This is a genomic window from Hyalangium gracile (genome assembly GCF_020103725.1).
Classification (GTDB): domain Bacteria; phylum Myxococcota; class Myxococcia; order Myxococcales; family Myxococcaceae; genus Hyalangium; species Hyalangium gracile.
The window spans coordinates 1-57,069 of the sequence record NZ_JAHXBG010000020.1 but is presented as its reverse complement, the minus strand read 5'-3'; the positions used below and the strand labels follow the sequence as shown (position 1 = coordinate 57,069).

At 70.0% G+C, this 57,069-nt stretch carries 49 protein-coding genes and 1 rRNA gene (1 of these 50 only partly in view); 33 read left to right on the top strand and 17 right to left on the bottom strand.

The features are described 5' to 3' along the window. A protein-coding gene (locus tag KY572_RS32910) for a serine/threonine-protein kinase (protein ID WP_224247619.1) crosses the window boundary here: on the bottom strand, positions 1–967 show its 5' portion. 590 nt of this gene lie to the left of the window's left edge; 967 of the gene's 1,557 nt are visible here — the first part of the coding sequence; its start codon is at positions 965–967; its stop codon lies beyond the left edge, outside the window. Positions 968–1,136: 169 nt separating this feature from the next. Here KY572_RS32910 and KY572_RS32905 point away from each other — a divergent pair, with 169 nt between their 5' ends. The 9 genes from KY572_RS32905 (at position 1,137) to KY572_RS32865 (ending at position 13,057) form a co-directional block, all read left to right on the top strand. Continuing rightward, positions 1,137–1,499, top strand: a complete 363-nt coding sequence (locus KY572_RS32905; protein ID WP_224247618.1) for a nuclear transport factor 2 family protein — start codon at positions 1,137–1,139, stop codon at positions 1,497–1,499. 353 nt (positions 1,500–1,852) lie between these two features. After that, positions 1,853–3,469 carry a golvesin C-terminal-like domain-containing protein gene (locus tag KY572_RS32900; protein ID WP_224247617.1) on the top strand — a complete coding sequence of 539 codons (1,617 nt, stop codon included), beginning with the start codon at positions 1,853–1,855 and terminating at the stop codon, positions 3,467–3,469. Between the two features lie 317 nt (positions 3,470–3,786). After that, the gene (locus KY572_RS32895; RefSeq protein ID WP_224247616.1) at positions 3,787–4,221 is read left to right on the top strand and encodes a hypothetical protein; all 435 of its coding nucleotides are present in this window, start codon (positions 3,787–3,789) and stop codon (positions 4,219–4,221) included. A 6-nt stretch (positions 4,222–4,227) separates the two neighbouring features. Beyond that, a complete protein-coding gene (locus KY572_RS32890) occupies positions 4,228–5,736 on the top strand; it encodes an ABC transporter ATP-binding protein (RefSeq protein WP_224247615.1) in 1,509 nt (502 codons plus the stop codon). After that, the gene (locus KY572_RS32885; RefSeq protein WP_224247614.1) at positions 5,733–6,788 is read left to right on the top strand and encodes an ABC transporter permease; all 1,056 of its coding nucleotides are present in this window, start codon (positions 5,733–5,735) and stop codon (positions 6,786–6,788) included. The genes KY572_RS32890 and KY572_RS32885 overlap by 4 nt, the downstream gene beginning before the upstream one ends. After that, positions 6,785–7,648: an ABC transporter permease gene (locus KY572_RS32880; protein ID WP_224247613.1), complete on the top strand. Its 864-nt coding sequence runs from the start codon at positions 6,785–6,787 to the stop codon at positions 7,646–7,648. Before KY572_RS32885 ends, KY572_RS32880 begins: the two co-directional genes overlap by 4 nt. Before the next feature lie 13 nt (positions 7,649–7,661). Next, positions 7,662–8,813 carry a BMP family ABC transporter substrate-binding protein gene (locus KY572_RS32875; RefSeq protein WP_224247612.1) on the top strand — a complete coding sequence of 384 codons (1,152 nt, stop codon included), beginning with the start codon at positions 7,662–7,664 and terminating at the stop codon, positions 8,811–8,813. Between the two features lie 31 nt (positions 8,814–8,844). Next, positions 8,845–11,388: an ATP-binding protein gene (locus KY572_RS32870; RefSeq protein WP_224247611.1), complete on the top strand. Its 2,544-nt coding sequence runs from the start codon at positions 8,845–8,847 to the stop codon at positions 11,386–11,388. Between the two features lie 190 nt (positions 11,389–11,578). After that, the gene (locus tag KY572_RS32865; protein WP_224247736.1) at positions 11,579–13,057 is read left to right on the top strand and encodes a serine/threonine protein kinase; all 1,479 of its coding nucleotides are present in this window, start codon (positions 11,579–11,581) and stop codon (positions 13,055–13,057) included. A gap of 912 nt (positions 13,058–13,969) precedes the next feature. On the opposite strand, the gene KY572_RS32860 is transcribed toward KY572_RS32865, so the two are convergent. From KY572_RS32860 to KY572_RS32850, 3 genes are all read right to left on the bottom strand, one after another. Then, the gene (locus tag KY572_RS32860) at positions 13,970–15,415 is read right to left on the bottom strand and encodes a hypothetical protein (RefSeq protein ID WP_224247610.1); all 1,446 of its coding nucleotides are present in this window, start codon (positions 15,413–15,415) and stop codon (positions 13,970–13,972) included. A gap of 345 nt (positions 15,416–15,760) precedes the next feature. Further along, the gene (locus KY572_RS32855; RefSeq protein ID WP_224247609.1) at positions 15,761–16,516 is read right to left on the bottom strand and encodes a DUF5953 family protein; all 756 of its coding nucleotides are present in this window, start codon (positions 16,514–16,516) and stop codon (positions 15,761–15,763) included. After that, positions 16,513–17,427: a DUF6310 domain-containing protein gene (locus KY572_RS32850; protein WP_224247608.1), complete on the bottom strand. Its 915-nt coding sequence runs from the start codon at positions 17,425–17,427 to the stop codon at positions 16,513–16,515. The genes KY572_RS32855 and KY572_RS32850 overlap by 4 nt, the downstream gene beginning before the upstream one ends. 150 nt (positions 17,428–17,577) lie before the next feature. On the opposite strand from KY572_RS32850, the gene KY572_RS32845 reads away from it, so the two are divergent. The 4 genes from KY572_RS32845 (at position 17,578) to KY572_RS32830 (ending at position 25,519) form a co-directional block, all read left to right on the top strand. After that, positions 17,578–18,912 carry an amidohydrolase gene (locus KY572_RS32845; protein ID WP_224247607.1) on the top strand — a complete coding sequence of 445 codons (1,335 nt, stop codon included), beginning with the start codon at positions 17,578–17,580 and terminating at the stop codon, positions 18,910–18,912. Positions 18,913–19,331: 419 nt separating this feature from the next. Next, positions 19,332–23,942, top strand: coding sequence for an immunoglobulin-like domain-containing protein (locus tag KY572_RS32840; RefSeq protein WP_224247606.1), 4,611 nt, complete (start codon positions 19,332–19,334; stop codon positions 23,940–23,942). Positions 23,943–24,036: 94 nt separating this feature from the next. Then, positions 24,037–24,894 (top strand): SDR family oxidoreductase, encoded by an 858-nt coding sequence (locus KY572_RS32835; protein WP_224247605.1) that lies wholly within the window; start codon positions 24,037–24,039, stop codon positions 24,892–24,894. Between the two features lie 16 nt (positions 24,895–24,910). Then, complete coding sequence (locus KY572_RS32830; protein WP_224247604.1) at positions 24,911–25,519, top strand: MlaC/ttg2D family ABC transporter substrate-binding protein; 609 nt, start codon at positions 24,911–24,913, stop codon at positions 25,517–25,519. A 9-nt stretch (positions 25,520–25,528) separates the two neighbouring features. Here KY572_RS32830 and KY572_RS32825 read toward each other — a convergent pair whose 3' ends face one another. Then, positions 25,529–26,512, bottom strand: a complete 984-nt coding sequence (locus KY572_RS32825) for a 2-dehydropantoate 2-reductase (RefSeq protein ID WP_224247603.1) — start codon at positions 26,510–26,512, stop codon at positions 25,529–25,531. After that, complete coding sequence (locus KY572_RS32820) at positions 26,509–28,038, bottom strand: acyl--CoA ligase (RefSeq protein WP_224247602.1); 1,530 nt, start codon at positions 28,036–28,038, stop codon at positions 26,509–26,511. Before KY572_RS32820 ends, KY572_RS32825 begins: the two co-directional genes overlap by 4 nt. A 168-nt stretch (positions 28,039–28,206) precedes the next feature. On the opposite strand from KY572_RS32820, the gene KY572_RS32815 reads away from it, so the two are divergent. Together KY572_RS32815 and KY572_RS32810 are read left to right on the top strand one after the other, a co-directional pair. Beyond that, positions 28,207–29,217 carry a zinc-dependent alcohol dehydrogenase family protein gene (locus KY572_RS32815; protein ID WP_224247601.1) on the top strand — a complete coding sequence of 337 codons (1,011 nt, stop codon included), beginning with the start codon at positions 28,207–28,209 and terminating at the stop codon, positions 29,215–29,217. A gap of 59 nt (positions 29,218–29,276) precedes the next feature. Further along, positions 29,277–30,326, top strand: a complete 1,050-nt coding sequence (locus KY572_RS32810) for a hypothetical protein (protein ID WP_224247600.1) — start codon at positions 29,277–29,279, stop codon at positions 30,324–30,326. A gap of 18 nt (positions 30,327–30,344) precedes the next feature. Here KY572_RS32810 and KY572_RS32805 read toward each other — a convergent pair whose 3' ends face one another. Next, positions 30,345–31,232, bottom strand: coding sequence for a lipase family protein (locus KY572_RS32805; protein ID WP_224247599.1), 888 nt, complete (start codon positions 31,230–31,232; stop codon positions 30,345–30,347). Between the two features lie 283 nt (positions 31,233–31,515). Between KY572_RS32805 and KY572_RS32800 the strand changes: the two genes are divergently transcribed. The 3 genes from KY572_RS32800 (at position 31,516) to KY572_RS32790 (ending at position 35,638) form a co-directional block, all read left to right on the top strand. Continuing rightward, on the top strand, positions 31,516–32,256 hold the full coding sequence (locus KY572_RS32800; protein WP_224247598.1) for a hypothetical protein: 741 nt from the start codon (positions 31,516–31,518) through the stop codon (positions 32,254–32,256). A gap of 94 nt (positions 32,257–32,350) precedes the next feature. Continuing rightward, a complete protein-coding gene (locus KY572_RS32795) occupies positions 32,351–33,037 on the top strand; it encodes a hypothetical protein (protein ID WP_224247597.1) in 687 nt (228 codons plus the stop codon). A 693-nt stretch (positions 33,038–33,730) separates the two neighbouring features. Then, complete coding sequence (locus KY572_RS32790; protein ID WP_224247596.1) at positions 33,731–35,638, top strand: hybrid sensor histidine kinase/response regulator; 1,908 nt, start codon at positions 33,731–33,733, stop codon at positions 35,636–35,638. A gap of 20 nt (positions 35,639–35,658) precedes the next feature. Here the strand turns inward: KY572_RS32790 and KY572_RS32785 are convergent, their stop codons facing one another. After that, positions 35,659–35,967 carry a DUF2171 domain-containing protein gene (locus tag KY572_RS32785; RefSeq protein WP_224247595.1) on the bottom strand — a complete coding sequence of 103 codons (309 nt, stop codon included), beginning with the start codon at positions 35,965–35,967 and terminating at the stop codon, positions 35,659–35,661. A gap of 196 nt (positions 35,968–36,163) precedes the next feature. Between KY572_RS32785 and KY572_RS32780 the strand changes: the two genes are divergently transcribed. Continuing rightward, the gene (locus tag KY572_RS32780) at positions 36,164–36,361 is read left to right on the top strand and encodes a hypothetical protein (protein ID WP_224247594.1); all 198 of its coding nucleotides are present in this window, start codon (positions 36,164–36,166) and stop codon (positions 36,359–36,361) included. Between the two features lie 66 nt (positions 36,362–36,427). Here the strand turns inward: KY572_RS32780 and cheB are convergent, their stop codons facing one another. Then, positions 36,428–37,468, bottom strand: coding sequence for a chemotaxis-specific protein-glutamate methyltransferase CheB (cheB, locus tag KY572_RS32775; protein WP_224247593.1), 1,041 nt, complete (start codon positions 37,466–37,468; stop codon positions 36,428–36,430). A gap of 3 nt (positions 37,469–37,471) precedes the next feature. Further along, complete coding sequence (agmC, locus tag KY572_RS32770; RefSeq protein ID WP_407660035.1) at positions 37,472–39,340, bottom strand: adventurous gliding motility protein AgmC; 1,869 nt, start codon at positions 39,338–39,340, stop codon at positions 37,472–37,474. A 528-nt stretch (positions 39,341–39,868) separates the two neighbouring features. Between agmC and KY572_RS32765 the strand changes: the two genes are divergently transcribed. The 6 genes from KY572_RS32765 (at position 39,869) to KY572_RS32740 (ending at position 43,492) form a co-directional block, all read left to right on the top strand. Beyond that, positions 39,869–40,510 carry a hypothetical protein gene (locus KY572_RS32765; protein WP_224247591.1) on the top strand — a complete coding sequence of 214 codons (642 nt, stop codon included), beginning with the start codon at positions 39,869–39,871 and terminating at the stop codon, positions 40,508–40,510. A 226-nt stretch (positions 40,511–40,736) separates the two neighbouring features. After that, positions 40,737–41,210, top strand: coding sequence for a hypothetical protein (locus KY572_RS32760; RefSeq protein ID WP_224247590.1), 474 nt, complete (start codon positions 40,737–40,739; stop codon positions 41,208–41,210). 142 nt (positions 41,211–41,352) lie between these two features. Then, positions 41,353–41,952, top strand: coding sequence for a PRC-barrel domain-containing protein (locus KY572_RS32755; RefSeq protein WP_224247589.1), 600 nt, complete (start codon positions 41,353–41,355; stop codon positions 41,950–41,952). A 6-nt stretch (positions 41,953–41,958) separates the two neighbouring features. After that, the gene (locus KY572_RS32750) at positions 41,959–42,264 is read left to right on the top strand and encodes a hypothetical protein (RefSeq protein WP_224247588.1); all 306 of its coding nucleotides are present in this window, start codon (positions 41,959–41,961) and stop codon (positions 42,262–42,264) included. Between the two features lie 25 nt (positions 42,265–42,289). Further along, positions 42,290–42,754 carry a tetratricopeptide repeat protein gene (locus KY572_RS32745; protein WP_224247587.1) on the top strand — a complete coding sequence of 155 codons (465 nt, stop codon included), beginning with the start codon at positions 42,290–42,292 and terminating at the stop codon, positions 42,752–42,754. Between the two features lie 123 nt (positions 42,755–42,877). Beyond that, complete coding sequence (locus tag KY572_RS32740) at positions 42,878–43,492, top strand: CDP-alcohol phosphatidyltransferase family protein (protein ID WP_224247586.1); 615 nt, start codon at positions 42,878–42,880, stop codon at positions 43,490–43,492. 294 nt (positions 43,493–43,786) lie between these two features. On the opposite strand, the gene KY572_RS32735 is transcribed toward KY572_RS32740, so the two are convergent. Further along, positions 43,787–44,587 carry a hypothetical protein gene (locus tag KY572_RS32735; RefSeq protein WP_224247585.1) on the bottom strand — a complete coding sequence of 267 codons (801 nt, stop codon included), beginning with the start codon at positions 44,585–44,587 and terminating at the stop codon, positions 43,787–43,789. A gap of 131 nt (positions 44,588–44,718) precedes the next feature. Continuing rightward, a complete protein-coding gene (locus KY572_RS32730; RefSeq protein ID WP_224247584.1) occupies positions 44,719–45,540 on the bottom strand; it encodes a hypothetical protein in 822 nt (273 codons plus the stop codon). Positions 45,541–45,761: 221 nt separating this feature from the next. On the opposite strand from KY572_RS32730, the gene KY572_RS32725 reads away from it, so the two are divergent. Both KY572_RS32725 and KY572_RS32720 read left to right on the top strand, forming a co-directional pair. Beyond that, entirely contained in the window at positions 45,762–46,379 is a 618-nt protein-coding gene (locus KY572_RS32725; protein ID WP_224247583.1) for an RNA polymerase sigma factor, read from the top strand. Next, the gene (locus KY572_RS32720) at positions 46,376–46,903 is read left to right on the top strand and encodes an anti-sigma factor family protein (protein WP_224247582.1); all 528 of its coding nucleotides are present in this window, start codon (positions 46,376–46,378) and stop codon (positions 46,901–46,903) included. The genes KY572_RS32725 and KY572_RS32720 overlap by 4 nt, the downstream gene beginning before the upstream one ends. 24 nt (positions 46,904–46,927) lie before the next feature. Here KY572_RS32720 and KY572_RS32715 read toward each other — a convergent pair whose 3' ends face one another. Both KY572_RS32715 and glpD read right to left on the bottom strand, forming a co-directional pair. Next, the gene (locus KY572_RS32715; protein WP_224247581.1) at positions 46,928–48,736 is read right to left on the bottom strand and encodes a S8 family serine peptidase; all 1,809 of its coding nucleotides are present in this window, start codon (positions 48,734–48,736) and stop codon (positions 46,928–46,930) included. Positions 48,737–48,941: 205 nt separating this feature from the next. After that, positions 48,942–50,636, bottom strand: a complete 1,695-nt coding sequence (gene glpD, locus KY572_RS32710; protein WP_224247580.1) for a glycerol-3-phosphate dehydrogenase — start codon at positions 50,634–50,636, stop codon at positions 48,942–48,944. A gap of 217 nt (positions 50,637–50,853) precedes the next feature. On the opposite strand from glpD, the gene KY572_RS32705 reads away from it, so the two are divergent. From KY572_RS32705 to KY572_RS32685, 5 genes are all read left to right on the top strand, one after another. Next, positions 50,854–51,288 (top strand): hypothetical protein, encoded by a 435-nt coding sequence (locus KY572_RS32705; RefSeq protein WP_224247579.1) that lies wholly within the window; start codon positions 50,854–50,856, stop codon positions 51,286–51,288. Between the two features lie 62 nt (positions 51,289–51,350). After that, entirely contained in the window at positions 51,351–53,624 is a 2,274-nt protein-coding gene (locus KY572_RS32700; RefSeq protein ID WP_224247578.1) for a TonB-dependent receptor, read from the top strand. A 170-nt stretch (positions 53,625–53,794) separates the two neighbouring features. Beyond that, positions 53,795–54,217 (top strand): hypothetical protein, encoded by a 423-nt coding sequence (locus KY572_RS32695; protein ID WP_224247577.1) that lies wholly within the window; start codon positions 53,795–53,797, stop codon positions 54,215–54,217. Positions 54,218–54,301: 84 nt separating this feature from the next. After that, complete coding sequence (locus KY572_RS32690) at positions 54,302–54,649, top strand: DUF2007 domain-containing protein (protein ID WP_224247576.1); 348 nt, start codon at positions 54,302–54,304, stop codon at positions 54,647–54,649. A gap of 175 nt (positions 54,650–54,824) precedes the next feature. After that, complete coding sequence (locus KY572_RS32685) at positions 54,825–55,751, top strand: tetratricopeptide repeat protein (RefSeq protein WP_224247575.1); 927 nt, start codon at positions 54,825–54,827, stop codon at positions 55,749–55,751. 21 nt (positions 55,752–55,772) lie between these two features. On the opposite strand, the gene KY572_RS32680 is transcribed toward KY572_RS32685, so the two are convergent. Then, positions 55,773–56,069 carry a hypothetical protein gene (locus tag KY572_RS32680; RefSeq protein ID WP_224247574.1) on the bottom strand — a complete coding sequence of 99 codons (297 nt, stop codon included), beginning with the start codon at positions 56,067–56,069 and terminating at the stop codon, positions 55,773–55,775. A gap of 75 nt (positions 56,070–56,144) precedes the next feature. Here KY572_RS32680 and KY572_RS32675 point away from each other — a divergent pair, with 75 nt between their 5' ends. Further along, entirely contained in the window at positions 56,145–56,345 is a 201-nt protein-coding gene (locus KY572_RS32675) for a SlyX family protein (RefSeq protein ID WP_224247573.1), read from the top strand. A 40-nt stretch (positions 56,346–56,385) separates the two neighbouring features. On the opposite strand, the gene KY572_RS32670 is transcribed toward KY572_RS32675, so the two are convergent. Both KY572_RS32670 and rrf read right to left on the bottom strand, forming a co-directional pair. Continuing rightward, a complete protein-coding gene (locus KY572_RS32670) occupies positions 56,386–56,829 on the bottom strand; it encodes a hypothetical protein (RefSeq protein WP_224247572.1) in 444 nt (147 codons plus the stop codon). Between the two features lie 168 nt (positions 56,830–56,997). After that, positions 56,998–57,069 (bottom strand): 5S ribosomal RNA (gene rrf, locus KY572_RS32665); the annotation flags it as partial.

Genomic DNA, 57,069 nt, shown 5'->3' with positions numbered 1-57,069 from the left:
CCACGTCCGCTCGCAGCGCGGCCGTCAGCTCCTGGTTGAGCCGCTGGTGCACGCCCTCCACTCCCGCCTGGAGCCTCGCCACCAGCGTCTCCTTGAAGGCGTTCGTCAGCTGGCGCCGGGAGCGCGGCAGCTTCGGCTCCAGCTCTCGCTGGAACTGCTCCGCCAGTCCGGGGAGCTGGCTCCTCAGCCGCGCCCCCTCCTCCAGCAGCAGCTCATCCAGCCGCGTGCGCACGCGCTCGAGCGTCTCCGGCTTCACCGCCGCCAGCTCCCTCATCTCCAGCAGCGCGCGAAGGTCCGAGAGCGCCGCCCCCCACGCCTCCACCTCCTCCAGCAGCCGATCCCGCTGCCCCCGGAAGAGCGCCGCCATCAGGTCCGCGCGCAGCTCCGCAGTCCCCTCGCCCGTCCGGCCGGAGACGACCGAGAACGAGATGCTCCGGCCCGGCAGCGCCTCCGCCAGCAGGTTGCGGACGCGCTCCTTCACCGCCGGGAGCTCCTCCGCCGGCACCTCGTCGGCGCGCGTGAGCACCACCCGCAGCGCCACATCCGGAACGGTCTCCGCCAGCGCATGGAGCCGCGTCAGCTCACCCAGCGTCAGCGGCTGAAGCGCGGACGTGACGAGCACCCAGACCCTGGCCGGTGCACCGCTCAACTCCGAGGCAGGCGCGTCCTTCGCCACCTCCAGCCCCTCCCACGGCCGTGGGGCCGCCGCCGGCTCGGAGACGCCCGGATCAGCGGCAGAGGCACTGCGAGCCACGGCCCCCGCCGAGTCGAGAACCTGGAGGAGCGTGCTCTTCCCCACCCCGGCCGCGCCCGTCACCGCCAGCACCGGCCGGGCTAGCCGCACCACGTCATTTCCGCTCCGAGACACCTCCGCGCCGAACGGCACCGCCTCGAGCAGGGCGCGCATGTCCTCGGCCAGCCGCTGCACGAAGCGCCCCTGCTCCCGGATGCTCTTCTCGTGCTCCATGGTCCTCTCCCGCGAGCGCCCGCACGGCCCGCTCCGCCGAGCGTAACGCGCCTCGCCAAACTCCAGGGCGACCCCACAGGTAGTGACTTCTGCACGAATTTCCCGGGGGTGGCTTGACGGAAAACGCAGGCGGCGATCAGATGTACTACGTCACTCTGTAGGAGGGGACATGGCCGACCATTCCTGGGTGCACGAGCTGTTCGCGAAGTTCGACCAGGGCGACATCGAAGGTTGGGCCGCCTACCTCTCCGAGGACGCCTCCTTCCGCATGGGCAGCGGCGTTCCCGTCTCCGGTCCCCAGGGCGCCAAGCAGGTCATCAACGCCATCCTCTCCCTCGCCCAGAACCTCCGGCACGAGCTCATCGACGTCTGGCAGACCCCTCAAGGTGTCGTGGTGCGCGGCGAGCTCTCCATGAACCGCATCAAGGACGGCCGCCGCATCACCCTGCCCTTCTGCAACGTGTTCGACATGAAGGAGCAGCGCATCCAGCGCTACCTCGCGCACCTCGACCCCTCGCCCATCTTCGGCTGAGCACCCCGAGGCGACCTCCTTACTTACCGCGCCCAGCAGAAAACCTGCTATCGCGGAAAGCGTCTTAAATCAGGACAACTGCGACATCCGCTCCCCACTCCGCGAGAACGCGCGCGGCGTGCGCTGGCGATGCCATTTCCCCCGTGAGCTCAAGGGCTTGCACGCAGGCCCCGGGGGAAGCTCTCTCAATGTCTACAGCATGACTGGTGCATGGATGCTCCACTTCTAGCGGGCGCCCGGGCCTGTCTCCGAGGGGAGTGCTCGCTGGCACGAAGGCTGCTGAGCAGACCCCGCCCTCCGGCAGAAGAGGGCGCAGTCCTCGCAGCCCTCATTTCCCCCCTCAAGGAGTGTTCATGTTCACGTTGCGCCAAGCGCTCGCGACCACCGCCGCCGCCCTCTCCCTGGCCGCCTGTGGTCCTCAGCAGAACCCGGAGCCCGCGCAGACTCCCTCCAGCGCCATCGACTCGGCGCAGGACGTCCTCAACCGCGGCTCCACCGGCCAGCTGGATCCGCTCTTCGATGAAGCGGCCCGCGAGTTCAACGTCCCGGCCGATCTGCTCAAGGCCATCTCCTACAGCGAGACGCGCTGGGAGATGGTCCACGGTGAAGAGGAGTTCGCCGGCATGCCGGCCGCCCACGGCGTGATGGCCCTGCGCGGCCAGGCCATCGAGCGCGGCGCGGCCCTGGTGGGTGTCTCCGCCGAGCAGGTGCGCGACGACGCGGCGGCCAACATCCGCGCGGCGGCGGCGCTGCTGTCCTCCCACGCAGACGAGCTGAAGGTGGACCGCGCGGACCTGGGCGCGTGGGCCCCGGCGGTGGCGCGGCTGAGCGGCATCGACAACACGGACGCGCAGGCCGAGTACATCCACAAGCAGGTGTACGCCACGCTGCGCAGCGGCGTGGTGGCCGAGGGCGCGGACGGCCAGGTGACCGCGTCCATCATGCCCACGCAGGTGGAGGCGAAGTTCGCGGCGCCCTCGCTGCACGCCCTGGCGGCCGGCCCCGACTACACCGCCTCCATCTGGCGCCCCTCGCCCAACTACAACGCGCGCCCGGCGGGCACCAACATCTCGATGATCGTCATCCACACCTGCGAGGGGAACTACTCCGGGTGCTGGAGCTGGCTGACGAACTCGGCGGCGGGCGCCTCGGCCCACTACGTGGTGAACGAGAGCGGCAGCGAGATTACTCAGCTGGTGCGCGAGTCCAACCGCGCCTGGCACGTGGCGGCCTCCTATAGCTGCAGCCTCAACGGCAGCAAGGACTGCGGGCTCAACGGCGTGTCGGTGAACCACTTCTCGGTGGGCATCGAGCACGGCGGCTTCGCCAGCCAGTCCTCGTTCCCCGCGGGGCAGATCGACGCCTCGGCGAAGCTGTCCTGCAACATCTCGAAGGATCAGGTCATCACCCGCGACAGCTACCACATCGTGGCGCACGGGCGGCTGCAGCCGTCCAACCGCACGGACCCGGGCCCGAACTGGCCGTGGTCCAGCTACATCAGCAAGGTCAACTCCTACTGCGGCACCGGCGGTGGCACCCCGACGCCCACCAGCATCATCGTGGACAGCGACAACGCCAACAACAACACCACGGTGGCCAAGTTCAGCGGCTCGTCCACCTGGGTCACCTCCTCTGGCACGGCCGGCTACTACGGCACCGGCTATGCCTTCGCGTCCACCGAGGCCATCTCGGATCCGGTGACGTTCTCCTTCTACCTGTCGGCGCCGGCGACGCGGACCATCGACGCGTGGTGGACGGCGGGCACCAACCGCTCCACGGCGACGCCGTTCATCATCTGGGACGCGAACAACAACAAGCTGGGCACGGTGTACAAGAACCAGCAGACCGGCGGCGGTGCGTGGCAGACGCTGGGCACCTACAACTTCCCCGCCGGCTGGAACGAGGTCCAGGTCAGCCGCTGGGCCGCCGAGGGCGCCGTCGTCATCGCGGACGCCATCCGCGTCCGCTAGCCCCTGTCCGATGGATGCAGGCGGCGTAAGGAGAGCCCGCTGAGCGCCGCCTGCACCATGGCCTGGGAGTTCAGGGAGACGGCGCCAGTCCCTGGAGGCCCGGGTGTGGACCAGGCCCTCCCTGTCGGTCGGACGTGTCGTGAACTGGTATGACAAGCATACCAGTTGCTGGCGCTCTGACCCGACATGGGCCCCTCCATGGGAAGGCGGCGGGGACTCGGGTGCGGTGTGCGCGCCGCGTACCGGGACCAGGTGGTTGAGGGGCGGCGCTATGGCATGCTCGCGTCTCGCGGAGTGCCTCTTCCCGGGAGCATGTCGTGCCAGTCGGGCTCCAGCCAGATGATGTCTTCGGATATCCGCGGAAGCGCCTCGCCTCGCCCCAGGGCAGCCGCGAAGCGCGGGGGTATTGCTCGGGTGCCTGCGTCGGCGAGGTCCGGCTGGTCCTGGATGGCCAACAGCTCGACACCGGCTCGATCGAGTCCATGGCCTTCTCACCGGATGACCGGCGGTTCGCCTACATCAAGGAGACGCAGCTGGCGTATCTGAAGGTTCAGCAGAACGGCCGCGACCCACTGCACTTCGCCTTCATCGACGGGAAGGAGATCGAGCGCTATCCGTGGGTGCCCTGGGGGATGGACTACTGGACCTGGTCACCACCGTGGCATCCGGGCTCGAGCCACATGCCGGAGGAGTTCCGCGAGGCGCGGGACGCCATGGCCCGCGAGGCGCTCGAGCCGCCCAGGCGACGCTAGGGAGACATGGAGACGTCCCCTCCGCTCCTCAGGCTGTCCGCCATCACCCGGCGCTTCCCCGGCGTCGTCGCCAATGATCGGGTGAGCGTGGACTTCCACGCCGGCGAGGTGCACGCCCTGCTCGGCGAGAACGGGGCGGGCAAGACGACGCTGATGAACATCCTCTATGGCCTGTACGCGCCGGACTCGGGGGAGATCCTCCTCGAGGGACGTTTGGTGCGCATCGGCTCGCCCGCGCAGGCGCTGAGGCTGGGCATCGCCCTGGTGCCCCAGCACCCGCTGCTCGTGGAGCGGCACACCGTGGCGGAGAACCTGGCGCTCGGGCTGCGCGGCGGCTTCCTGCTGACGCGACGCCGGCTGCTGGCAACGCTCCGGGAGCGGCTGGCGGACCACCCGCTGAGGGTGGACCTCGAGGCCCGGGTGGAGAACCTCTCCGCGGGAGAGAAGCAGCGGCTGGAGATCCTCCGCGCGCTCCTGCGGGGCGCTCGTGTCCTCATCCTCGACGAGCCCACCAGCGTGCTCACGCCCCAGGAGGTGGCGCCGCTCTTCGAGCAGCTCGCCCGGCTCAAGGCCCAGGGTATGGCCATCCTGTTCATCAGCCACAAGCTCGATGAGGTGCTCGCGCATGCCGACCGCGTCACCGTGCTGCGCTCGGGCCGAAAGGTCGGCGAGCTGCCAGCGCGCGAGGCCACCCGCGAGCAGCTGGTGAAGCTGATGCTGGGGCGTGAGGCCGTGCCTCGGCCGCGGCTCGCTCCGCCTCAGCCGGGCGTGCGGCTGGAGGTGAAAGAGCTGGAGGTGCGCTCGGATCGCGGGCTGCCCGCGGTGCGCAAGGTGCGCTTCAGCGTGGCGCCCGGAGAGATCCTGGGCATCGCGGGCGTGGCGGGCAGTGGGCAGCGCGAGCTGGTGGAGGCGCTCACGGGCCTGCGCCCCTTCGGTGGGGAGGTGCTGCTGGAGGGACAGCCCCTGGACGAGCGCTCGCCGGCCCGGCTCTTCGCCCGAGGCGTGGCCCACGTCCCCGAGGAGCGGCCCGCGGGCACCGTACCCTCCATGAGCGTGGCGGAGAACCTGGCCCTGCGCACCTTCCGCACGGAGCTGCGACGCGGGCCCTGGCTGGATCGCCAGCGCCTGGAGCGAAAGGCCACCGAGCTCATCCAGACCTATCAGATCGCCACTCCGAGCCCGGCTGCGCCGCTGCGCCTGCTCTCCGGCGGCAACATCCAGCGCGCGGTGCTCGCGCGGGAGCTGGCGGGCTCGCCTCGGCTGCTGATCGCGGTGCACCCCACGTACGGCGTGGACGTGGGCGCCACCGAGCAGGTGCACCGGCTCCTCATCCAGCGGGCCCAGGAGGGCATGTCGGTGCTGCTGGTGACGGAGGACCTGGACGAGCTGTTCGCCCTCTCGCACCGGGTGGCCGCGCTCTACCAGGGAGAGCTGCGCGGCCCCTGGCCCGCCGGAGAGGTGGACCTGGAGCGGCTCGGGAGGATGATGACGCAGGCGGCGGAGGGAGCGGGATGATCCGCCTCGAGCAGGATCCGCTGCCGCGTCGGGCCAAGGTGCTCGGGGTGTACCTGGGAGTGCTGGCGCTCGCCTTCACGCTGGCGGGCGCAGTGTTCGCCGCCTACGGCGTGGGCCCGCTGGAGGCCTACGGCACGCTGCTGGAGGGCACGCTGGCCGATGGCCAGGGCCTGGCCGAGGTGCTGCGCCGCACCATCCCGCTGCTGCTCATCGGCAGCGGGCTGACGCTGGCCTTCCGGGTGAGCTTCTTCAACATCGGCGCGGAGGGACAGCTCCTGCTGGGCGCGGCGGCGGGCAGCGCCGTCGCCCTCTTTGTGCCCTCGAGCGCCCTGAGCCTGCCCCTGATGTTCCTGGCGGGCGCGGTGGCGGGCGGACTGTGGACGCTGCCGGCCGCGTGGCTGCGGGCGCGCGTGGACGTGAACGAGATCCTCACCACGCTGATGCTGAACGCGGTGGCGGGCTCCCTCGTCCTCTACCTGGTCAGCGGCCCGTGGCGAGGCGAGCAGGTGCAGGGCTACACCTATACCGACGAGTTCCCCGCGCCGGCCTGGCTGCCGCTGCTGGGGGACTCGCTGGTGCACTGGCCCACGCTGGCGCTGGGCGCGGTGCTGGCGGTGGCGCTCCAGGTGCTGCTCACGCGGACGCCGCTGGGCTACGAGCTGCGCGTGGTGGGCGCCAGCCCCCGTGCCGCGCGCTACGTCGGCATGCCCATTCCCCGGGTGGTGCTGCTCACCGGGCTGCTGTCGGGCGGAGCCGCCGGGCTGGCCGGCGTGGGCGAGGTGGCCGGCATCCACCACCGACTGCTGGACCCGTCGCAGCTCTCCCTGGGCTACGGCTTCACCGCCATCATCGTGGCGTGGCTGGCCCGAGGCCACCCGGCCCTGGTGCTGCTCACCGCGCCCCTGATGGGCGTCATCCTCGCGGGAGGAGACCTGCTGAAGATCAGCCTCAACATGCCCTTCCGGGTCATCGACGTCTTCAGCGGGCTCATGCTGCTGTGCCTCATCGCCGGCGAGTCCCTGGCGCGCTACCGGGTGAGGTGGTCGCCATGATCGAGGAGCTCCTCCAGGCGCTGGCGCGCGCCCTCTCCTTCGGGACGCCGCTGCTGCTGGCCACGCTGGGCGTGCTCGTCAACGAGCGCGCCGGGGTGGTGAACCTGGGCGTGGAGGGGATGATGGCCGTGGGGGCGCTGGCCGCCTTCGGGGTGGCCTCGGAGGCCGAGTCGCTGAGCCTGGCGGTGGGCCTGGCCATGGCGGTGGGAGCGCTGGCCGCGCTGCTGCACGGCTTCGTCACCCTCACCCTGCGCGCCAACGCCTACGTGTCCGGGCTGGCCCTGGCGATGCTGGGCCTGGGCGTGGCGGGGCTGCTGGGCAAGCGCTACGAGGGCGCCATCCTCTTCGAGCCCGCTCCCGAGCTGCCCTTCACCGTGGCGGCCGGCGTGCTGGCCGTGCTGCTCTGGGCCTTCCTGCACGCCACCCGGCCGGGGCTGGTGCTGCGCTCGGTGGGAGAGAACCCGGCGGCGGCGGACGTGCTGGGCGTGAACGTGGTGGCGGTGCGCTACGGGGCGGTGGCCTTCGGCGGGGCGCTCGCCGGGCTGGCCGGGGCCTTCCTGTCCCTGGCCTACCGCCCCGCGTGGACGGATGGGATGACGGCGGGGCTGGGGTGGATCGCCGTGGCCCTGGTCATCTTCGTCGGCTGGAGCCCGCTGCGCGCGGTGCTCGGCTCGGTGTTCTTCGGACTTCTGTACTACCTGCAGTTCCGGCTGCAGGATCAGAGTCACATCCCCACCGAGCTGTTCGCCGCCATGCCCTATCTGCTGGTCATCGTGGTACTGGCCCTGGCGGGACTGCGCCGCACCCAGGGCTCGGCTCCCGCGGCGCTGGGCAGGCCCTACCACCGGGGCGAGCGATGAGGAGGAGCACGGAATGAAGACACAGGTGTTGTGGCTGGCACTGCTGGCGCTGGCCCTTGCGGGCCCGGCGCGGGCCGCGGACTCGAAGCTCAAGGCGTGCTTCATCTACGTGGGGCCGGTGGGAGACATCGGCTGGAGCTACGCCCACGACGAGGCACGCAAGCTCACCGAGAAGGCGCTGCCCGGGCTGACGACGCAGTACGTGGAGGCCGTGCCCGAGGGCCAGGCGCTGCCCGTCATCGACCGGCTGGTGAAGGGCGGCTGCAACGTCGTCTTCACCACCAGCTTCGGCTTCATGGATCAGACGCTGGAGGCGGCGAAGAAGTATCCCCAGGTGGTGTTCGCCCACACCTCGGGCTTCAAGCGGGCGCCGAACATGGCCACCTTCATGGCCGACTTCTATCAAGTCTACTACCTCAACGGCCTGATGGCCGGAGCGCTCACCACCTCGGGCAAGGTGGGCTACGTGGCGGCCTTCCCCATCCCCGAGCTCAAGCGCCACATCTCGGCGTTCGCGCTGGGCGTGCGGGCGGTGAAGCCCAACGCCACGGTGAACGTGAAGTGGATCAACGCCTGGGTCAGCCCGGTGAAGGCGCGCGAGGCGGCCGAGGCGCTCATCGCCGAGGGCAATGACGTGCTCGCCTTCACCGAGGACACGGCCACGGTGGTGCAGGTGGCGGGCCGCCGGAAGGTGCCCAGCTTCGCGCACTACTCGCCCATGCACCGCTTCGCGCCGGACTTCGTGGTGTCCGGACAGCTGGTGCACTGGGAGAAGATCTACATCGACTTCCTGAGCAAGGTGCGCGACGGCACCTACGCTCCGGGCAAGCTGCGGGACGTGGACTACTGGTGGCTGCTGCGCGAGGGCGCGGTGGAGATGGGCGGCCAGCCCGGCATGCCCATCAACCCCAAGTACGTCGAGGCGCTGAAGAAGGCGCAGATGACGGTGGGGGGCAAGCAGGTGTCCGTGTACGACCGGGTGATGGAGCTGCTCAAGGACATGTCCTCGAGCAAGCCCACGTTCGATCCGTTCACCGGGCCGCTGCAGGATCGCCACGGCGTGACGCGCCTGCCCGCGGACAAGACGATGACGGTGCAGGAGCTCAACCAGATGCAGTGGGTGGTTCCTGGCGTGGTGGGCCCGGTCGCCGACGAGCCCAGGTAGCCGACTCCATGTCGAGGCGAGGAGCAGAGCGGTGGCAAAGTCGAGGGTAGGCACCATCCTCCTGGTGGGGGACGACCTGGCCAGCCTCGAGGCGCTCGAGCAGGGCCTCGTGCCCCTGGGCCAGCGACTGGTGAAGGCGGCTCCCAGCGAGGAGGCGCTCCAGCCACTGCGCCCTCGGGAGCTCGCCGCCGTGCTCCTGCGCGTGCGAGCGCTGGGCTCGGAGGGCCTCGAGCAGGCGCGGCTCATCCAGCGGCGCATGCGCGGCGCCTACCCTCCCCTGCTCATCCTCAGCGACGCGGCCCTGGAGTTCGCGCAGGTCCGCCAGGCCCATGCCCTGGGCGCGGTGGACGTCATCGCCCCACCGCTCGACACGGACATCCTCCGCACCAAGCTGTCCGTCTTCGTGAGCCTGCATGCGGCCCGCATGCGCGCCGAGGAGCGGCTCCTCTTCCAGGACACCATCCTGCACAGCGTGCAGGACAGCATCATCGTCACGGACTTCTCCGGCCACATCGTGCACTGGAGCCAGGGCGCGGAGGCGCTCTTCGGGTACTCGGCCGAGGAGATGCTGGGCCAGACACCGGCCATGCTCTACCCGGACCAGGACATCTCGATCCTGGCGAAGGACCTGGCCCGCATCACCGACGGCCAGGACTACGTCGGCGAGTGGCGGGGACGCCGCAAGGATGGCACCGACATCTGGGTGGACATCACCACGCGCCAGATGCACGACGACAGCGGCCAGGCGATCGGCTTCATCGGGGTGAGCAAGAACATCACCGCGCGCAAGAAGGCCGAGCAGAAGCTGCGCTTGCTGGCGGACGCGAGCCGCCTGCTCGTGGAGAGCACGGACGAGCTCGAGGGGCTCCTCCAGCAGGTGGCCCTGTTCGCCACGGAGTCCTTCGCGGAGCTCTGCGTGGTGGACCTGCTGCGGGAGGACGGCTCGCTGAGCCGGGTGGCGGTGGCTCACCGGGATGCGCTGCAGGCCCCGCTGCTCCGGAAGGGCCTGCGCGTTCCGCCCCGACGCGACGCCCAGAGCCCCGTGCACCGCGTGCTGGACAGCGGCAAGGCGGCCCTCTTCACGCGAGAGCAGCTCTCCCAGGCCGCCGAGCACCTGCTGCCGCTCGAGGCGCTCACCGTGCACGGCGTCATCCTGGCGCCGCTCCACGGCCAGGACCGGAAGCTGGGCCTCATGCTCCTGGGCGTCTGCTCGCCCCGCCAGCGCTTCGACGAGGACGCGCCAGGCATGGCCGAGGAGCTGGCCCGGCGCGTGGCGGGCGCCATGGAGACGCGCCGGCTCTTCCACGAGGCGCAGCAGGCCGTGCTGCGCGCGGAGAAGGAGAAGCGCACGGCGGAGACGTTCTCCCGGCTGGGCCTGGCGTTCGCCTCGGAGCTGGACCGGGACAAGCTCGTCCAGCGCGTGACGGACGAGGCGACCGGGCTGACGGGCGCGTCCTTCGGGGCCTTCTTCCACAACTTCACCAACGACAAGGGCGAGTCCTACCTGCTGTACACGCTGTCGGGAGCGCCCCGCGAGGCGTTCGAGCGGTTCCCCATGCCGCGCAAGACGCGCATCTTCCGCCCCACGTTCGAGGGCACGGCGACGGTGCGGCTGGACGATGTGACTCAGTCTCCGGACTACGGCGCCAATCCGCCCTATCAAGGGATGCCGGAGGGGCACCTGCCGGTGAGGAGCTATCTGGCCGTGCCGGTGAAGAGCCGCTCCGGAGTGGTGCTGGGGGGACTGTTCTTCGGGCACCCGGAGCCGGGGCGCTTCCGGCGGGAGCACGAGCAGCTGGTGGAGGGGCTGGCGGCACAGGCCGCCGTGGCGTTGGACAACTCGCTGCTGTACCGGCAGGCCCAGCTGGCGATCAGCCTGCGAGACGAGTTCCTGCAGGTGGCGGCCCACGAGCTGCGCACCCCGACCACCTCGCTCAAGCTGCACGTGCAGTCGCTGCTGCGCGCGGCGAGCGGGATGGGGCCGAGCGTGACGCCCGAGAAGCTCCGCTCGCGGCTGGAGGAGGTGGAGCGGGTCGTCGGGAAGCTGGGGGTGCTCATCAACGAGCTGCTGGACATCTCGCGCATCACTGCGGGGAGCCTGCACGTGACGTGGGAGGAGGTGGACCTGGCCTCGGTGGTGCGCGAGGTGGCGCTCCGGTTCGAGGCGCAGGCGGCCCAGGCCCACTCGCCGCTCCACATCGACGCGGAGGGCCCGATCATCGGCCGCTGGGATCGGCTCCGGCTGGAGCAGGTCGTCACCAACCTGCTGAGCAACGCCATCAAGTACGGGGCGGGAGGGCGCGTGTTCCTGGGGGCGGGCGTGGACAGCACGCATGCGCGGCTGACGGTGAGGGACGAGGGCATCGGCATCGCGCCCGAGGCGCTGTCTCGCATCTTCGGGCGCTTCGAGCGCGCCGTGTCCGAGCGGCACTACGGCGGGCTGGGGCTGGGGCTCTACATCACCCGGCAGATAGTCGAGGCGCTCGGCGGCACCGTCCGGGTGGAGAGCACACAGGGCCAGGGGGCGACGTTCACGGTCGAGCTGCCCCTGGCGTCTCCCGACGCCGGCCCGTGAGTCCCCGGGATTCGGAACCCAACCTTTCAGATGACTCTCGTGTTCGCCTACGTGTGGAGTAGGCTGGCACCGGCGGCGCTCGCCGCGGGCTCCACTCACGAGGTGCTTCATGGAGAGGGTTCACGCACCCCACCTGCATCCAGCCAGTCTTCCTCCCGGAACCGAGATAGGACCGTGGCGTGTGCTGCACATGTCGGGGCTGGGGACCTACGGGGCCGTCTATCGCGCCGAGCAGGTGGGCACGGAGGCACAAGGCCCGGTGGCGCTCAAGCTGGGCATGTACGCCGAGGATCCCCGCTTCGAGCGCGAGGCGGAGCTGCTCTCCCGCCTCCACCATCCGAGCGTGCCGCGGCTTCTGGACGAGGGGCACTGGCGGCAGCCGATGGGGAGCGTGTACCCCTACCTCGTCATGGATTGGGTGGAGGGCGAGCCCCTGTACGGCTGGGCACGCCGGCACGCTGCCTCCTCGCGCCAGGTGGCTCGGCTCCTGGCACAGCTTGCGGGGGCGCTCGCCGCCGTCCACGCGGTGGGCGTGCACCGAGACGTCAAGGGAGACAACGTGCTGGTGCGGCTCGCGGACCAGCGCGCCCTGCTCATGGACTTTGGCTCGGGACACTACCCGGACGCTCGTCCGCTGACGCCGCCTCCATTTCCTCCCGGGACACCGGCGTACCGCTCACCGGAGGCGTGGCGGTTCTCCCTGCAGCCTCGTCAGTTCCCTCCGGTGGCCTACGCTCCCGGGCCGGCGGATGACGTGTTCGCGCTGGGGGTCACGGCCTACCGGCTCGTCACCCGCGAGTACCTTCCACCCGCGGAGCCGAGACAGGACGAGGCGGGCAGGTGGGACCTGGAGGAAGCGGAGTATCGTCCTCCGCTGGAGCTCAATCCACGTGTGGAGCCGCGGCTCAGCGCGCTGATCCTCCGCATGCTCTCCCTGGCTCCCGAGGCGCGGGGCACGGCGCGAGAGCTGGCCGAGGCCCTCGAAGAGGTCGTGGAGCGCGTGGGTCCGAAGGCGGATCAGCCTCTCTTCACCGAGGATGCGCAGTCGCCCTCCGATGAGCGTCACGAGGAGACACCCTTCGCGGCGCTGTTGGGCCATGCTCTGCGTTTGAAGCTCCTGGGCAACAAGGCGCGGCTGCGACCCACGAAGCGGCGACGGAGGAGTCGCATCCGAGCACCGGGAAGCCGAGGTGCTCACCGCCACGACAGTCCCGAGCGCGTCGAGTCCGGAGAGTGGACCTCTCGGCTGCGACCCTTGCTGGTAGCGATCCCTCTAGTGCTGACGGTGCTGCTGTGCATCCGCTGGGGCGAGACTCCTCGCCGGCTGGAGGAGCCTGTCGTGGCGCAGCTCGAAGAGAGCCCTCATCAGAGCGACGCGGGCTCCGCTGGCATCGGAGACACCACGACCGTGACACCCGGGGGGAGCCTCCCTATCCCCCTCAGCGGACATTTGATCGCCTTGGATCTCCCCCAAAAACCATTGCCAGGGCAGATCCGATCCGACGGGGACGGTCGCTGCCCTCAAAGGATCCATGTCGCGATAAATGGAGGGTGCTGGTTGGACGTGAACACAGATCTCGATACCTGCCGCGATGAGGGTTACGTGTACAAAGGCAGGTGCTACGTCCCTGTGTTCCCAACCCAGCGCCGGCCGACCTCGGATCCTTAGCAGCGGGTCTTCTCCAAGGACATGAGGAGCCCCGCAGCATCCGCAACGGGCCTCCTCCCGCCGTCATCCTCCGCGTGAGTGTCGAGGCCAGCAGCTTCCTCACGGCGCTCAGCATGGCGTTCACCCCCTTCCCGCCCGACTGATCACGCCTCGCCCGCACCATGACAGATACGGGGACGAAGCCTTCTCCTCGATCCCTATCCCGCCTGAGAGCGGAGATTTTCCGGACCACGGTGCACTGTGGAGAGAGGCGGGGCAGTTTCACCCTCAGGTTGAGGAATGGAGGATGGGACACGGAGCATGATCCTCTCTGGGGCGCGCTCCCGTAGCGTGCCTGCGAGGAGTCATGGTCAGAGGGTATACATGAACTTCACCGGCTGACGACGAGTGTCGTTCGAGCCGAGGGGGCTACGATGGCTACGGTTCACAGCGAAACTCAGGCTGCCAGGAGATTCGCGGACCGAGCCTTCCAGGCAGTCTTGGAAGGGGGGAGACGGTGAAGGACGAGACGCGGCGGTGGGTAGAGGCAGGGATCATCCTGGCCAAGGAACCCAAGGTGGTGGTCATGTGCCCCGCCTGCCAGCGGGCTCCACTGGAGGTCATGGACCAGGCCCTCGGTGACAAGAAGGTCGAGCGCCATATGCGCTGCCCACTCTGCGGAGCGTACAATAGCATTCTCCTGGAGCGAACCTGACACTGCCCTGAAGCTCATCGGATTCCGCCTCGCGCAGCTCGACGCCATCAAGTGGCTTGGCGAGATCCCGTCCGGGTCGGTGTACCTCGCGATCACCGACCCGCCCTATGAGTCTCTTGAGAAGCACCGCGATGTCCGCTTCCACGGACGCCAGATGAGAAGCGACGACCTATTGTGATCGTGCCGTCGTGATCTCCATGCTACCGGAGCGCTGGCGCTCAGCCATAACAGTAGAGCCCGTTCGATCTCTCGTTCCCTTGCAACATCAGCTTGTCCTGCGTCTTCACTGCTTCGAACATGAAGATTGCGTCAAATTGGTCCTGCGCTTCGTACAGACCGATCAGCTCGTCGATCGCGCTCACGCTGGTATCTCCGTTCAAGTGCCACTCGCGAAGCACATGGTCACAAGCGCCCAGCACGCATTTCGGCGTGATGTGGAAGTAGACGTACGCTTTCGGATCACTGGAGCTAATCGTTTGTCTTCCTGTCCGGCGGTTCATTTTCAAGAACGTACGGTGTCCGTGGAGGCGCTCGGCATTCGGACACTCATGCCGCCACTCGCGGAGCGCATCCATCAGTGCGGCCATGTTCGCGAAGCGTAGAGGGCTCCCGCGGGGCGTGATCGCGTCCACGTCCGAATCGATCACCCCCCACGAGTCCCGCTCGAGACGCCCCGTTTGTGCGGAGGCCTTGGCGAATATCGGTCGAGCCTGCTGACTCTGACGCAACGTGAACCGGACGCGGATGTCGCGCGCCAACTCTCTCCACCGGCTCGGCAACGGCTCGCGATTCCCTCCAACCCGAGCACGATACGCTAGGAACGGTGCCCCGGCATACTCGGCGAGCGCGGCTGCCAGCAGCGCCTGGATGTGCGGCGCCTCTCCCGGATCGAAGTAGCCGCGCATAGGCTCGAACCGGTATCGCTTCGGGCTTGGAAACGGGATGCAGTTGAGCGGGTTCAGGGTCAATCGAAAGCGCTGGACCAGATCTGGTTCGGTTTCGCCCGCGAGTCCCCGCGCAGCGTCGATGAGGTGCGCGAGTTTGAGCCCTTCATCCCGGAAGGGCGCTGCGACCTGCCCCTTTCGAATCTGGCTTCCCAGGGCGGATGTCTCAGTGTCCAGCTTCCACGAGACGGTAAGCGCACCGCGTCGGTACAGGTCCTCGAAGTCCCCCTCCGGCACGCCCCCTTCCAGCAGTTCCCGGTAGAGGTGCACGAGGGTCTCGTTGTCGATCGGGACGAAGCGGCGACGGCCGACCGCAAAGAGCTCGCCGCGTGTGGGGCGTCCGGCGAACTTGCGCACCGGGAGAAGCCGGCCGTCCTCCTCCAGACTCGCCAGCCACTGGTCTGCTTCGGCGAGCCGCTCCGGAGCAGGCACGAACTGCATGCAGCGCTGGATCAGCTCGGCGAGATCACCGTCGAAGGCGCCATTGTCGAAGAGTGGCATCCCACACCTGACCTTTCGGCGAGGGATTTCTCGGCCGTCCCAAACGAGGATCGCGGATCGCTCCGCCGTTTTCACCCGCGTATAGCCGAAGAACGGGACGAATGACACCGCCCCGACCTGCCCCCTGCCGAGGCCCTGTCCTCGTGCTCTCTGCTGCGCGGCGAGAAGCTCGTCCTTGCAACTCTCGCAGCGCACCCGCGCGAAGCCATGCGCCAGCACGCCACATTCCAGGTCCCCAGGGCCCACGTCCTCCAAAATGTCTCCAGGATTGGAGGGGACTCGGAGGGACAGGTGAGACTGGCGAGGACGGGCCCGAGGATTCGAAGTGGCCGGATTCACTCGCGATTCCTCGAAAGGCGTATGCCGTCGCGGGTTTAGGACACCCCTCCTCCACGGGTTCGAATCCCGTCAGGGGCACTTCAGGGCGCCCCACTACTTCCGGCCCACCCTTTGGATAGCCGTGACCGCTTCGAGGTCTCCCTGCATGAAGGTCGCCGCACGCCAAATCGTCTGCTCGATCGCGAGATCACTCCCGGCCAGCCAAGCGAGACCCGAGCAGATCGGTCACTGTGCCGCGCGCCCGCCGATCGCCGGGAAGCGCTCGTAGGCCCGCAGGAGCGCGTCCAGGTGGGCGGGGTTGTCGTAATCGAGCGGCGCATCCGTGAGCTGCACGCTCCACCCGCCCGATGCCGTGCGCCGCGCTCGTGTGAGTAACTCCGCATCCCGAGCAGGATCCGGGAATCCGATGGCCTTCGCGGCAGCGGCAGACCAGTAGTTCAGCCACCCGAGGTAGTGCGGAATCTCAGGTGAAGGGATATGCCGTGACAAATTGAGCATGGGAAGCCCACGGGGTGAACGCTCCGGCCCATGAGCAGAGCGGCGCATCTGCCCTGAAACCTCTGAACCATAGCCCTCCGGTGACGCATGCCCCCAGTACGCGCGTGCGCCCTCCGCCACGGCCTCCAGAGCATTCGCCGCAGCAGCGATCCCTGCTGCGTCCAGTGGCAGCTTTGCATGCACTTCAAACAGGGGCTGGCCGCCCGGGCTGAGGCCTGCCGGTTTTTGCAGACCAGAGATCGTCACCGGGTAACTCTCGTCCCCGTTGCACAGGAAAGGGAACTCGCCGTCCCTGGTTGCTCCAGCGAGCCATTCGTCGCGTTGTGGCACCGCGGCAAGCTGTCGCCCCTCGGTAACTCTCCACTCCAGGCGCAAGCCGGGGAGCGCCCGCTCCATTCCCTGGACAACAGCGAGTGCGCGACCTCCGTCATCCACGAGCGCAGGCCCATGAGTGATGAGAATGAGCCGCTTTCGAGCGGTCATCGTGGGCACCCCGTGACGACGATGTTGAATTCGGGATCTCTATCGAGCAGTGCTTGCCTGTGCGCTTCGGTGCTCACGCCAACGACGAAGTCGTATCCACAGGCAATCGCGGCATTGCGCTCTTCATGTAGTTGCACAATTTCCTTTTCAATCTCTCGATCCCGGATGAAGTCATTGTATGTGTCGAATTGATGGGTCTTGATCTCCCACAGCACGCGCACGCCGACCTGCAGCGCATCGAAGCGCTCATCGCCCACGAGTACATCCATGCCGGGATAACGATTGGGCGGAAACCTATCGGCGCACTCGTTATGCGGGACATCTTCGCCCGCGTGCCGCACCGGGATGGGCTCACACTCCGGGCGTTCCGAGGGGTCGGATGTTGCGGGTGGGAGCCAGTCCCGACCCAAGCCCCTCGGCGTTGGCTCTCTGTTCGCTACCGGTTCCTGCTCACTGGATGGTCGTGTCTGAGCCGTGCGCTTCGCGCGCTCACGGGATGCGTTCCGCTCATGAGCATCCAGCCCTTCTTTGATGACAACCGCCACCACCACGGTTCCAATCACAATCACTGCTCCAGTGACGACTACCGGCGACGCAAAGACGCAGAGCGCTACGGCCATGGGCACGGCAACCGCTGCCGCAGGCGCAGAGGCGACAGCGCATCTCCCGGAGACATCCCGGAACCTCACCCTGTCGCGCTCGAGCGCGTGAAAGCACCGCTCCGCCAGGACGGGCCATTCGTTGGAGGCTTCGCGCACCACGCACTGCCCCTCATCCGTCCAGGGGTACAGTGCCGCACGCTGAAGATTGGCGAGTTTCGGGCTCGGAACCTCCGGCTCTCCCGGACTCGGAGCCATCGTGGCGCAGGCTGAGAGCAGGAGCAGGAGGACGCTGCACGTTCGGTGAGGCATGGCCGCGTCCTTTCAATCAAGCGTGGGCGCTTCAGGTCAAGGCAGGGGGTGTAGCCAAGGGCGCGTCTCTGCTACGTGTACACGAGCAGTCGCCTCGAGTGCAGCCTCCTCTCCTTCACGCCAGCCGCTCCCTCCAGCCACGAGCCCTCGATGACGAACACCCTCTTCCGCAACTGTCACGCGCTCGTGCCCGGTGAGCGCGGCGTGCCCACCATCGCGCGCAACCAGGACATCCTCGTCCAGGGCAACCGCATCTCCGCCATCCGCCCCACCGGCCAGCCTCCCGAGCCCGACGTCACCGTCATCGAATGCCACGAGCAGCTCGCCATGCCCGGGCTCATCAACACCCACTCCCATGTCCCCATGGTGCTCTTCCGCGGCCTCGCCGAGGACGTCCCCATCGAGCGCTGGTTCAACGAGTTCATCTGGCCCCTCGAGAGCAACCTCTCCGAGGAGGCCGTGTACTGGGGCATGCAGCTGGGCCTCATCGAGATGATCGAGGGCGGCGTCACCACCGTCGCCGACCACTACTTCTTCATGGATCAGGTGGCCCGCGCCGTCGAGCAGGCCGGCACCCGCGCCCACCTCGGCTGGGCCGTCTTCGCCAGCCGCGGCCGCAAGGTGCTCGACGAGACCGCCGAGTTCGTCCAGCGCTGGAAGGGCGGCGCCGACGGCCGCATCACCACCTGCATGGCGCCCCACGCCCCCTACACCTGTGACGACGGCTTCCTGCGCGCCTCCGTCGAGCACGCGAAGCGACTGGGCGTCGGCATCCACATCCACGCCGCCGAGGACATGAACCAGACCCGCGCCAGCCTCGAGCGCCGCGAGATGACGCCCATCCAGGTCCTCGACGACACGGGCGTGCTCAGCGTCCCCGTCATCATCGCCCATGGCTGCGGCCTGCTCCCCGAGGACACCGCCCGTCTGGCCCGCTACCGAGACCACGTGGGCATCGCCCACGCCCCCAAGACGTACCTCAAGCTCGCCATGGGCCTCACCCCCATCCCCGCGCTGCGCCGCGTCGGCATCCCCGTGGGCCTGGCCACCGATGGCGCCGTCAGCAACAACACGCTCGACATCCTCGAGAGCCTGCGCCTCATGGCCATGATGCAGAAGCACGACGCGAGCGACCCCGAGGTGCTCCCCATCCCCGAGGCGCTCGACATCGCCACGCGCGGCAGCGCCGCCGTGCTCGGCATGGCGGATCGGCTCGGCCAGCTCGCCCCCGGCTTCCTCGCCGACATCATCCTCGTGGACACCCGCGGCGCCCACTGGCAGCCGCCCCACAACCTCGCCGCAGGCCTCGTGTACAGCGCCCGCGCCAGCGACGTGCAGACCGTCATGGTCGACGGCCGCATCCTCATGCGCGACCGCCAGCTCCTCACCCTCGACAAGGCCCGCGTCCTCACCGAGGTGGCTCGCCACATGGAGCACCTGGCCCGGCGCGTCCCCGAGGCCCGCATCCAGGTCTACAAGCCCTAGAAGTGCGCGGATCAGCTCTCGCTCGGGAGATCAACCCAGCCCCGCCCCGAGCGTCCTGATCCAGACGTCACGGAATGATTCACGCGGATGGCTCGCGTGGGGGTAGGCCCTCGCCCCACCACCCGAGTTTCTTTTCTTTTCGGCTTGCCGTTTTTCACCGTGCGAGCAACGCTTTTCGACAACTCTCACTGGACGCGGATCCCCGGCTGTCTCGAGGATTACCTGGGACCCCAGTGTGGAGCTGTTCTCGGATGTGACTGCGCCGCGCAGCCCATCGAGGGGGACCCCCAATGACACTGCGAGCCGTAGCAAGAGCCCTCCTGCTGGTAGCTGCGCTGAGCGCGGTTTCCTGTGGTGAGAGCCCGAGCCCATCCCTGCCGGAGCCGACTCCGAGCGCCCCCCACACCACGCGCCAGGAGGTGCGCAGCACCAACAAGGTGCTGATCCTCGGCAGCAGCGTCACCGGCGCCACCAGCCGCGAGGCCCAGGCGGTGCGGACCTACGCCGGCATCGAGCCCGAGATCGTCACGCCCGAGAAGTGGAGCACGCTGACGGCCGAGCAGTTCATGTCCTACCGGGCCATCATCATCGGCGACGCGGCGTGCCAGAGCGGCACCGCCGCGTTCCAGGCCGCCATCGACAACCGCGACACCTGGGGCGCCATCGTCGATGGAGACGTCGCCCTGCTCTCCACGGACGCATCCTCCAACGGCACCGAGCTGCTGGTGGAGAGCGCCATCCGCTTCGTCCTCAACTCGGTGCAGTACACGACCGGCATGTACCTCTCGCTGGGCTGCGCCTACCAGAGCGCCCCGGCCAACACCCAGGTGACGCTGCTCGAGCCGTTCGGCGACTTCCGGGTGCAGGGCCTGCCGGTCTGCGCCGACTACGGACACATCTTCCAGATGCACAATGATCTCATCTCCCGGGACATGATGGATGGGATGCTCCCGGGCCTGGACGGCTGCGCGGCGCGCTCGGTGTTCACCTACTACCCGGACCGCACCTTCTCGTTCACGGCGCTCGCGATCGACTCCTCCGGAGCGCCCCTGCCCGGACAGAAGACCTATACCGACTTCACCTACGACCCTGGCTTCGCGACCCCCTTCACGGGCACGCCCTACCTGCTCGTGCGCGGGGCGATGCCGCTGGGCGCCGGCTGCGGCATCCCCGAGTCCTCGGGGAACGAGGAGTGCGACCTGGGCGACGGCATCAACGGCAGCCCCGCCACCGGCGGGCAGCTGCCCGGGCAGACCTGCTCGTGGACGTGCCACCTCCAGTGGTGCGGCGATGGCCATGTGGACTCGGACTTCGGCGAGGAGTGCGACAACGGCATCGACAACGGCCGCACCCGTGACTCCTCCGGCTCCATCGGCACGTGCACCTCGTTCTGCAAGCTCCCCAACATCCCCCAGAACCGTCCGCCGACCGCGCTCTGCCGGGACGTGACGGTGCAGGCGACGAACACCTGCGGCATGGCCGCCGACATCAACAACGGCTCGTTCGACGTGGACAACGATCTGGTGGGCTGCACGCAGAGCCCGGCCGGCCCGTACGGCATCGGCTCCACCACCGTGACGCTGACGTGCACGGACCGGGCGAACCACTCGGCCGCGTGCACCGGCGTGGTGACGGTGACGGACAAGGGGCCGCCGACGGTGACGCTGACCGCCCCGCTGAGCCAGTCGCTGGAGTGCATCAAGAACGGCACGTACGCCGACCCGGGCTACAGCGCCATCGACGCGTGCGAGGGGACCCTGCCGCAGAGCAGCGTCACGCGCACCGGCTCGGTGAGCATGGGAGCCCCGAGCACCTACTCGCTGAGCTATCAGGCCGCGGACTCGGCCGGGAACACCTCGGCGGTCGCGACGCGCTCGGTGACGGTGAGCGACACGCTGGCGCCCGTCATCACCCGTATCGGTACCGATGTGACGCGCGAGTGCGGCTACAACTACATGGACCAGGGGGCCACCGCCAACGACCAGTGCGATGGCGTGCTGACCAGCAAGATCGTCCGCACCGGCACGGTGAACACCGAGGCGGTGGGCGACTACGTGCTCCGCTACAACGTGAAGGACGCGGCCGGTCGCTCCGCCCAGGAGGTGACGCGCACCATCTTCATCCGCGACCGGCAGGCCCCCACCGTGACGCCCAACACGCCCACCACCCAGACGGTGGAGTGCGCCGGCACGTATGTGGACCCGGGCGCCACGGCCTATGACCAGTGCGTCGGCACGCTGACCGCCGTCGTCAACACCAACACCGTCAACACGAGCACGCCGGGCAGCTACACCATCAACTACAAGGCGACGGATCCGTCCGGCAACGTGGGCACCTCGCCCAACCGCACCGTCACCGTGAGCGACACCCTGGCGCCGACGGTGACGCTGACCGCCCCGCTGAGCCAGTCGCTGGAGTGCATCAAGAACGGCACGTACGCCGACCCGGGCTACAGCGCCATCGACGCGTGCGAGGGGACCCTGCCGCAGAGCAGCGTCACGCGCACCGGCTCGGTGAGCATGGGAGCCCCGAGCACCTACTCGCTGAGCTATCAGGCCGCGGACTCGGCCGGGAACACCTCGGCGGTCGCGACGCGCTCGGTGACGGTGAGCGACACGCTGGCGCCCGTCATCACCCGCATCGGTACCGATGTGACGCGCGAGTGCGGCTACAACTACATGGACCAGGGGGCCACCGCCAACGACCAGTGCGACGGCGTGCTGACCAGCAAGATCGTCCGCACCGGCACGGTGAACACCGAGACCGTGGGCGACTACGTGCTCCGCTACAACGTGAAGGACGCGGCCGGCCTGTCCGCCCAGGAGGTGACGCGCGCCGTCTTCATCCGCGACCGGCAGGCGCCCACCGTGACGCTCAACACGCCCACCAGCCAGACGGCGGAGTGCGGCGGCACCTACGCGGACCCGGGCGCCACGGCCACCGACCAGTGCGCCGGCACGCTGACCGCCGTCGTCAACGTCAGCACCCTCAACATGGGCGCGACGGGCAGCTACACCATCAACTACAAGGCGACGGATCCGTCCGGCAACGTGGGCACCTCGCCCAACCGCACCGTCACCGTGGCCGACACCCTGGGGCCGACGCTGACGCTCAACGGCTCGGCCACCATGCCCCAGGAGTGCGCCTCGGCGTTCAACGACCCGGGCGCCACGGCCATCGATCAGTGCGCCGGCAACCTGACGAGCCAGATCGTGAAGACCGGCACGGTGAACACCCTGGTGCTCGGCCCCTACACGCTCCGCTACAACGTGAAGGACCCCAGCAACAACGCCGCCCCCGAGGTGGCTCGCACCGTCAACGTGCGTGACACGCTACCCCCGATCATCTCCATGAACGGCTCGCCGAACCAGACCGTGGAGTGCGGCAGCACGTACATGGATCCGGGCGCCACGGCGACGGACGCCTGCGCCGGCCCCGTCTCCACTGTCACCTCCACCACGGCCAACCCGAACGCGCCGGGCAGCTACCTCGTCACCTACACCGCGACGGATCCGTCCGGGAACAAGGCCACGCTGTATGGCGCTCGCACGGTGACGGTGAACGACACGCTGCCGCCCACGCTGACGCTGCTCGGCCCGGCCACCCAGTCGCTGGAGTGCGGCTCGCCCTACACCGACCCCTGGGCCACGGCCAACGACGCCTGCTTCGGAGACATCACCAGCCGCATCACCCGCACCGGCTCCGTGAGCGCCGGCGCCCCGGGCAGCTACACCCTCACCTACAACGTCACGGATCCCTCGGGCCGGAGCGCTCCTCCCGTCTCCCGCACGGTGAGCGTGGCGGACACGCTGCCGCCGACCCTCACCGTCAACGGCCCGCTCAGCCTCCAGCACGAGTGCGGCACGCCCTACTCCGATGCCGGCGCCAAGGCCACCGACGTCTGCGCCGGGACGCTGCCCGTCACCACCACCGGCTCCGTCAGCTCGGGCACGCCTGGCAACTACACGGTGAGCTACTCGGTGGCGGACCCGTCCGGCCATGGCGCCAGCGCCAGCCGCGCGGTGGCCGTGCGCGACACCCTGCCCCCGCAGATCCAGGTCCTCCCCGGGCCCTCCGTCCTGCCGTGCAACGGCTCGCCCTACGTGGATCCGGGCGCCACGGCGTCGGACCTCTGCGCCGGCAACCTGACCTCGAGCATCATCACCACCAGCAACCTCGATCAGACGCGCGCCGGCCAGTACACCATCACCTATACCGTGTCGGACAACGCGGGCCACACGAGCACCGCCGTGCGTCCCATCACGGTGCAGGGCACGCAGATCCGCCTGAACGACTTCAACCTCTTCCTGCTCGGGGACTACAACGGCGGCCACGACGTGCAGGGCAAGGTGGCCGTCGCCGGCAACCTCTTCCTCGACCGCTTCACCGTCGGCGCGGGCCTGCACGAGACCAACACCTCCCAGGTCCTGGTGGTGGGTGGCAACCTCACGCTCAACCACGGCGGCGTCTGGGGCGACACCTGGTACGGGGGCACCTACAGCGCCGACGCGGACGTGGTCTTCCACCGAGGCACCCTCACCAAGGGCACTCCCATCAACTTCGCCTCCCGCTTCTCCGAGCTGCGGACCCTCACCTCGCAGCTGGCGGGGATGGCCATCAACGGCACCACGACGCGCGAGTCCTGGGGCGGCATCATCCTGAAGGGCACGCACCCGACCGTGAACGTGTTCAACGTGAACGCCAGCGACTTCGTCGGCGCCACCACGCTGTCCACCTCCGCGCCGCCCAACTCGCTGGCGATCATCAACATCCGAGGCACCTCGGCGACGATCAACGGCATCGGCTTCGCGTTCAGCGGCGGGCTCGACCAGCGCACCGTGCTCTTCAACTTCCCGGACGCCACCACCATCAACGCCCACGGCATCGGCTTCCCGGGCACGGTGCTCGCCCCCTACGCCAACATCACCTTCAACAACGGCAGCTGGGACGGCGGCATCTACGCCGTGTCGCTCACCGGCAACGCCGAGGGCCACATCAACCCCCTGCCCGACCAGGGCATCTGCCAGTAACTCCAGGCCGGGCGTCCTCCACGGGCAGTGCTGCTCGTGGCGGACGCACCGGGCCTCGGGCAGCATGCCGGCGACACGTGGGGGGAAAGAGCCGATGGCGGACATGAAGGGCAAGCGGTGCCTCGTTACCGGAGCGACGCAAGGCATCGGCCGGGTCGCGGCGCTGGAGCTGGCGAAGGCCGGAGCGAGCGTGGTCATCGTCGGGAGGGATCCGGCGCGGACCCAGGAGACGGTACAGGCGCTCCGGCAGCAGAGCGGCAACCCGGAGGTGGAGGCCATCGTGGGGGACCTGGCGCTCCTCGAGGAGGTGCGCCGGGTGGCTCGGGAGTACTCGAGCCGCTACTCCCGGCTGGACGTGCTGCTCAACAACGCGGGGGCCCTCTTCGGCCAGCGACAGCTGACGTCGGAGGGGTACGAGCGGACGTTCGCCCTCAACCACCTGGCGTACTTCGCGCTCACGCGAGACCTGCTGGAGCTGCTGGGCCGCGGCGCTCCCTCCCGCGTGGTGAACCTCGCCTCGGCCGTGCACTCCATGGCCCGCATCGACTTCGACGACTTGATGACGGAGCGGAGCTACACCGGGATGCGGGCCTACAGCCGCTCCAAGCTGGCCAACGTCATGTTCACGCTCGAGCTGGCCAGGAGGCTCCAGGGCCGCAACGTCACCGCCACCTGCGTGCACCCGGGCATGGTGCTCACCAACTTCGGCCAGGGGAACCTTGGCCTCATGGGGAAGCTCATCGGCCCGCTGCTCCGCCCGTTCACGCTGAGGCCGGAGCAGGGAGCCGACACTCCGGTGTGGCTGGCCTCCAGCCCCGAGGTGGAGGGCGTGACGGGCAAGTACTTCATCCGGCGCAAGGAGCGGAAGGTGAACCGCCAGGCGCTGGATGCGGCCGCCCGCGAGCGGCTGTGGGATGTCTCCGAGCAGCTCGTGAACCGCGTAGCGCCGTAAGGAGGCTCGAAGGCCGATGATCGCGTCGCTCGTCGCCGTCACCCTGCTCGCCGCCGCGCCGGGCCCGCTGGAGGTCGTCCGTTCCGGCTACGAGGATGTCCAGGCCACCGCCCGCGCGCCCGGGGCCACCGTGGACCAGCTCTCCGCCGCCGTCGACAAGTTCGTCGACTTCGAGGAGCTGGCCAGGCGGGCCCTGGGCGAGACGTGGGAGACGATCACCCCCGCCCAGCGAAAGGCCTTCACCCGAGCGATGCGCGGCATGCTGCGCGCCTTCTACGCCGAGCGGACCCTGGGGCTCGGTGAGGCCGAGGTGCAGTATGGCCAGGAGCTCCTCGAGGAGGGGGAGGCCCGGGTCAGCACCGTCGTCGTGGTGCAGGGAACCCGGGTGCCCATCGACTACAGGCTCTACAAGTCGACCCGGAAGGCGGGCGGCTGGCGCATCTACGACATCGTGACGAACCAGGTGTCGCTGCTCGAGGACTATCGGACGCAGTTCCGACAGCTCGTCGCCACCCAGGGCTTCAACGGGCTGCTCTCCACGCTGAAGAAGAAGCAGGCCCAGGTCGAGCGGGCCGCCGCCGCCAGGCAGGCGCGAGAGGACGCTCGGGCCGGGAAGAAGCAGTAGTGACGGGAGTCACCCGCTCGGGTAGCACCCCGCCTGTCGCGCGCGCTCGCGCACCAGCGCCAGGACCAGCTCACAGGCGGGCATCGGTCGGCCCACGAGCTGCCCGAGCTCGACCACCGCGCCGAGCAGCGCGTCGATCTCCATCGGCCGCCCTCGCTCCAGGTCCTGCAGCATGGACGTCTTGTGCGCGCCGACCTCCGCCGCGCCCGCGATGCGCTGATCGATGTCTATGAGGAAGCGGACTCCCAGCGCCTCGGCCACCGCCTGCGCCTCGACCATCATGGTGCGGGCCACGGCTCGCAGCTCGCCCGCGCCCGCCAGCCGGTCGAGCGTCGCTCCCGTCAGCGCCGACAGCGGGTTGAAGGCGAGGTTCCCCCAGAGCTTCACCCAGAGCTCGTCACGGATGCGCGGCCGCACCGGGGCCTTCAGCCCGGCCTGGATCATCAGCTTCGACAGCGCCAGCGTCCGGGGGCTCTTGCTGCCATCGGGCTCCCCCAGGGTGAAGCGATCTCCCTCCACATGGACGATGACGCCGGGCTCGACCACTTCCGCCGAGGGGTAGACCACCGAGCCGATGACGCGCGAGGGCGGCAGCTGCTCCCAGAGCCTTCCCCCCGGATCCACGCTCTCCACCCGGCGGTCCCGGTACGGGCCGTCGAGCCCATGGAAGTACCAGTAGGGAATGCCGTTGATGCCGGTGACGAGCGCCGTCTCCTCTCCCAGCAGCCGGGCAATCCGTGGCGCCGCCGCCGGGAGCGAGTGCGCCTTCAGCGTGACGAAGACGTAGTCCTGTGGCCCCGCTTCCTCGGGCTCGCTCGTGCAGCGCGGCTTCAGGGTGACGGTCTCGCCGCCGCTCGTCAGCGTGACGCCTCGGGTGCGCATCGCCTCCAGGTGGGCCCCTCGGGCGATGAAGGTGACATCCGCGCCGGCCTGGAGCAGCTTCACGCCCAGGAAGCCTCCAATGGCTCCGGCTCCGAAGATGGCGATCCTCATGGCGTGAGCCCCAGCCGCTCGGCGAGGCCGATGCGCTGCAGCTTGCCCGTCGGTCCCTTGGGGATCTCCGTCAGGAAGACGATCTTCCTCGGCACCTTGAAGTCGGCCAGCTGGCGCGCGGCGAACTCGCGGAGCTCGCGCTCCCCAGCGCTCGCGCCCTCGCGGAGCACCACGGCGGCGGCCACCTCCTCGCCGAGCTTCGAGTGGGGCATGGCGAAGGTGACCACCTGCTGCACCGCCGGATGGTCCATCAGCACCGTGTCCACCTCGAGCGGGCTGATCTTCTCTCCGCCCCGGTTGATGAGCTCCTTGAGCCGACCGGTCAGCCGCAGATAGCCCGCCTCATCGAGCGTGCCCTGGTCTCCGGTGTGGAACCAGCCGTGGGTGAACGCCTTGGCGTTGGCCTCCGGGTTGTTCTCGTAGCCGACCGTGACGTTGCGGCCGCGGATGACGACCTCGCCCACGGCGCCCGGGGGCAGCAGGCGGCCTTCCTCGTCCATGATGGCCACCTCCGGCCCCGCCGCGATGCCCACCGAGCCCGCGTACCTGGGCCTCGGCGGCAGCGGGTTCGATGCCATCTGGTGCGAGGCCTCCGTCATGCCGTAGCTCTCGATGACCGGCACCCCGAAGGCCTGCTCGAGCGCCTCCATCACTTGCGGCGGCAGCGACGCGGAGGAGGAGCGGATGAAGCGCAGCCTCCCGCCCTGGAGGCTGGCGGTGTTGCGGCCCGCGCGCCCGAGGATGGCCTGGTGCATGGTGGGCACCGCCGTGTACCAGGTGGGCCGGACCTCCTCGAACCAGGAGAAGAACTTGAGGGCATTGAAGCCCGGCGTGCAGACCACGGAGCCGCCCGCCGCGATGCTCGACAGCACCGCCGCGATGAGCCCGTGGATGTGGAAGAGCGGCATGATGTTGAGGCAGACATCCCCGCGCCCGAGCTGAAGCGTGCGGACGATGTGGCCCGCCGAGGCCGTGAGGTTGAGGTGGCTCAGCGGCACCAGCTTGGGCCGTGACGTCGTCCCCGAGGTGTGGAGCACCAGGGCCTCGTCCTCCGGCGAGGCGAAGCCGGCTCGGGCTGGGGAGCCGGAGAGCGGTCGCTCGGGCCGCAGCGTGAAGCCCCCGGCGGGGCCCTGGGTGTCGGGGACCAGCTCCACCACCGGGATGCCTCGCGCCGCGGCGACGGCTCGGGCCGGGCTCTCCTGGCCCTCCTGGATGACGAGCGCCCGGGCGTTCAGGTCCGAGAGATAGAACTCGAACTCCTGGGTTTGATAGGCCGGGTTGAGCGGCGCGGTGGTGGTGCCACAAGCGATACAGAGGAAGGCCGTCGCCATCTCCGGCCCGTTCGGCAGCACCAGGGCCACGCGGTCGCCTCGGCCGATGCCCATGCCGTTCAAGGCCGCTGCCGTGCTCCGCGCCAGGCCTCGTAAGCCACCGTAGGTCAGCGCCGGCCGTCCCGGGGCTCCGAGCGCGGCGTCGGCCTCGGCGCCGTGCTCCATGAGGCCTGCGATGGTGTCCGCCCGCTCCATGTCGATGCTCCTCCGCTCGCGCCACCTTCCCGCGAGACGGCCGATGACGCCAGCGCCTCGTCAGTGTGAGAAGTCAGCAACCCCGCTCAAATTGACGTGGCAGTGGCGCGCTTCCCTGGCTACTCATCCGCGCCAATCCTTCCCCGCAGCGCGGAGGCAACCATTTCCATGAAGGCGTACGAACTCCAGAAGACGAGTGGCATCGAAGGCTGGGTACAAGTGGACAGGCCCGAGCCGAAGCCCGGCCCCGGTCAGGCGCTGGTCCGCATCCGGGCTGTCTCCCTCAACTATCGGGATCTGATCATCGCGCGGGGCAGCTATGGCCGGGTTCCCCTCCCGCTTCCCGTGATCCCCGTGTCGGACGGCGCGGGAGAGGTGGTCGCCGTGGGTGACGGCGTGACGCGGGTGAAGCCCGGGGACCGCGTGGCTCCCACCTTCTTCCAGACGTGGACGGACGGCTCGGCCACTCCGGAGAAGACGGCCAAGGCGCTCGGCGGGAACATCGACGGCGTGCTGGCGCAGTACGTGGTCCTGGACGCGGAGGGGCTCGTGCACCTGCCCGAGCACCTGTCCTTCGAGGACGGCGCCACCCTGCCCTGCGCGGCCGTCACGGTCTGGAACGCGCTGGTGTCCCAGGGGCGCCTCCAGGCGGGACAGACCGTGCTGGCCCAGGGCACCGGCGGCGTGTCCATCTTCGCGCTCCAGTTCGGCCGCATGCTGGGCGCGCGCGTCATCATCACCTCCAGCAGTGACGAGAAGCTGGAGCGCGCCCGGGCGCTCGGCGCGGAGAGCACCCTCAACTACAAGAAGAACCCCGACTGGGAGCAGAAGGTCCTGGAGCTGACGGGCGGCAAGGGGGTGGACCACGTCGTCGAGGTGGGCGGCGAGCAGACGCTGCCGCAGTCGGTGCGCGCCACGCGGCCCGAGGGGCACATCCACCTCATCGGCCTGCTCACGGGTGGCTTCGGCAAGCCCGACGCCCAGGCCGAGGCCAGGAAGCTCCAGCTTCACCCCATCTACGTGGGCAGCCGCGTCATGTTCGAGGAGATGAACCGCGCCATGGCCCAGCACCGGCTGAAGCCCGTCATCGACCGGGTCTTCCCCTTCGAGCAGGCCCGCGACGCCCTGCGCTACATGCAGGAGGGCGCCCACTTCGGCAAGGTGGTCATCACCGTCTGACTTCTGCGCGTGGGTCCCTGGCGGTAGGCTCGTCCCCCTGCTCGCATGAAGGGGGACGCATGGTGCTCGAAGCCGCGATTGGCCTCATCTTCGTCTATCTGCTCTTCAGCCTCATCTGCTCGGCGCTCAGTGAGATCGTCGCCTGGTTCCTCAACCTGCGCGCCAGCACGCTACGGGACGGCATCGAGACGCTGTTGAAGGATGACGCCTGCAAGAGCCTGGTGCAGCAGAACGCCCGGCTCAAGGCGATGTTCGACAAGGGCGTCGCCCTCCAGAACCAGGCGCAGAACGTCACCAGCACGCTCTACGCCCATCCCCTCATCCAGGGGATGACGCACGGCAACAGGTATCCCTCGTACATCCCCAAGCACATCTTCGCCGCCGCCTTCCTGGACGTGCTGAGGAACCTCGCGGGGAGGGAGGAGGGGCCGCGGGACGGCCCCCAGAAGGACGCGATGCAGAAGCTGCGCGACGCCATCGCGAAGCTCCCCCCGGAGAGCGAGATCCGCCAGCAGCTCGAGGCGGTGCTCGACGACACGGTGACGAACGTCCGGGAGGCCCGGGCGCGCGTGGAGAAGTGGTTCGACGACTCCATGGAGCGCGTGTCGGGCTGGTACAAGCGGCGCGCTCAAATCATCGTGCTCGCCGTTGCCGCGACCGTGGTGGGTATCGGCAACGCGGACAGCGTGATGATCGTGCGGAGCCTGGCGCATGACTCGGCGCTGAGGGCCGGGGTGGTCGCCGCCGCGGAGCAGTACGTGCAGGCCAACGCTCAGCTCCCCCCGGGGAACCTCCATGTCACGGACAGCGTGAAGCAGCTCCGGGAGGTCCGGGATCAGCTCAATGATCTGCGCCTGCCCATCGGCTGGGCGGGCCCCGATGCGATGCTGGGAGGGATGCCTGACCCCCGCCGCATCCCCGGCTGGGACGTGATGGGCTGGATGGCCAAGCTCGTCGGCCTGCTGTTCACCGTCTTCGCCGTGTCCATGGGCGCGCCGTTCTGGTTCGACATCCTGAACAAGGTCGTCAACGCCCGCATCACCGGCGGCCAGCCGCCCGAGACCGAGGCGAAGAAGGACAAGGAGAAGAAGAAAGAGCAGCAGACCTGAGCGCCCGTCCGGCGCGGCTCAGCGCACCACGTGGTCGCGCACCATGGCGAGCTGCGCCTCGCCCGTCAGGTTCTTCAGCCCCATGTGGCCGTACGGGAAGGTGCCGTACACCTTCTGCCCGTCCTGCCCGGGGATGGGCGAGGTGAAGCCCGCCGCCCCCACCCCCACCAGCTCGTCCACGTGGGACCACATGCTGAAGACGTGCGCGCCCTCGTCGTGGTTCACCGCGTTGATGTCCTCCAGGAACTTCGAGGCCGGGTGCAGCCCGTCCTGCTTGTTCGTCGTGGGCACCATGTCCCCCGTGAACAGCGCCGACGTCAGCCCGTGGTTGGCTCCGGCGATGCCCACGAACGTGTCCACGCTGTCCGTCAGCGGCTTGCCCAGGTCGAACTTCTGGCGCGTCCGCGAGTCGAACCCGTCCCCGCCTTGAATCGCCTTGCGCGCCAGCGTCACGCCCATCGAGTGGCCGATGACGTCCACCTTCTCCGCGCCCGTGTACTCCTTCACCGCCTCGATGAACGCCCGCACCTCCTCGAGGTACTTCTCCGAGTGGTACTGCTGCCCCGACTTCAGCGGGTTGGCCGGGCCCCACGTCATCGCGTACATCTCCGACGGCTTGTAGCCATTCTTCGCGAACGTCTCGATGGAGCCCTTCCACCCCGCCGCGCTGTCCGAGTTGCCGTGGATGAAGATGACCGGCTCCTTCGTCACCTTCTCGCCCGCCTGCGCCTTGCCCCCGAACGCCGGCACGTTGCCCTTGGCAAACTCGTACTTCCCGTAGCCGTTCTCGTGCAGCCACTTCTGGAAGTCGTTCGAGAAGCGCGAGCCCCTCGACACGCTCGCCTCACTGGCCCGGCTCGTGCGGACCGCGGCGGAAGTGTTCGGCTGGGAAGGGATGCGAGCCATGACGGATCACCTCGAAGGTGGAAAAAGTCGCTCCAACACCTACATTGTCGCCTCTTTCCTCCCTGAAGTTGCGCAAGCTGCGACCTGAATCAGCATTCAACTTTGCCTGTTGCGCCAAGGCCTTGACACAACTGGGTTTTCTCCTCTTCCGAGGCAGGCCTGGCCCGCCCGGGGCAGCCGCACTGGCAGTGGCGGGAGAGGGCTCACGACCGGTGTACAGCGGCTGCCAATCCACTACCTGAAGAGGCGTGAGAGCGGAAAACGCCTGATAACGTGCGCCCCCATGAACGAAGAACCGAAGCGTTCCGAGGAGTCGCCAGCGCCCCAGGGGGCGACCGCCCCCGCCGCGCCCGCCGTCGAGGAGGCCGATCAGTTCACGCCGCAGATGGCGCGCGACTTCTTCCTGTCCGTGCTCGACTATGGCCAGGAGGAGCAGGACGCCAAGGCCGGCATCATCGAGGAGCTGGTGGATCTGCTCCTGCCCGAGGCCCGGGCCCTCGCCCAGCCCATCCGCCCCAAGAGCTCCGGGGATGCGCGCGCTCCCGAGGTGCTCGAGCAGCAGTTCGGCGTCACCGTCCGCGAGCGCGGCGTGTCGTGGATCCACGAGCCCGCCGTGCGCCTGGCCGGGACGTCCCGGAGGCTGGAGCCGCGCGGCGCCTCTCCCGTCGAGAGCGGCGGCGAGCTGCGGCGCGAGCTCTTCATGCTCACCGACGGCCGGCTCGTCACCGTGGAGACGGTGGGCACCTGGTACCTCAAGGACTCGCTGCGTGTCAGCGGCGACACCCTCGTGGGCGCCCGCGAGGTGGCTCCCGCCGAGGTGCTGCGCAGCTTCGACTTCGTCTCCATCCTCAAGGTGATGCTGGAGACGCTCTTCGACGGCGCCGCCGCGCTCAAGGAGCGCAACCAGCAGTCCGAGGACATCGTCGAGCGCAGCGGCCGCTTCTTCACCATCATCGCCCAGGTGGCGGTGAGCATGAAGGAGAACGCGGATCAGCTGCGCCGCGTGGGCGATACGCTCGCCTGAGGCGTGGGCAGCCGTTAGTCTCCGGGCCGGGTCAGGGGGGCACTTCCGCGCGAATGCGGGTGGCCCATCCATTGCCTGGCCCCTTGGGAGACTCATGGCCAGCACATCGATTGCCCCGCCGCAGCTCGTCATCAACAGCCGCATGCTCTACTCGAGCTGGATCCCCGCGGATCCGGCCGCCGCCGCGGCGCTGCTCCCCCAGGGGCTGAAGCCCGCCGCCAACCGGGCCATCTACATGAACCAGTACGTGGTGGACTCGGCGGATCAGACGTCGGCCTTCGGCGCGTACTCGCTGACGTACCTGGGCCTGGACCTGGCGGACCACAAGGCCCCGGACGGGGTGACGCCCGGGCGCTTCTTCACCCACTACTTCAACTCCGCCGAGGGCATGCGCCACTACGCGCGCGAGCGCGGCGTGCCGGCCACCGAGGGCCACACCACGCTGGAGCTCAGGGGCCAGGAGCTCGTCGCCACCACGCACGCGGGGGGCAAGCCCCTCATCCGCACCACCGCGCGGGTGGGCAACACCGTCGGCTCCGTGGCTCGCGGCCAGCTCATGTACGTGACGAAGGTGGGCAACAAGCTGATGGCCGGCAACTACCCCTACGTGGGGGAGATCGCCGCTCCGTTCGAGCTGCTCTCGCTCGAGTTCCTCGCGCCGGAGCACCCGGTGTACGCGCTGCGGCCCGCGAGCCCCCTGCAGCGCGTGGAGGGCTGGTGCTGGTACGCGCCCCGGGACTCCTTCGCCTACCCGGGCGGAGAGTACGAGCTCAAGCCCTGAGCGCGCTCGTGCGGCGCTGAGTCCGCCAGAGGCTGGCCGGACCACGCCGAGAGCGCCTGGTGGGAGGGCCTGCAACTCGCGCGGCTCCAAAGGTTGGCAAAGCCAACATCTCGGGCGGACCGACGGGGGCGCCCCGGGCGCCTCGCAAGCGCGGTTCTTGTAGACTCCGGCAACACCTGCGTTCGCGAGGCGTTCCAATGCATGTCACCCTGCTGGGCATCCCCCCGAGTGTCCGGGATGGTTTCGAGCGCGAGCTCGAGTCCCAAGGACTGCTCGACGGGTGCGCCCGGCTCTATGCCCGCACTCTCGATGAGCTGCCCCGGCAGCTGCCCGAGGGGCTCGTGGTGCTGGGGGATCCGGGCCGCTCGATGACGGAGGTGGAGCAGCTGTGCCGCGAGCTGCACGCCCGCCGCAACATCCTGCGCACCCACATGGTGGTCCTGACGGAGCGCTTGGACGCGGAGCGCCGCGCGCTGATCCAGGCCGGCGCCGACGAGTGCGTGGCCCCGCCGGGCGGCGACTGGCTGGCCCGGATGACGACGGTGTCCCGGCGCCTGGTCGCGCTGGGAGTCGCCCCCCCCTGCGCTGCCGGCCGAGGAGTCCCCCACCGAGGGGCTCTCGCTCCGAGCCGCCCTGCGGGCCCTGCTGGACAGCACCTCGGCGGACCTGGGCTACCTCTTCTTCAGCAAGCTGGTGGAGCAGCTGTCGGCGGTCTACGGCGCCTCGTGCGTGCTGGTGGGCGAGCTGCTGCCGGAGCGGGATTCGATCCGCACCCTGGCCTTCTACCTCAACGGCAGCCTGCAGCGGGGCGTGGTGTACTCGCTGAGCGGCACGCCGTGCGACGAGGCCATCCGCAAGTCCGTCTGCCACTGCCCGGACGGGGTGGCGGAGCGCTACCCCGAGGACGAGATGCTCACCAAGCTGAGCATGCGCGGGTACCTGGGGGCGGCCCTGAAGGACGGCAATGGCAACGCCATCGGCGTGCTGGCCATCCTGCACCACCAGCCGCTGGAGGCCGGTCCGCTGGAGCACGCGCTGCTGGCGGCCTTCGCGGCGCGCGCGGGCGCGGAGCTGGAGCGCATCCGCGCGCAGGAGGAGCTGGAGCGCACGCGGGACTTCCTGCGCAACACGCTGAACGCGGTGCCGGATCCGCTCTTCGTGATGGACCGGGCGCACCGCTGGGTGATGGTCAACCGCGCCTTCTGCGAGTTTTTGGGGCGCACCGAGCAGGAGCTGCTGGGCAGCTCCGCCCGGGACGTGTTCCCCGCCCGGGAGGCGGAGGCCTTCTGGGAGCAGGACGAGCAGCTCTTCACCAGCGGCCAGCCCGTCGAGTACCAGCGCGTCTTCGAGGACGGCAAGGACGGCTCGCGCCGGACGACCATCATCAAGAAGGCGGTGTTCACCGAGCCCGGCGGCTCGGCCTTCCTCATCGCCGTCTTCCGCGACATCACCGACCGCAAGCGCCTGGAGACGCAGCTGCAGCTGGCCGATCGGCTCTCCTCCATCGGCACGCTGGCCGCCGGCGTGGTGCATGAAATCAACAACCCGCTGGCCTATGTCTGCTCCAACCTCTCCTTCCTGGAGAAGTCGCTGGCGCAGCCGGCCATCTCCGCCGAGGAGCTGCCGGAGCTGCGCGAGGTGCTGGCGGAGACGCAGGAGGGCATCCAGCGCGTGCGCAGCATCGCCCAGGGGGTGAAGAGCTTCGCGCGCGCGGACGAGAACCACACCGGGCCGGTGGAGGTGCACCGCGCCATCGACGGGGCGCTGCGGCTGGTCCGCAAGGAGCTGCAGTACCGCGCCCAGCTGGAGCGCGCGCTGGAGCCGGTGCCCGCCATCCTCGGCAACGAGGGCCGGCTGGGGCAGGTGCTGGTGAACCTGCTGGTCAACGCGCTGCAGGCCTTCCCCCAGAATGATCCGGCGCGCAACCGCGTGCGGCTCGCCACCCGGAGCGAGGGCAAGGACTCGGTCATCATCGAGGTGGAGGACAACGGGCCGGGCATGACGCCGGAGGTGCGCCAGCACATCTTCGATCCGTTCTTCACCACCAAGCCGGCCGGAGAGGGCACCGGGCTGGGGCTGGCCATCTGCCAGTCCATCATCCAGTCCATGGGCGGCCGCATCGAGGTGGAGAGCGCGCTGGGGCGCGGCAGCGTGTTCCGGCTGGTGCTGCCGGCCACCCAGGCGCGCGAGCGCGCCGAGTCCCACGCCCGCCAGGCGCCGGTGGAGAGCAAGGGGCCTCGCCGGCGGCTGCTGCTCATCGACGCCGAGCCCGCGGTGGGCACCTCCGTGCGCCGGCTGCTGCAGGAGGCGCACGAGGTGCACTCCGTGCAGGACGTGAGCATGGCGCTGCACCTGCTGTCGCGCGGCGAGCGCTATGACGCCGTGCTCTGCGACGTGGTGCTGCCGCGCATGAGCGGGGTGGACCTGCTGCGAGAGCTGGAGCAGCGCGAGCCCGGGCTGGCGCGCCGCACCGGCTTCATGTCCAGCGGGACGTTCTCCACGCCCACCCGCGAGCTATTGGGCTCCTACTCGGGCGAGTTCCTGGAGAAGCCCTTCGAGCCGGAGCGCCTGCGCAGCTTCGTTCAGCGCCTGTTCGCCTGAGCCCTCCCGGCCCGGGCCGCTCAGAGGCCGGGCGGGCGCTCCTCGGCGTTCACCGGCTCGCGGTCCACGTTGCCGTGGGAGCGCGGCGGGATTGCGCCCCCGTCGTCGTCGACCTCCAGCGTCAGGTGGGCTCCCGTCTCCAGGAGCACCTCGTCGCCGTGCACGGCGGCCACGTCGGTGTACTCCACCAGGAAGTCGCGCCGCGGAATCGGCAGGAGCCCCGACTCGAGCTCGAAGTGCACGTCCCCGACAGCGGCCACGCGGCCGACCTGGCGACCGTCCGCGGCTCGCACCACCATCCCCTCGCGAATCTCTCCTGGCTGAACCATGCATGGCCTCCTTCACGGGCTCGGTCTCCTCCGAACCTCCTCATCGCGGCCACGGGAGGACAGGTACCCCCTGCCCGTGTGCTCGGGAGCCGGGCGGCACTCCCAGGGCCCCACCTGACGCCGTGGCCCGCTGCGGACGAGCGGCCCCGGTGAGCGCCTCGGTGGCATGGCTATCTTTGAGTCGAGGAGGGCCACCATGCTCTTGGAACTGTCCGCACCCGAAGCACGCGAGCTCAAGCAGGCCCTGGAGAGCGCCCTGCGCCAGCTGCTGGAAGAGATTGCCCACGCCGATCAGCGCGCCTACCGGGACATGCTCCGCGAGCGCTACGACAGGCTGGAGCAGCTCAACCGGCGCCTGGACATCCCGGTCGAGTCCGACTCCGCCTACGCCTGAGCGGCAGGGGGGCGCGGGGGCCTCCGTTGCGGCTCCCGTCCTCCGGCCGGGGCGGGCGCAGAGGCCTCAGGCCTGCGGGTTGGTGTCGGGGCGACGGCGCGCGAAGCCGTCCAGCCACGAGGGGATGTCCTTCAGCGCGAGCACGTGACGGACGGCGCCCAGGCGGATGGCCTCCAGCGGCATGCCGAACACGACGCTGCTGGTCTCGTCCTGCGCCAGCGTCATCGCGCCCGCGCGCCGCAGCGCCAGCATCCCCTCGGCGCCATCCCGGCCCATGCCCGTGAGCAGGCAGCCGATGGCCCGCGTGCCCACCTCCTTCGCCACGGACTCGAAGAGCACGTCCACCGAGGGGCGGCTGGAGTGCCGCTCCGGCGCGTTGGTCAGCCACAGCCGGCCGTCGCGCATGGCCAGGTGCCGGTTGGCTCGCGCCATCAGCAGCACGGGGCGGCCCACGGGTGGCAGCAGCTCGCCGTCCACCGCGTGCCGCACGGGGAAGGTGGCGCTCTTGCCCAGCCAGTCCACCATGGACGTCTCGAACTTCTCGGACAGGTGCATCACCAGGAGGATGGGCAGGGGGAAGTCCGCCGGGAGCGCCTGGATGATGCTGCGCATGGCCGCGGGGCCTCCGGTGGACGCGCCGATGACGGCCACTCGCGGCGCGAAGCGGGGCCAGGCCGGCTCGGGCCGCAGGTGCTCGGGCACCAGGGCCGCCGGCGTGCGCGCGGCCTGCTTCACCCGCGTCAGCAACTCCTCCGCCCACTCCGAGGAGATGAAGCGGGTGGGCTTCTCCACCGCGTCCACCGCGCCCGCCGTCAGCGCGTCCAGCAGGTACAGGCCCATCGTCCGGTTCTCCAGCCCGGAGAAGACGACGATGGGGGTGGGGCAATGGGCCATGATGCGGCGGGTCGTCTCCACGCCGTTCATGCCGGGCAGCATCAGGTCCATCGTCACCACGTCCGGACGCAGGCGCTGGCACAGCTCGAAGGCGCGCTCGCCATCCCCCGCCTCGCCGACCACGGTGAAGCTGGGGTCCGCGGCGAAGGCATCCGCCAGGCGCCGGCGGACCATCACCGAGTCTTCCACGATGAGGATGCGGAGCGCGGACACCCGTTACCCTCCTGCTCTACCGCACCGACCTGCGGAGTTGCGGTGCCCAGGAAGCCTGGCCGGAGCCCCGGGGTAGAGGTGTATGCCAGGAGGCCCCCGTTCCGCCAGTATTGGGCGCCTCGAGCCCCTCGCGGCGGGCCGGCGGCGTGACACCCCGAGCAGCAGGCAGGCCAGCGCCAGCCACAGGCCCCCGTTGGCCGGGGTGCTGCCGCAGCCACAGCCCACCTCCAGCGCCAGGGGCGACAGGGCGCCCACGGTGAAGGCGCGCGGCTCGGACAGCGCGCCGCGCACGCCCAGGCGCTCGGCCGAGGCTCGCGCCTGGTGGGGCCCCTCGGGGAGAGCCGCCGAGGGCTGGAAGGTGAAGCTGCCGTCGATGGCCACCTCCACGCTCCCGAGCGGCTGCTCGTCGAGGAACACCTGCACGGTGCTGCCTGGCACCGCCCTGCCCTGGAGCTGGGGCCGAGGCCCCGTCGCCTCGCCCTCGGCGGGGGTGGTCCAGACAGGCGCGGCGGGGGTGGCGAAGGCCTCATTCACCAGCGTCGGCACGCCCTGGTGGTCGAGCTGCACCATGTCGGTGGGCGTGGCGCCGTACGGGCCTCCGCCCTGGACTCCGGCGGCGGTGCCCGCGAGCCCTGGCACCAGGGAGGTGTCGCACGCGAGCGTCCGCGCCTGCAGCAGCAACACGCCGCCGCCTCCTCCTCCTCCGGGCGCGCGAGCATCATCTCCATCCGTGTTGTTGCCGCCGTTGCCGCCGCGGGCCTCGAGGCTGAGGCAGTCGAGCCGATCCTCCACGCGCAGGGAGATGTAGCCGCCGGCGCCTCCTCCTCCAGAGGCGTCGTTGAGGGATGCGTCCGCGGACTTGCCGTTGGCGGTGATGAGGCCCTGACCCTGGAGGCTTCGGGCCCGCATATAGATGATGCCGCCGCCCGCGCCGCCGGAGCTGCCGGTGGTGCCCTCCGCGCCGTTCGAGTCGCCCGCGCCCGCGCCTCCGCCTCCGCCGAACAGCATCCGGCTGAGGGGGGAGTAGCGCAGGGCCTGGCCGCCGCGGCCGCCCACGTCTCGGGAGCCATCCGCGACCGAGGTGTACCCGCCCTGACCGCCCACGCCGCCGTGGCCACCGCCGCCGCCACCGCCCTCACCGCAGTTGCCTCCGCCAGCGCCATTGCCGAGCGCTCCGTAGCCATGCGTGGGGGCACCGCTCACCGCGGAGAAGAGCCCCTCGCCCTTGCGAGCACCTCCCTTGTCCTGGGGCAGGTGGAGCTCGGTGCAGCCCGAGGTCTGCGTGCGGTTGAAGGCGTAGGTGCCTCCGCGGAAGCCCGCGGCGGTGGCGCTGAGCAGCCCCTGGTTGAGGACGGCGTCCGTGGCGAAGAAGGCGAGCACGCCGCCGGTGGTCCCGTTCCACGCGGGCGCCACCAGCGAGGCCTGGGGGTGGACGTGCACGGTGGTGTGCTCGGGCACGCGCACCACCTGGGAGCCCGGAGCGGCGAAGGAAGAGACGAGGGGCGCGGTGAGAGTCAGCCGGCCCGCGGCCACGGACTCCACGCGCGCGAGCTCCCAGCGGCCGGCGCCCGAGGAGCCCTTCTCGAGGGACAGCGTGGGGCCCGTCTCGGACAAGAGGCTCTCGGAGAAGGCCTGGTGGACGAGGACGAGCTCACCGGCGGCGAAGCCCGTCACGCTCGCGACGGTGAGGGCCTTGCTGCCGGTGCCGGCGGGGGCGGTGAGCGCGGTGGCGACGTTGATGGTGGTGTCGAGCTGCTGCACTCGGAGCGCGCCGTGCTGCCCGTTGCCCAGGCCGAAGACATCCGGCTCTGCGAGCGCGGACATCGCGGCGAGACAGACTCCCAGGCTCACGAGCGCACCGACGCACCGCATTGCCCCATTCTGCCCGGAGCGGGGGGCCACCGCCCAGCCCCTGGCCCCCTTTCTTGCCTGCCCATGTCCGCGGGCCATGGCTCCAAGCGGATCCACCCGCCGGACACCTCGACGGGCTCGCGGCGGTGGAGAGCGAGGCGGGAGCGTTCCACATCCGCCCCGATGGAACGGAGCTGTACGCCGAGCGCTATGCAGGGCTGGCACCACGTGGACACCCTTGGAGAGCCCCTGTACGCGCGGCGCTTCTTCGCGGTGGAGCCCTTCTAGCTGGATCTGCACATGCTGGTCTCCACCGGAGGCCGTGAGCGCACCGAGGCTGAGTTCCGAAGCCTCTTCAACCGGGCCAATCTGAGCCTCATCGAGCGTCGAGAGATTGCAGGGGCGCCAGCTCGCTCCTTCTCGGAGGAATGGACTGAACCCTCCTCCAGCCGTGTCGGGCCAGAGCGCCACCAACTGGTATGCTTGTCATACCAGTTCGCAACCAATTCCAGCGGCTCCAGGCGGCACCTGAGCGTAGACTGAGGGCAGATGGCCACCTTCGCTCCTCTCTGGGCGCTGGTGCCTGGGGGCAAGGGAGTGCCGCTCGCGAAGGTGGGCGGCGAACCCGAGCCCGTGGGCTCCCTGCGCTGGCCGGCCTGTCGCATGTGCGGCACGCCGATGCGCTTCCTCTTCCAGCTCCCGCACGTGCCGGGGAAGCTGGATCTGTCGCCGCACGCGGCGGTGTACGTGTTCCAGTGCGAGAACCCCGACACCGTCTGCTACCGCTCCATGCCGGACGACGGGGCGAACGCCGCGGTACCGGTACGAGCGGGCGAGCCGAAGGTGGAAGGCGATCGCCCCCAGGGCATTCCGTACAACGTGTGGACCCTGGGCTTCGCGCCCGCCGAGGAGGACACGGCGACGCTCTCGGTGGACGTGAACGAGGCGACCAGCGAGCAGCTCCAGGCCCTGGATCGGGCGCAGGAGGACGCGCCGGAGAGCAAGGTGGGCGGGGTGCCCGTGTGGCTGAATGGGGACGCGCCCCCCGAGTGCTGCGGAGAGCCCGCGCGCTTCGTGGCGCAGCTGTCGGCAATGCCGTTCGGTCTCGACTTCGGGGACAACGGCCGAGGCTACCTGTTCCGCTGCCAGCGTCAGCCCGAGCACTTCCGCTTCCTCTCGCAAGGCGCGTGAGCGGGCGGCTCCCACCAGTGGAAGACGACGTTCGCGGACGCCGGAGTCGCCTGCGAGAGCTGCCACGGCCCCGGGGCCCGCCACGCCGAGACGCAGGACCCCAAGGACATCCTCCAGCCCCGGCACCTGTCGCCCGAGCTCGGCCTGGCCGTGTGCGCCCAGTGCCACGGGCCGCGCCGGACGCTCTTCCCCCTGCTGGACGCGGCCCACCGCTTCCGCCCAGCCCATGGTGCTGCTGGTGGCCGGAGAGCTCTCCGGGGACTACTTCGAGGACGGGCGCCCCAGCACCAGCAGCTTCGAGAACCAGGCCCTCACCCAGTCGCTCTGCCACATGAAGGGCGGCGCCACCTGCCTGACGTGCCACAGCGCGCCCCACGACAAGCACGCGCCCAACGAGATTCAGCTCCGCAAGGACGCTCCGGCGCGGGTGAGCGCCAACCAGGCCACCTGCCAGGGCTCCGGCGTGCTGGACCACTTCCGAGGAGCTCGTGCCCCTGCTGAAGGACTCGTCCCTCTGGGCGCGCCAGGCCTCGGCGCTCGCGCTGGCGCAGCTGGGGGACTCGCGCGGCGTGGCGGCGCTCGAGCTGCTGGCCTCGCGCCGCGCCGCAAGGATGTGCCCACGGCGACCCAGCAGCTCGAGCAGGCGCTGGACCTGCAGCCGTACTCCGCGGACCTACTCGTGCTGCTGCAGGCCCGCTGAGCGAGCGGCCATGGAGCCGCCAGCAAGCAGGAACTCCCCTCTCCCCCCGCCCGGGGCAGTCCCCATCTTTCGAGTGGGAACGCGCCAGGGCCTGCCCGGTCCCCGCCCTGGCTTTCACCTCGAGAGAGCGGAGGAGCGAGCGATGTACCAGCGCACCAACATCCAGAGAGGCATGGCCGTCATGAGCAGCGACGGCGTCCAGATGGGACGCGTCATCGACGTGACGACCGACGGCATCATCATCGGGAAGGGCCAGTTCTTCCTCCGGGACTTCCGGCTCCCCTTCGAGGACATCTCCACCGTCCGCGGAGATGAGCTCCTCCTCATGAGGGACCACGCCGCCCTGCGTCGGTTGGACTCGGAGGCCCACGAGGGCACGAAGAAGGGCACGGTGGGCATCGCCGGCATCGCCGCGCCGCCGCCCCAGGGCGGGCTGGGCCTGGGCCCCACGGACCTGACCGAGGCCCGCATGGACAGCGCCAAGTTCCAGGACCACCGGCAGTACGATCTCCGGCCCACGGGCGACGCCGTCCCCGGCACCACCGCGACGGAGCGGCCGAGCGAGGACCTGCCTCCTCGGGTGTCGCCTCCGCAGGCTCCGTACATCCCGCCGCCTCACGAGCCGGCGATGGCGGAGCGCCGCGCCGCGGGCCCGGGGTGGGATCCGCTGAGCGTGGACGAGGAAGAGAAGGAGCAGCCACTCACGAGCGGCCCGGACCCCAAGGCCCCCACCCGCTACTAGCCCGGGATGTACCTCGTCCAGTTCCTGCTGCCACTGCGAGACAACGAGCGCCGGGCCTTCCCTCGGGCGGACTTCGAGCGGGTCCGCTCGGAGCTCACCGAGCGCTTCGGCGGAGTGACGGCCTTCCTGCAGTCACCCGCCGCGGGCGTCTGGAAGGAGGAGGGGGAGACGACGCACGACGAGGTGGTGCTCTTCGAGGTGATGACGGACACGCTCGATCGCGCGTGGTGGAAGGGCTATCGCTCCGAGCTGGAGCGGCGCTTCCGGCAGGAAGCCATCGTGGTCCGGGCTCTCGGGGCCGAGTCCCTTTGAGTCCATGGCACGGTAGGATGGCGGCATGCCCCCCTCCCTCTCGCCAGCAGTGCGCACGTCCTACCCTCGTCCTTCTTCCCGACGCAGCCTCTGGCTGGGCGCGCTCATGACCGGGCTGTTGCTGCTCGGCACACCCGCCCTCGCCGCGCAGCCCTCGAAGAAGAAGCCCGCGGCCACCAAGAAGAAGGAGAAGGCGGCCACGGCCCAGACCGACAAGCAGTCCAAGGCCCTCTATGAGGATGCGGCCGGCCTGGTCCGCGCCAAGCAGTACTCGGAGGCCCAGACCCTGGCCCGGCGCTGTCTGGACACGGACCCCAAGAACCCGGACTGCCACATGATCCTCGGGGCGGCGCTGGCCGGCACGAGCAACTTCTCCGAAGCCGCGAAGGAGTACCGCACCTTCCTGGAGCTGGCGCCGGACCACAGGCTGGCGCCCAAGGTGAGGCAGACCCTGGAGAACTACGAGAAGACCCTGACTCCCGCGCAGTGAGCCCGGCACCTCGGTGAGCAGACGGGCGCCAGCCTCCTCTCCTGTCCGGCGGGAGAGGAGGCCCGTCACATCCTGCCAGGAGGAATCTCCTCCTTATCTTGAAGGCAGAGCCCGAGACCCACCATGCGCCGGCCGCCCCTCCTCAGCCCATCCAACCTGCCCGGCGGGCCTCTGCTCCGGCCCGCGGAGACGCGGCTCCGCCCGCCCCTGATTCCCAGGCGGGTACAGCTGGCGCTCCTGCACTCGCTCTCGCTGTCGCGGCTGGTGCTGGCGGCGTTCTTCCTGATGACCACGGACACGCTGCTGCGCGCGGGGCTCATCGTGCTGGCGGGCCTGACGGACGTGCTCGACGGCTGGATCGCCCGCCACGCCCACCTCACCTCGCGCCTGGGCGCGCTCATCGATCCGGTGGGCGACCGGGGCTTCGCCGTGACGGCCATCCTCGCGCTGCTGCTCGACGGGCTGCTCACGCCCGTGCAGGTGTGCCTGCTGCTGGTGCGTGACGTGATGACGGCGGTGGGCTTCCTCGTCGCGCGCTTCGTGGCCACGCTGCGCCCGGTGGAGCTCAAGGCGCGGCTGCTCGGCAAGGCCACCACGGGAGTGCAGACGGTGACGCTGCTGGCGGCGCTGCTGGCGCCCGCGCTGGTGCGGCCCCTGGTGGCCGTCGTGGCGGTGCTCGCCACCGCGGCGGTGGTGGACTACTCGCGCGCGGTGCTGCGAGCCCGCGTGCCGGCGTGAGGCCGCGCGGACGCTACCGCGTGCAGTCCAACAGGTCCGAAGAAGCTCTCGCACCCTCGAGAGCGGCTCCCATGCCCAGGGAACTGCCTGGCCAGGGAGGCGCCCTGTGAGCGAACCGGTACCGAACTGGTATGACAAGCAGACCAGTTCAGACCCATTGCTCCCGGCAGGGGCGGACCAGCGGCGGGGGCGGACTCGGGTCCTCTACCCGTTTCAGGTGGCGAAGCCTCTTCGGGAGTCGAGCGCCCGGACCCAGCGCACACCGACTCGGGGTGACGGACGGCGGGCCCGTCCTCACCGCGCGGGCAGGGTGGTGACTTCCATCGCCTGGTTGTGCCCGGCGAGCATGTCCACCGTGGCACGCACGCGGGTGCCCTGCTTCAGGTCCTGCGCGGAGATGCGCTGGCCATTGCGAAGGATGCGCGTCCGCTGCCCCAACTCCACGGTGAAGGACTGGCCCGCATCGTCCAGCAGCACGAGCCGCCCGTTGGCCACCGAGCGCACGGTGCCCGTGTAGATGGCATTCACCACGGCCTCGCCGGTGTCCGGAGTGCTGCGGGCTCCCGTCTCCTGCGCCGTCCCCGCCCGGAGCGGCTCGTCTGGCGGCGTCCTCACCATGTCCTGAGGCGTCGTCCCACTGGCCGCGGGGGCCTGGGTGTCCGAGGTGCCAGCCTGCCCGGAGCCTCCCACGCCCATGTTCTGGTTCATGCTCTCCAGCTGCTCGCGAAGCTGGGCCACATCCTGCCGGACCTGAGCCACCTCCTGCTGGAGCTGCATGACGGACAACGGCAGCTCCGCCACGCCAGGGCCCGCGCCCCCGGTCGTCTGCGCCGTGCCGGTGGCAGCCGTGCCCGTGCCGCTCGCCGTGCCGGCGCCGCCGGTGCCCACCGTTCCTGGGTCCGAGGTGTCCGAGGTGCCCGTGGTGCCCGCGCGGGTGCCTCCGGAAGGCCCTTGGAGCCGGGTGTCCGTCGCATCCCGCCCCACCGTGGTGCCCACCTCGGTCGTCGTGTCGGTCTGCGCCAGCAGCTCCACCGAGCCACAGAGCAGCAGCGACGCACCCACCAGCCCCACCACCGTCAGCATGACCTTCCGCATTGCCGTGCCTCCCCGTCCCCGCACAAGGTTGGCCGCTGGACGTTTCCGGGCAACGGTGCTCGAGAGAAGGCACGGGCTGCGAGCACCGCTCGCTCACCCGCTCCCCCTGCACCGCGCCCGCCGCTCGTGGATCAGCGCGAGGGCGCCGGAGCCTGTCCCAGCGCCTGGAGGGTGATGACCTGGTTCTCGAGCGCCCCGGGTCGCGTCACCGTCCGCACGGGAGTCCCCTCCCGCAGGGCCTGCAGCGACATGGCGGCTCCGTTCAGGTCGAGCACCCGCGTGCGCTCACCCATGCCGAACTCATAGACACGGCCCTCCGGCCCCACCATGAGCAGCCGCTCTCGCGTCGCGGACCGCAGCGTCCCCACGAAGACCTCCTCGTTGGGCACGTTGCTCCAGGGTGAAGCGCTCTCGGTCCTCCCGCTGCCTCCGGTCGCCGTGCCGGGCTCGTTCACCTGGCTCCGCCGGGCGCCCTCGATGCCCGGGAACCGGACTCCGCCCCTGGGAATCTCCACGATGATCCCCGAGGTGTCGGCGTCCTCCGCCAGCGCCGTGCCCGCCTGCTCCGCCGTCACCGTCGTGGCTCCGCCCCCCGCCGAGCCCGCGCCTCCCGCGTCACTGCCCATCGGGCCGTAGACGGCGATGTCGTCCGTCGCGGGGCCGCCGCTGGCATTCGCGGGCGCAGTCCCCTGCTGGCCAGCGCCTCCCACCGCGGGGGCCGCCGCCGTCCCTCCGGACTGCTCACGCAGCGAGGCCACCTCCTGGTGCAGCACCCGGACGTCCTGCCACAGCTCGGAGATCTGCTGCTGGAGGACCTCCGGAGAGGCCTCCTGCCCCTGAGCCTGCGGGCCCCCCTGTGCCTGCTCGGCTGGCTGCCGTCGCGCCTCCTCGGCCAGGGCCCCGACAGGAGCCAACCCCACGAGGCCGAGCACCACCCAGACTCCTCTTCGCATGTGTCGCTCCTTTGCTCCCCCTCCACGGCACAAGGTGGGATCGGGTCGGTGCAGGACGCCCGGCCGCGACGCCCGGCCCCCTCCTGCCCCCCTGCCCCCCGGAGGTGGGAGCAAGTGGGTTTCCCTCTCGACGCACTTGAGGCACGCTGGCGGGGCCGGGGGAACGCGAAGAAAAGGCGGGAGCGCTGAAACCACCGGCCGGCTCGTGTCACATGGGGTCCGTGGCTCCCTTGCTTGCCTTGCGAATGTTCGCCGCCCAGGACGAGGCCCCCGAGGCCAGAGAAGGGGAGCGCACCCTGCTGCGCCGGGCCCGCGCGGGAGATCCGACCGCGTTCCGGATCCTCTTCGAGCGGCACTCCCCAGCCGTCTGGCGCTTCCTCAAGGACTGCTTCCGGGACGAGCCCGCCGCGGACGAGGCCACGCAGGAGACGTTCGTCCGCGCCCACGGGCGGCTCGGCACATTGAAGGACGAGGACCGGCTGGCCTCGTGGCTGCTGGGCATCGCCCGGCTGGTGTTCCTGGAGTCCCGCCGCGCGCGAGGCGTCCACCTGGACGTGGATGGCGAGGACAGCGAGGGGCTGGTGGAGGCGGTGCTGCCCACGCCCTCTCCGGAGGACCTGCTGCTGGATCAGGAGACCGAGGCGCTGCTGGCGGAGGCGCTCGGGCACCTGCGCGAGGAGCGGCGCTCGGCGCTGCTGCTGCGCATCGACCATGGCCTGCCGTACGAGGAGATTGCCCAGGTGATGGGCTGGTCCCTGCCCAAGGTGAAGAACGAGATCCACCGCGCGCGGCTGCAGCTCCGCGAGCGGCTGGCCGCGCATATTGGAGGTCACCCATGAGCTTCGCCTGCCGCGAGCAAGAGCTGGATCTGCTTCTGGCCGGAGAGCTGTCCCCGACGGACGCCGAGCGCGTGCGCGCTCACGCCGAGGGCTGCGCCGCGTGCGCTCATGCGCTGGCGTGGCTGAAGCTGGAGCGAGGGTGGATGGCCCAGCGGGCGCGCCGCATGCCCGCGCGTCCCGCCCTGAACTTCGCCGCCCTCGAGGCCCGGCTGGCCGCGAAGAATGGCGCCCCCGCGCCCAGGCCCATGGCCGAGCCGCGTCGCGCCGTGCGGTCCGAGCCGCGCCGTCCGCACTGGTCCCACCGGGGGATGATGGCGATGGGCGCCGCGGCGGCCGTGGCCTTCATCACCTTCGGGCTGGCGCAGGTGCGTCCGGCGCACTCCCTGGAGGAGCCGTGGAGCCAGGAAGTGCTCGCCTCCGGGCTGCTGCAGGCCTGCGTGGATCCGAGCGGCGAGGCGGTGGCGGCGCTGGAGGATCGCTTCAGCGCGTGCCTCATCGCCACGCCCGCGGTGGACTCCTACTGAGCCCCCGCGGGCCTGCGGCCTACCTCAGGGCGCCGGGAAGCGGCTCTGCAGCAGGCGCATCGCGTCCTCGGCCTGCACCAGGCCGTGGCCGAACACCTTGTCACGCCCGGTGGGCCCCAGGTCCTTGGCGGAGTCCTCGATCAGCTCGCGCACCTGGGTCGCCGTGAGCGAGGGGCGCGCGCTCCACACCAGCGCGGCCACACCGCTGACGTGGGGCGTGGCCATGGAGGTGCCGTCCTGCTTCGCGTAGTCCACGCCGATGAGCTTCACCTTGGCGTCCTTGCCCCTCAGCGCCTTCACGGCGACGGAGTCCAGGTTGGAGACGGAGGCCGTGGGCACCCACGTGCCCTCGTTGCCCAGCGTGAACCTGCCGACGCCGTCCTTCGGATCGTTGTTGCCGATGATGACGGCGCGCGCGCCAGCCCGGCGCATGAAGTCCACCTTCTTGGCGAAGGTGAGGCCGGCGCCCTGCGCGTCCTGGCCGCCGCGGTCCACGTACGCGACGAAGCCGCTGCAGGTGGCCTCCTCCCCGCAGGACTTGATCGAATCTCCCACCCCGCAGGTGAGCATCTTGCCGGTGTACTCACCCAGCGGGGCGAGCTCGACCGAGCTGGACTCGAAGGACACGCCGTCCACATCCACCACGGAGTAGGACTCGGCGCCGACGATCACCGCGGAGAGCACGTCCCTGCCCGGAGCCACCAGGGACAGGTTCTGGCCGATCTGCGAGAAGGGGGCATGCTCGCCGCTGAAGTTCACCGCACCCACGGCGACCACGCCGTCATAGCCAGCGGGGTAGGCGATGCCGAGCGCCTCGTCGGCGGCCAGGTCCCCCGTGCCGCTGTTGCCGCTGGCGGCGATGGGGAGCAGCCCTGCCTTGATGGCGACCTGGAAGGCATCGTTCTCGGCCTCGCTCCGCTCCGGAGCGCCCAGCGACAGCGAGACGATCCTCGCGCCCTGCAGCTGGCACCACTGCAGCGCGGCGATGATGCTCGTGGTGCTGCCGGTGCCCTTGGTGTTGAGCACGCGGGCCACGAGCAGCTCCACGCCGGGCGCCACGCCCACCACGCCGTTGGGCTCGTCACCGGGGTTCACCGAGCCGGCCGAACCCAGCTGCGCGACGATGGTGGCCGCCGTGTGCGTGCCATGGCCGCCGCCCCACTTCCCAGGGCCCAGGTTGGTGTCCTTCTCCTTGTCGAGCGGATCCTCATCCCCGTCGACGAAGTCCTTGCCGCCCACGTACGCGGCCTTCAGCTCCGGGTGACGGTTGTCCCAGCCGCTGTCGACGACGCACACGCGGATGCCCGTCCCGTTGGGCGCGTTGGCATCGAGCACACCGTCATTGTTGGCGTCCCACACCTTCGGGGCCTGCACCATCAGAAGCCCCTCGGTGTACTCGCCCACGGCGCCGGTCGTCACCAGCGGCGGCCGGGCCAGGGCGTACACGGGGCGATCCGGCTCGACGGTGAGCACCTCCGGGTTGCGCAGCAGCTCCGCCCGCTGCTCGGGCGTCACCCGGGCGGCCACGGCGCCGATGTTGCCCAGGCGCGCCGTCACCACACCGCCAGCGCGCGTCACGACGTCCGACGCGGCCTGCGCGGCCGAGGCGGCGGACACGGTGCGGCGGTAGCGGATGATGACGGGCTGTCGGCCATCCGCGGAAGCCTCGGCGGACTCGAGCGACTGGCTCGCGAAGGTCGGTACCGGCGAAGGCAGTGCCTGGCCCTCGGAGCCCTGGGTCGTGCAGTCCTGCTCCTCCACGGGAGCTGGCAGAGGCTCCTCCTTGCAGGCCGCCAGACAACCCACCAATCCCAGCCAGACCCAACGCTTCATAGTCGCTCTCTTTCGCCCTCGAGGGCTGCTACGACTGCCGGCCCCGTGCCAGCCGGAGTGAACGGGCGGACGGGCAACCGCGTTCCCCTGCGATGTTAATCACGGTGCCCGGATGGCCGCCCGCGAAGGGAGCTGCCACCCACAGGCGCGCACACCACTTCACAGCAGGGGCGTAAGGCGACGAACGGTGGAGGCCGGGGAGGTGTCAACCATCGGCCGGGTCGACGTTGAAGATGCGGGCGGCGTCCCGGGTATAGGCCTCGAGCTGGCGCTCCGTCTCGGCGGCATCCCAGCCCAGGCGGGGGGCCATGACTTCGGCGGCGGCGCGAGCGGCCTCGGCGCCCTGGTCCCGTGTCTCGAAGGCGACCTTGAGGCGGCGGATGAGCAGATCCGCCAGCGAGTGGACGAACTCGTGGGTGACGCCGTAGGCGGCCTCGGCGCGCAGGTAGGGCAGCCCGGGGACGAGCGGCCGGGCGAGCGCGGCCTCCTCCCGGGTGAGGCCCCACACCTGGCGCCAGCGGCTGCCGAAGGCGCGCACCAGGTGGAGCGCCACCTCCGGCTGGCCCACCTCGGGCAGGGCGGCCTCCAGGCCCGAGTCCACGGAGCGCAGCTCTCCGCCGGGCAGGGGCAGGGTCTCGGTGACGGGCTTGCGGTGGGGCACGCCGAGCTGGCGCTCCACGGCATTCACCACGTCCCGGGCCATGACGCGGTAGGTGGTGAGCTTGCCGCCGCTGATGGTGATGACGCCGGTGGGGCTGACGTCGATGGCGTGCTCGCGACTGGCGCTGCCGGCATCTCCGGCGCCGCCGTAGCCGCGCGCCACCAGGGGGCGGATGCCGGCCCAGGCGCTGACGACGTCGGCGCGCACCAGCTTCGCCTCGGGGAAGAAGGCGTTGGCGGAGGCCAGGAGGTACTCCACATCCTTCTCGCTGGCGCGCACCTCGGCGGGGTGGGCGCGGGTGGCCGTCTCGGTGGTGCCGATGATGGCGTGCTTGTCGGCGGGGAGGACGAACATGACGCGCCCGTCCACGGGAGACAGGAGCGTGAGGGCGTCGCGGTTGCCCAGGCGCTCGCGAGGCACGGCGATGTGGACGCCCTTGCTGCCGCGCACGGCGGGAGCCTCGGCGGCGCCATCGAGCCTGCGAATCTCATCGCTCCACGGGCCGGTGGCGTTGACGATCGCCCGAGCGCGGACGGTGTGCTCCTGGCCGGTGAGGTGGTCCACGACGATGGCGCCGCGAGCCTTGCCCTCCTCGATGAGGAGCCGACGCACGGAGGCGTGGTTGAGGACGGTGGCGCCGGCCTCGGAGGCGCCGAGCGCGTTGGCGAAGGTGAGGCGCGCGTCGTCGGTGGCGGCGTCGTAGTAGCAGGCGCCGCCCTTGAGCCCTTGTGGGAGCAGGCCGGGCTCGGCCTGGAGCACCTGGCGGGCGTTGAGGCCGCGGTGGCCCTTGACGTTCCGGAAGAGGGCCAGGGCGTCATAGAGCATGAGGCCGGCGTTGAGCTTCCAGCGGGGGATGCGCGCGCCGCGATAGACGGGCCAGGTGAAGGCGAGCGGCCGGACGAGGTGGGGAGCCAGACGCAGCAGGCGGGCGCGCTCGATGCTGGACTCGAAGACGAGGCCGAGGTGGCCATGCTCGAGGTAGCGCACGCCGCCGTGGATGAGGCGGGAGGAGCGGCTGGAGGTTCCACTGGCGAAGTCCTCGCGCTCCACGAGGGCCACGCGCAGTCCGCGCAGGGCGGCATCGCGCGCGGCGCCGGCCCCGGTGACGCCACCACCGATGATGAGCAGATCGAACGCCTCGGAGGCGAGGGCACGCAGCCGCTCGGCGCGGGAGGGCGGCGGAGGCGGAGTCTCCTGCTCGGAAGAGGTGCGGATGAGGGCAGCGGATTCTTGACGCACGGGCCGAGTGTAATGGCGGGACCCGCGAGACGGCAGGGAATGTGCACGCAGCGCGTCAGGCGGGGGACGGAGCCTGGCTTCGCGAGGCCATGAATCCGTCCATCAGTCGGCACCGTAGAGAGAGGGCGGCGCGCCTGAGTGCCTTGCAAGGCGAGCGAAAGGTGGCTAGGCAGGCGGGCCGCTCTTCCGAGAAGAACCCGCGGAGCCATCCACTGTGGTGAGGGACATCCGAGATCAACGCGATCTGGCACGCCTGGGCCTGATGGTCCTGGTGTACGGGCTCGTGGTGGCTCCGGTGCTCCACGCGGTGGAGGGGCACGCGGGAGGGTGGAAGCTCCCGGCTACGTCCCAGGGGTGGTTGGACCACCAAAGGACGTCGGCGCCCCGGCACGAGCGCGAGGCCGCTGGCCATGAGCACGGCCACGAGCACGGCGATGCGCACGGGGACGCGGCGGGGCATGAGCCCGGGAAGGGCCACGCGCATCGGCACCAGCTGGGCTCGGTGGAGCACCTCACGGCGGTAGCGGTAGCGCGCGCGGTGGTGCTGGCGCCGCAGGTGTGGTGGCTGCCGCTGCGAGCGGAGGTGACGCGAAGCCCGGAGTGGGTGTCCGTCGCGCCGCTGCGGCCGACGGCGATGCCTCAAGGCCCGTAGGGGGCCCCTGCATCACGCAGTGGTCCGTCTCTCCTACGCGTTCTTCTTCCTCGAGGTTTCTCATGTCGCGCCTTCGCGCGGCCCACCGGGCCGTGCTCGCAGCATTGGTGTGTGCAGTCTCTCCCGTCTTCGCCCAGTCCCCGTCCCCGCCGGCCCCTGCGCCCGAAACGCCAGCTGTCGTCGAGCCCCCGCCGACGCCTGGCGACGCGGCTCCAGCTCCAGCGCCACAACCGGAGCCATCCGCCCCCGTCCCGGAGTCCCCGTCCCCCACCGAGCCCGCGGCGCCACCGGCGCAGGTCGAAGCGCCGCCTCCCACGACGCCCGAGAATCCTCGGTCACGGGAGACGACGGTCACGGCTCGGAGGTCCTTCACAGCGGCCTCCTCGTCGACGGTGAGAGACCGGGACTTCCTGCTGCGTCCGCACCCGCGTCCGGTGGACATCCTGCAGGTGGTGCCGGGCCTGTACACGAACCAGCATGCGGGAGGAGGCAAGGCCAACCAGTACTTCCTGCGAGGGTTCGACGCGGACCACGGCACGGACGTGGCGCTCTTCGTGGACGGAGTGCCGGTGAACATGGTGAGCCACGGGCACGGCCAGGGGTACGCGGACCTGAACTGGCTCATCCCCGAGCTCATCGAGCGGGTGGAAGTGGCCAAGGGTCCCTACTTCGCGCAGTTCGGAGACTTCGCCACGGCGGGAGCCATCAACCTGGTGACGAGGAAGAACTTCGAGAAGAGCCAGGTGGAGCTGGGTGGAGGCTCGTTCGACACGTGGCGAGGGCTGTTCGTCGCCGCGCCGGAGGTGGAGGGCTGGTCCCCCATCATCGCGGGGCAGGTGTACGGCACGAACGGTCCATTCGAGAACCCGGAGCGGCTCCAGCGCTTCAGCCTCTTCACGCAGGTGACGCGAGCGCTGTCCGAGCGCTCCACGGTGTCGGTGACACTGACGTCGTACGGCAGTGGCTGGAACGCGAGCGGCCAGATTCCCCTGCGCGAGGTGGAGGCGGGCCGGCTGGACCGCTTCGGAACGATCGATCCGACGGAGGGAGGGAACTCCCAGCGCCACAGCATCTACGGCACCTTCCGGGCGAGGACGGACGACGAGGGAGAGGTGAGCGTGCTGGCGTACGCGGTGCAGTACCGGCTGAACCTCTTCTCGAACTTCACGTTCTTCAGCGGGGATCCGGAGAACGGAGACATGATCGAGCAGCACGACGCGCGGACGCTGGCGGGGTTGCAGGCCAGCTACCGCTTCCGGCGGGAGTGGCGCGGCATCTCCTTCGAGACGACGATGGGCACGCAGCTGCGCACGGACAGCATCGCCAACAGCCTCTACAACGACCGAGCGCGAGAGCGCCTGTCCACGGTGGTGGACGCGAGCGTGCGAGAGGGGAGCCTGGGCCTGTACGCGCAGGAGGACATCACCTTCACGCCGTGGCTGCGGGCGGTGCTGGGGCTGAGGGGAGACCTCTTCGGCTTCGACGTGGACGACCGGCTGGAGGACTCGACGACGCAGGGCACGAAGTCCTCGGGAGTCCGTCAGGCGTCGCGAGTGTCGCCCAAGGCGAGCCTGGTCTTCGGAGCCATCCCGGAGACGGAGCTGTACCTGAACGCGGGCACGGGCTTCCACTCGAACGACGCGCGCGGAGTGGTGCGCGAGCCGGCTCCGGTGACGCCGCTGACGCGGGCACGAGGCTACGAAGTGGGCGCAAGGACGCGGCTGTTCGACGCGCTGGACTTGGCCGGCTCGTACTTCATCCTGGACCTGGACAGCGAGCTCGTGTGGGTGGGGGACGAGGGGACGACGGAGGCGCGAGGCCCGACGCGGCGCCGGGGGCTGGAGGCGGAGGCACGGCTGCGCATCCTGCCGTGGCTCTTCGCGGACGCGGACCTCACGGTGTCTCGAGCCACGTACGTGGAGAACGCGGGCAACGCGGACGCGGTGGCACTGGCGCCGACCCTGATTCTGGCGGGCGGCGTGTCGGCCCGGCACCCGAGCGGGCTGTACGGCCGCCTGGGGGTGCTGCACCTGGCAGACCGGCCAGCGACGGAGGATCGCTTCCTGACGGCGGAGGGCTTCACGCGGGTGGACGCGACGGTGGGCTACCGGGCCACGTGGTTCGAGGCGACGCTGGGGCTACAGAACGTGCTGAACACCGAGTGGCGGGAGGCACAGTTCGCGAACGTGTCTCGGCTGCCGGACGAGACAGGGCCGGAGAGCTGCCCGGCGGGGACGCGGCCGGCGGGTGAAGACAGCTTCGAGGGGTGCGAGGACCTGCACTTCACGCCGGGAGCCCCGTTCAACGCCCAGGCCAGCGTCACCTTCTTCTTCTGACGCGAGCCCGAGCGGAGTCCCCCGCGGCATTGAAGCTCGGGAGCCAGGAGAGGTGTCAGCCAGGCAGCACTGGCTGTGTGAGGCAGAGCGGCTCAGGCGTGGCGCCGGTCGTGTTGCCCGGTGCCAACCTGCTCGCCAGTGCATAGCTGACTGGGAGGGAGGTAGAGCAGGTGCGAACGGTGACCTACGAGCGCAGCGGGCCGACGAACACAGGTGCGCAGGCGGTGCGAGTCGAGGGACTGCGCCACCTGCGCGTGCTGGAGCAGGGAGAGGAAATCAGTGAGCGGGAACTGACGCCCGAGGAGGTGGACCGGCTGGCGCCGCTGATGGAAGCGGCCGCGAGGCAGCCGGCGCCAGTGGTGGTACCACCGGCGGCGGGGGGCCCGAACGGGCTGGCCGTCACGCTGGCCTTCGAGGACGAGGAGGCGCCCCGGGTCCGGCTCAAGGCCAAGCGGCTTCCTGCCCGGGGAGCAGGCGAGCTGTACGATGAGCTGCTGGAGGAGCTGGACGCGCTACTGACAGCGGAGCTGCACACTCGAGCCCCCCGGCACGCTCACGCGGTGTTGCCGCACATGCTGCGCGTGGAGGAATGAGCCTGTCAGCAAGCCAGGCCGCCTGCTCGGGAGCGGAGGCTCGCCCCTGTTGCTGGGCGAGCCTGAGCGTGACACAGAGAGGAGATGACGCGGGTTCGGTTCGCGGTCCATCGCACGGTGGGTGAGGCTCGGCTGCTGGCGGGACTGCTGGAAGCGGCGGGGCTGTCCGTGGAGGTGCGCGGAGAGTCGCTGGCGCCGCTGAGTGGAGAGATTCCGAGCACGGAGACATGGGTCGAGCTGTGGCTGTGGCCGAGCGACGTGGAGGCGGCGCGACAGCTGCTGGCCGAGTTGGAGGAGAACCGGGAGGCGGCGGGGCGTGAGGTGAGCTGCCCGCGCTGTCGCGAGGAGAACCCGGGGAACTTCGAGCTGTGCTGGAACTGCGGTGTGGATTTGCCCTCCGCGCTGAGGCCTCGGCTCCGGGCCGTGCCGTAGTCCTTCGAGCCGCCGAGCGCTGTTGCCCGGAAGCCGGGAAGTGGCGGGAGTGCTGGCGAGCGGGCCCGGAGGAAGCTAGGGATCCAGAGGAGGACCGGAGACGGGTCCAGCAGTGGAGGAGCGCTTGGAGGAGACGGTAGGAACGGGCACCGAGCCACCGTCGAGGCGGTGGAGGATGAGCCAGGCGATACGAGGCGTACTGGGCGTGTGCTTCGTGGCCTTCCTGGTGCACCTGATCCCACTCTTCCTGCCGAGGAACCTGCCTGAGCAGGAGCTGGCCATCGCGAGGGCGACGCCGGAGGCCCGGAACCGGGTGCCGGTGCTGAAGCCCTTGAAGAACCACCCGAAGGCGACCGGAGCGGAGCTGAGAGAGGCCGCGGAGCTCCTGTTGGAAGGAGCTCCGGCGGACGCGCGAGAGCTGCTCGACGAGGCGGACCGGCGGGAGCCCGGCCTGGTGGAGACCCACCTCTTGCGAGCAAGAATCTGCCGGCTGGAGCGGATGGACCGCTGCGTGCGGGAATCATTCGAGGCGGCGGTGCGGCTGGCGCCAGGAGACGCGAGGCCGGACGTACTCTGGGCGGACATGCGCGAGCAGGACGGAGACCTGGCGGGGGCGGTGGAGGCGCTCGACCGGGCGCGGAAGAAGGCGCCCGAGAACCTGGCACTGCACCTGCGGTACTCGAAGCTGCTGAGCGCGGCGGGCAGGGCGGAAGCGGCGGAGAAGGTCCTCTGGGAGCTGGAGCCGAGGCTCTCGAAGGAGAAGCTGTTCCTGGAGCTGGGGGAGCTGCGCGGAAAGGAAGGCCGGAACGAGGAGGCACGGGTCTTCTTCGCGCGAGCCGTGGCGGAAGGCCCTCGCTCGGCCGTGGCGCACTACCACCTGGGAGTGGCGCAGTTCCGGCTGGGAGAGGTGGACAAGGCCGAGGAGGAGCTGCGCGAGGCGGACCGGCTGAACGTGGCGGACCCGCGGCCGCTGGCGACGCTGTGCGCGATGCAGATGAAGGCAGGCCGGCACGAGGCGGCGCTCGTGACGAAGATGGACCTGGAGCGGCGCTTCCAGGGCCAGGCGGAGCTCATCCGAGAGGCGTGCCGGCAGAGCCGCTGACCGCTCTCGAGGCTCGCCGGCTCAGGGCTCGATGCCCCGGATGCGCCGCAGCAGGTGCGCGGAGCGTTTGACCTCGGCATCGACGGAGCCATCGGCGATCTCGGTCCGGACGACGGCCTGAAGGAAGGGGACGGCCTCTTCGTGGCGGCCCTGCTCGAACATCAGCTCCCCGAGCGCCATCCTCGCCTGGGTGAGGAGCACGAGATTCTCGTCAGCGACAGCGGCATCGATGGCATCGCTGAGAGCAGCCTCGGCGAGCTCTTCCTGCCCGCGAGCGAGCAGCTCCCGAGAGCGCTGGATGTGTTCGAGGGTCTTCATGGCGAGGGCCTCGAGCCAGGCGCCGGGCACACGGGCACGGGACGAGCCGAGGCGGAATGAGATATCCCTGAGGGCATGGACGAGTCGCGCCTCATCGAGCTGGAGCTGCGCTACATGCAGCAGTCGGAGCTTCTGCAGCAGCTCAGCGACGTGCTGTATGCCCAGCAGCAGGCCCTGGACACCCTCCGGGCGGAGGTGGAGTCCCTCAAGCGCAAGCTGGAGGGAGAGCCGGGGCTGGTGGACGCCAGGCAGCAGGAGCGCCCACCGCACTACTAGGGCGAGGGGCTCGAGCTCCCCGCCCTGCACCACCGAGCTGTCAGAACTTGTATCCGAGCCGCAGCCCGATGGCCGGCTCGGGTGAGATGTATCCCACCTCGACACCGAAGGTCAGCTTGCCGCTCTGGAGTCCGAAGCCGAAGGCGCCGTGAGCTCGGAAGGTATCCCCTTCGAAGAGGATCCACGGCCCGGCCAGGCCCTCAATGTAGAAGTTGCGAGTGAGCTTGAGGTGCAGCACCAGATCGATGGGAACGCCGAGCGTATCGGGCGAGCTCACGAGCATCGCGCCGAACCGCCCGCCGAGGTGAAGCGGGCCCGCCAGGTGAGTCTCCACGCCGAGGGTGAACTGGAAGGTGGCGCTCTCGACGAACCAGTAATCCGCTCCGAGCCCGAGGCGGATGTTTGCAGCCTCGGAGGGAGTGGGGGCCAGAAACAGCCCGACCGCGAGGACACCGCCGAGGCAGAAGAGACGAAGTCGTTTCATGCGATGGCTCCTGGGATGCGAGGGAGCCAGCACTCAAGCAGGCCCGGGAGCGAGTCGCCAGACAATGAATCGCGCCTGATGCAACGCGGACACTGTGGAGACACTGTGGCGGCAAAAAAAAAGCGCCCCTGGAGCCCAGTGAAGGGCGCCAGGGGCGCGAAGAAAAAAATCCGGCAGCGACCTACTCTCCCACGCGGTTTCCCGCGGAGTACCATCGGCTCTGGAGGGCTTAACTTCCGT

Coding starts and splice junctions, on each gene's coding strand:
- KY572_RS32905 (WP_224247618.1), top strand. CDS start 1,137: ATGGCCGACCATTCCTGGGTGCACGAGCTGTTCGCGAAGTTCGACCAG.
- KY572_RS32900 (WP_224247617.1), top strand. CDS start 1,853: ATGTTCACGTTGCGCCAAGCGCTCGCGACCACCGCCGCCGCCCTCTCC.
- KY572_RS32890 (WP_224247615.1), top strand. CDS start 4,228: ATGGAGACGTCCCCTCCGCTCCTCAGGCTGTCCGCCATCACCCGGCGC.
- KY572_RS32885 (WP_224247614.1), top strand. CDS start 5,733: ATGATCCGCCTCGAGCAGGATCCGCTGCCGCGTCGGGCCAAGGTGCTC.
- KY572_RS32880 (WP_224247613.1), top strand. CDS start 6,785: ATGATCGAGGAGCTCCTCCAGGCGCTGGCGCGCGCCCTCTCCTTCGGG.
- KY572_RS32875 (WP_224247612.1), top strand. CDS start 7,662: ATGAAGACACAGGTGTTGTGGCTGGCACTGCTGGCGCTGGCCCTTGCG.
- KY572_RS32865 (WP_224247736.1), top strand. CDS start 11,579: ATGTCGGGGCTGGGGACCTACGGGGCCGTCTATCGCGCCGAGCAGGTG.
- KY572_RS32855 (WP_224247609.1), bottom strand. CDS start 16,516: ATGACCGCTCGAAAGCGGCTCATTCTCATCACTCATGGGCCTGCGCTC.
- KY572_RS32850 (WP_224247608.1), bottom strand. CDS start 17,427: ATGCCTCACCGAACGTGCAGCGTCCTCCTGCTCCTGCTCTCAGCCTGC.
- KY572_RS32845 (WP_224247607.1), top strand. CDS start 17,578: ATGACGAACACCCTCTTCCGCAACTGTCACGCGCTCGTGCCCGGTGAG.
- KY572_RS32835 (WP_224247605.1), top strand. CDS start 24,037: ATGGCGGACATGAAGGGCAAGCGGTGCCTCGTTACCGGAGCGACGCAA.
- KY572_RS32830 (WP_224247604.1), top strand. CDS start 24,911: ATGATCGCGTCGCTCGTCGCCGTCACCCTGCTCGCCGCCGCGCCGGGC.
- KY572_RS32825 (WP_224247603.1), bottom strand. CDS start 26,512: ATGAGGATCGCCATCTTCGGAGCCGGAGCCATTGGAGGCTTCCTGGGC.
- KY572_RS32820 (WP_224247602.1), bottom strand. CDS start 28,038: ATGGAGCGGGCGGACACCATCGCAGGCCTCATGGAGCACGGCGCCGAG.
- KY572_RS32815 (WP_224247601.1), top strand. CDS start 28,207: ATGAAGGCGTACGAACTCCAGAAGACGAGTGGCATCGAAGGCTGGGTA.
- KY572_RS32810 (WP_224247600.1), top strand. CDS start 29,277: ATGGTGCTCGAAGCCGCGATTGGCCTCATCTTCGTCTATCTGCTCTTC.
- KY572_RS32805 (WP_224247599.1), bottom strand. CDS start 31,232: ATGGCTCGCATCCCTTCCCAGCCGAACACTTCCGCCGCGGTCCGCACG.
- KY572_RS32800 (WP_224247598.1), top strand. CDS start 31,516: ATGAACGAAGAACCGAAGCGTTCCGAGGAGTCGCCAGCGCCCCAGGGG.
- KY572_RS32795 (WP_224247597.1), top strand. CDS start 32,351: ATGGCCAGCACATCGATTGCCCCGCCGCAGCTCGTCATCAACAGCCGC.
- KY572_RS32785 (WP_224247595.1), bottom strand. CDS start 35,967: ATGGTTCAGCCAGGAGAGATTCGCGAGGGGATGGTGGTGCGAGCCGCG.
- KY572_RS32780 (WP_224247594.1), top strand. CDS start 36,164: ATGCTCTTGGAACTGTCCGCACCCGAAGCACGCGAGCTCAAGCAGGCC.
- agmC (WP_407660035.1), bottom strand. CDS start 39,340: ATGCGGTGCGTCGGTGCGCTCGTGAGCCTGGGAGTCTGTCTCGCCGCG.
- KY572_RS32765 (WP_224247591.1), top strand. CDS start 39,869: ATGGCCACCTTCGCTCCTCTCTGGGCGCTGGTGCCTGGGGGCAAGGGA.
- KY572_RS32760 (WP_224247590.1), top strand. CDS start 40,737: ATGGTGCTGCTGGTGGCCGGAGAGCTCTCCGGGGACTACTTCGAGGAC.
- KY572_RS32755 (WP_224247589.1), top strand. CDS start 41,353: ATGTACCAGCGCACCAACATCCAGAGAGGCATGGCCGTCATGAGCAGC.
- KY572_RS32750 (WP_224247588.1), top strand. CDS start 41,959: ATGTACCTCGTCCAGTTCCTGCTGCCACTGCGAGACAACGAGCGCCGG.
- KY572_RS32745 (WP_224247587.1), top strand. CDS start 42,290: ATGCCCCCCTCCCTCTCGCCAGCAGTGCGCACGTCCTACCCTCGTCCT.
- KY572_RS32740 (WP_224247586.1), top strand. CDS start 42,878: ATGCGCCGGCCGCCCCTCCTCAGCCCATCCAACCTGCCCGGCGGGCCT.
- KY572_RS32735 (WP_224247585.1), bottom strand. CDS start 44,587: ATGCGGAAGGTCATGCTGACGGTGGTGGGGCTGGTGGGTGCGTCGCTG.
- KY572_RS32730 (WP_224247584.1), bottom strand. CDS start 45,540: ATGCGAAGAGGAGTCTGGGTGGTGCTCGGCCTCGTGGGGTTGGCTCCT.
- KY572_RS32720 (WP_224247582.1), top strand. CDS start 46,376: ATGAGCTTCGCCTGCCGCGAGCAAGAGCTGGATCTGCTTCTGGCCGGA.
- KY572_RS32715 (WP_224247581.1), bottom strand. CDS start 48,736: ATGAAGCGTTGGGTCTGGCTGGGATTGGTGGGTTGTCTGGCGGCCTGC.
- KY572_RS32700 (WP_224247578.1), top strand. CDS start 51,351: ATGTCGCGCCTTCGCGCGGCCCACCGGGCCGTGCTCGCAGCATTGGTG.
- KY572_RS32690 (WP_224247576.1), top strand. CDS start 54,302: ATGACGCGGGTTCGGTTCGCGGTCCATCGCACGGTGGGTGAGGCTCGG.
- KY572_RS32685 (WP_224247575.1), top strand. CDS start 54,825: ATGAGCCAGGCGATACGAGGCGTACTGGGCGTGTGCTTCGTGGCCTTC.
- KY572_RS32680 (WP_224247574.1), bottom strand. CDS start 56,069: ATGAAGACCCTCGAACACATCCAGCGCTCTCGGGAGCTGCTCGCTCGC.
- KY572_RS32675 (WP_224247573.1), top strand. CDS start 56,145: ATGGACGAGTCGCGCCTCATCGAGCTGGAGCTGCGCTACATGCAGCAG.
- KY572_RS32670 (WP_224247572.1), bottom strand. CDS start 56,829: ATGAAACGACTTCGTCTCTTCTGCCTCGGCGGTGTCCTCGCGGTCGGG.